Origin of the sequence: Chryseotalea sanaruensis, from assembly GCF_003990915.1 — a bacterium.
GTDB classification, from domain to species: Bacteria; Bacteroidota; Bacteroidia; order Cytophagales; family Cyclobacteriaceae; genus Chryseotalea; species Chryseotalea sanaruensis.
This window is the reverse complement of the sequence record NZ_BHXQ01000006.1, coordinates 173,015-230,685: the sequence shown is the minus strand read 5'-3', so window position 1 is coordinate 230,685 and position 57,671 is coordinate 173,015. Positions and strand designations below refer to the sequence as shown.

Genomic DNA, 57,671 nt, shown 5'->3' with positions numbered 1-57,671 from the left:
GTATTAAATTCAACTCATTTGTAGCATTTTGTGCATCAAGGTTAAGAACGTTGCCTCGTGGTACTGATCCCGCATCAGCTAGCTTACGTGTTCTATCTAGTTGTTGTTGTGTAGAACTTAATTGTGATTGTGCGTTGCCTAGTAACTCTTTATTAAAGATAACTGTCATATACAAATTAATCACATTGAGAATTACATCGTTCTTTGCTTTGATCAAGTCTTCGCTTAATGCATTAAACTCTGTCTGGTTTTGACGCGTAGCGTAGAATTGTCTAAAACCATTCCATAGAAGCAATGAACCTGATACATTCATGTTAGCTGATGTGATCCTTTGTTCGATAAAGGCATTTGTTGTTGGGTCAATATTTCTACCCCAGTTGTATCCGTAGGAAGCATTACCATTTATGGTTGGCAGTAACTGCATTTTTGATTGAAATGCATTGATCTCACCGGTCTCACGGCTGTAGACACTTCTTTTTACGTCTAAGCTATTGGCCACTGCGTAGTCAACACACTCTTTGAGTGTCCAGACCTTACCTTGTTCCTGGGCAAAACCTGTTCCTGCTAATGCAATTAAAATAATAGTAAAACACTTTTTCATGGTTATTTATCGATGTCTGGTATGTAAATGATTTGTTTTACCCAGCTTAGACTCTCGAGGTAAGCTAATGTTACACCCTTGATGCCGGAATCCATTTCTATGACCTGGCAAGCGAGGTCATTTTTGCCCTTACGGGATACACTCATGGTTGCAATATTACACTCGTCATGAGCTAGAATGTTTGCAATAAATGCTATGCTGCCCTTCACATCATCTGCAAAAATAATTAGGGTATGCAGGTTGGCAGTAAAATCAGCCTTGAAGCCGTTGACCTCAGCAATGTTAATAATTCCTCCTCCTTTGCTTTCGCCCAGCACTTCAATTTGCTTCTCGCCCTTTTTTAGTACAAGGCGTATAGTGTTAGGGTGCATAGTTGATGCATTACCTACAGATTTAAACTTGTAAGAAAGCCCAAATTCACCAGCGAGATCCAGGGAATTTTTAATTCTTTTATCGTCTGTTTTAAAATCCATCAGGCCGCCAATTACTGCACGGTCACTGCTGTGGCCCTCATAAGTTCTGGCAAATGAGTTGTAAAAAGTTATCTCCGCTTCCTCGGGTATATCACCCAGAAGTTTCAGGGCAGCACGGGCGATACGCACCACACCAGCGGTGTGAGAGCTTGACGGACCGATCATTACCGGGCCAATCATATCGAAAATGCTGCTTTTTTCTGCCATAATTTGGGAATATGTAGAGGCCATGCCCCAGTAATTACAGAAGCGTTCAAAAAATACTTAAACAAAGTAGAGTTTTACGAGATATTAACGCTTTGATCTAATGCTGCCTAAACTGCAATTGGTGCCTTAATTGATGGATGTGATTGATAGTTAACTATTTCAAAATCTTCAAATTTGTAGTCGAAAAGTGATTCAGGTTTACGCTTTATTTCTAATGTTGGAATGGCGTAAGGCTCTCGGCTTAACTGCAGTTTTGCCTGTTCAATATGGTTCGTGTATAAATGCACATCACCACCTGTCCATACAAATTCTCCTGGCAATAAATTACACTGTTGCGCGAACATGTAAGTCATGAGGGCATAAGATGCAATGTTAAAAGGAACACCCAGGAAGTAGTCAGCACTGCGCTGGTATAGCTGACATGATAGTTTACCTTCTGCCACATAAAATTGAAATAGCGCGTGGCAAGGAGGCAAGGCCATTTTATCAACTTCTGCCGGATTCCAGGCGGTAACAATATGCCTTCGCGAATCTGGTTTGTTTTTTATTTGATTGAGTACTTGTGTGATCTGATCGATGTGACGACCGTCAGAAGCAGGCCAGCTGCGCCATTGAGAGCCATAAACCGGGCCTAACTCGCCATTTTCATCCGCCCATTCGTTCCAGATAGAAACTCCATTGTCGTTCAGGTATTTAATATTTGTATCTCCATTCAAAAACCAGAGGAGTTCATAAATGATAGATCGTAAGTGCAGTTTTTTAGTAGTAACTAAAGGGAAGCCCTTGGCTAAATCGAAACGCAGTTGTCGACCAAATACTGAATAGGTCCCTGTGCCCGTTCTATCTGTTTTAAGTGCCCCTTTTTCAAGGATTTCTTGCATTAAGTCTAAATACTGCTTCATACCCAAAAATTCAAACCAAAGATAGGTCTCTTTGGTTGCCTTGAAAACCACTAGCCTCAAAAAATCAGATGTGCAAAATAGAAAAGGCTGCTTCTTGTAAAGAAACAGCCTTTTCTATTTTGCTTTAGTTCTTTTAATTGTTACCTACATTAGTAGTAATACTCTGATCTCCAACAGTATAGGTTACTTGTCTATCACAAGCACCGTCTCCATAGTCGATTGTAATCTGCTTACCCTCTCTAGTATATATCTTGACACCCGAAACCGGGAAACCACAGCCGCGCTTGAAAACTAATGTTTCTTGTATGTTCATGGTGTAAGCAATGCCAGCCCTGTTAGTGCCCTCCGCACTACCATCAAGGCGCATCTCATCGTTAGCGGGATTGGCAGCCCTGATCCATTCACGAGTAAATGAAGCTTCACGAGTAGCTACTGACTCATCAGGGAAAGTTGCCCTTCCGCCTACTAATTCAATTTGAAATTTAGGAGATTCTTCAGTGCTGCCCGTAATGTTCGTCAACGTTCTGCTACCTTCTAATTGTATACCATTAATTGTGTAGTCATTGGTTGTCCAAACCAAGGTTGAACCTGGCTGAAATCTTCTTCCATTAAAAGCAACAGTAATAATACCTGTACGCACATTACCTCTTGGATCTGTGCAACCTTCTCCAAAATCAATGGTGACAGTACCTACAGGAACAGTTTGTGATGAATTTGGTGACATAACAATGGTTACAACTACTCCTGGGCAAAAGCGGGAATCAGAAACTGAAATTTGTCTGTTGGATGGTGAAGTAACACCCCCTGCAGTTGCAGCATCCGACTGAATTGCAAGAGAAGACATGTCATCAGCATCTTCAAAATAAGAATCAGTTAATGCATCTTCCGCAATATCCTGACTATCTTTCAGCGTTAATCTGTTTTCATCATTACAGGAAATAATGATAGCTGAAAAAAAGACAAGCAAAGAAAGGCTTGTAATTTTTAAAAATTTGCTAGGTTTCATACTTGTATCGTTAAGTTCTTGGTAATTTTTGGTGCTTTGACAGATACTCATGGTAAAGGTTTAATTACGGGTAAAGATTTTTTATTTTATGATTAAAAAATACTTGAAATACAGTCTGATCATGTTTTTATGGCTTGCTTCGGTATGTGGCATGGCCCAGGTTAAAATTGCCAGACTTAAATATAATGGTGGTGGCGACTGGTATGCCAACAAAACAGCTTTAACCAATTTGATTTCGTTTTGTAATCAAGAATTGAATACTGCCATTGCCGCTGAAGAAGATATAGTAGAGGTTGGCAGCAGTGATTTATTTTTATATCCCTACATATATATGACTGGGCACGGCAATGTTATCTTCAATGATATGGAGTCGGCTAATCTTAGAAAGTATCTGTTGGCTGGCGGTTTTCTTCATATAGATGATAATTACGGAATGGATAAGTTTATTCGCCTTGAATTAAAGAAAGCACTACCCGAACTTGAGTTAATTGAAATTCCGTACGATCATCCGGTTTATCATCAAAAATTTGATTTTCCAAAAGGGCTTCCCAAAATACACGAACACGATGGTAAGCCATCACAAGGGTTAGGACTTTTATATGAAGGCCGACTTATTGTATTCTATTCTTACGAATCTGATTTGGGTAATGGTTGGGAAGACCAACGTGTACACAACGATCCGGAAGCCAAAAGATTAGAAGCCTTAAAAATGGGTGCTAACCTGTTGGCTTATAGTTGCAGCTATTTTAATTGATTCATGACTGGATATGATGTTTCAAAAATTGCAATGCAAATTCTATAGTGTATTTGAAACAAAAATCTTTTATACATTAATATCACGGCAGTAATACTGAAGTATTAAAAGGTGCTTTTACTATGTGCTGAAGATAGGATATTGTAAAAGCATTAATAAGAATCGAACTGTGATGCCGATCTAAGTACTTTGCTAAAAGTATACCTTAATATTAAGGTATCTTCCCTACCAATTTCATAAATAATCACAGCGTCAAAAGAATACAGTATTAATTTAATGCTTTGGAAATGTACTCTTCATATAGCTTCTGTATCTTCATGTCCCTAAAAAACTTAACATGACAAAACCACTACTGAAGCATCTATTACTTTTGATGGTAGTAATGACATCCGTTACTCTATCGAAAGGTCAAGTCAATCTGAATGCACTTAACACTGCATACACACAAGACTTTAACACGTTATCTGCCACAGGTACTACAAACGATGTCAGTACACTCCCTGCTGGGTGGGTATTCCTAGAAACCGGCACGAATGCTAACACAGCTTATGCTGCAGGAACAGGTTCATCCAATGCAGGTAACACCTACAGCTTAGGGCTGGATGCTAGTGACCGCGCATTAGGTGGTCTGCAGTCTGGTTCCTTAATTCCTTTTATTGGATCTGGCTTCATTAATAACACTGGAGCAACAATCACTGAGTTACAAGTAAGTTACACTGGCGAACAATGGCGCCTTGGTGCTGCTTCACGTACACAGGCTGATCGTCTTGACTTTCAATTGAGTCTGAATGCAACATCTCTTGCGGATGGAAGTTGGACAGATTTTGACAATCTTGATTTCTCTGCTCCGGTTTTATCTGGCACTGTTGGCGCGCTAAATGGAAACGCGCCAGCCAATAGAAATGATTTATCATTTACCATAACAGGTCTATCCATTCCTGCAGGAGCAACTTTCTGGATGCGTTGGACAGACTTTAATGTTGCCAGTTCTGATGATGCGCTAGCGATTGACGATTTTTCAATAACGCCTTTTGGTATTCCTTCTGATCAACCCTCTTTTTCATTCACACCAGCTTCTCTTAATTTCGGTGAGATAAATGTTGGTACAGATAGAATTCTATCGTATTTGGTGACTGGAAATAACTTAGCAGATTCGATCAGTACTGTCGTTTCCATTTCTTCTGCATTTCAACTTTCGTTAGATCAACTAAATTTCTTTGATACACTTAACATTATTGACAGCACAACTGTGTATGTGAAATTTCAACCCACAACAAACGGTACTTTCATAGACAGCATCTACCACAGCAATGGATTACTTGTTAAAAGTTTGGCTGTAGCCGGTAATGGTTATGATCCATTAAATAACATTATTTCTATTGCTGATGCCCGTACCCAAAGTGTGGGTAGTAAAGTAACTGTCGCAGGCAGAATTACGGCCGGCAATCAATTTGGTAGTCCTGCATATGTTCAGGATTTAACTGGTGGTATACCAGTATTTGATTTTACGCTAAGTAATAGTGTGGCTATTGGCGACAGTGTTATTGTTACCGGGCCTATTGGCATTTTTAATGACCAAAAACAAATTAGCGGAGCAAACATCTCATTCATAAAACCAGACAGCTCCATCAGAATTATTGCACCTAAGGTAATTGCCATTACCGAACTAGCAGAAAATGAAGGATTATTAGTAACCGTTCAACAGGTTGAAATTGTAAACAAGTCTTTTGTGTTTTACCCTCAGAGTACTGAGCTCATCACAAATGATTCTATACAAGTGGACTTGCGTATTGATGGAGATACTAATATTCCAGGGCTTACCAAACCCCAAGGTCTGGTTGATGTTACTGGTGTAGTAGGTCGATTCAGAGCTAATGCGCAATTGCTTCCGCGCTTCCGCGAAGATTTACCAGGAGCAACTGAACCTCAAAACCCTGGGGACTCAATACCCAAGACGACTACTTTTGACGTAGTTACCTGGAATCTTGAATTTTTCGGAGCAACGCGTGAAGAATATGGCGAGGAATTTGGACCGGCTGATGAAGCGTTGCAACTTGAAAATACGCGACAGGTGATCACCTCACTGGAAGCGGATATAATCGCAGTGCAAGAAGTGTCAAGCGATTCACTATTTAATGAATTAGTTACTCAACTACCTGGTCACAGAGGTATTTGTTCTGATCGCTTCTCCTACTCCTTTGAAGGACCCAGCTCAGATTTTCCTCCACAAAAAGTGTGCTTTATTTATGATAGCACAACGGTTGAGGTTGTTTCATACCGTGCCATGTTTGAAAATCTCTATGATTCAGCTAGATCAATAAATGCTTCCTTGCTGCCGAACTATCCAACTGGAGATCCTGGTAGCTTTTGGTCTAGTGGACGCCTTCCCTTCATGCTAACAGCAAATGTTACAATAAACGGAATAACAGAAAGAGTGCACTTTATAAATTTGCATGCTAAATCCGGCAGCGCAGTAGCAGATTTTAATAGAAGGGTGTATGACGCGCAAGTGCTTAAAGATTCATTAGATGCGAACTATGCTAATGAACAAGTCATTATCCTTGGCGATTTGAATGACGATCTGGATCAATCAATTGTTTCTGGTAGGCCTTCTTCTTACACTTCTTTTGTTAATGACACTACTTCATATTTGCCGGTAACGCTAGCATTAAGTTTAGCAGGTGCAAAGACTACAATAAGCTTTAATGATATGATCGATCACCAAATCATCAGCGATGATCTTCAAGAAGAATATCTTATTGGCTCAGAAAAAGTAGTAACGCCTTTCAACTCAATAGCTAATTACGGTAACACAACTTCTGACCATTTACCCGTGATGGTGCGCTACCAATTTATTGCACCCGTGGTTTCATTTACTGATGCATTTGGTATTATAGGTGAAGAAACAGATTCAGTGTTGGTTAATCTCCAACTTTCAAGGCCATCGGCTACAGATAAAGTGTTTACGCTATCCGTTGAACCTACAAGCACAGCAGAATATGGTGCAGACTTTTTTACAAGTCCTGTAGCATCAGCATCCCTTATTGCGATAACCGTACCAGCTGGTAATACTTCAGCTAGTGTGTTAGTAAAAGTTGTTGATGACATGTTAGATGAATCAAATGAGACACTTACACTAAAAATATTACCCACTGAAGGTTTATTGATAAATGACTCATCTACATTTTTATTAACCATTATTGACAATGATCTTACCACAATCGCTTTTACTGAGGCTGAAATCAGTCGCGAGGAAGGAAGTGAAAGTTATCAGGTTAGCTTAATGCTTTCATCACCTGCCGATACGAGTTACACTGTTATTATTCGCGCTTATAACAGTGCTGGAGTACTCTATGGGAATCGTTGGGATTACACCACCAATCCTGGAAATATGCAGGGAAGAATAACATTGAATATTTCAGAAGGAGATTCTACTATTTCTTTTACAGTTACACCTAACTCAGACGTTTTCCGCGAACGCAGGCCAGAGCACATATTGTTTTCAATTGAATCAGCAACTGGTCTTTTAGTTGGTACTCAATCAAATTTCAAATTCAATATTATTGATGTTCGCCCTTGCATTCCGGTTTTCGGAGTATTCCCGAATCCTACATTTGGTGAAGTCAAATTATATACACTGCCAGCCAATGAGGAAACTTTACTGACTGGGACCTTACTTGATCCAAACGGTGTAGCTATTTCTTCTGGTGAAGGCACAGTCAAACAACTGAGTGAACAATTTACCACTGCTTTAAAGGGCAAGCGTAGAGGTTTCTATATGCTTCGTTTAATACAATGTAACGAAGTAATTAGCATTCGCATCTTGAAATTGTAAATGATTACTCTCTAGCTTCTTGATCCATCCTCTCTATCTGAGAGGATGGATTTTGCGGCTTTAACAGGCTCCAATTCTCTTAAATTCCCACAGAAGTGGATTTTATCTTTTAGTATTTGGGGTGAAAAAAAAATTAAACATCTGATAATCAAATGAATATAAAAATAATATGAAATTTTTGGGTTAGCTATAACTAAATACTTAGTTTTATAACGTAAGTAATAGTTGAACAGACCAAAAGGAGCCAAATGCAGATAAAAGAACTAACAAAAGCAGAAGACCAAGTGATGCAAATACTCTGGCAGATTGAGAAAGGTTTTGTTAAAGACATTATCGAAAAAATGCCAGAACCTAAGCCTGCTTATAATACAGTGTCGACCATAGTGCGCATTCTTGAAACGAAAGGATTTGTTAACCATAACTCGTATGGTAAAACACATGAGTACTTCCCTATTATTTCTAAAGACAAATACTCAAAATTCTATTTGAACAATCTTTTGAAAGGTTACTTCAATGGTTCCTTTCAAAACCTGGTGTCATTTTTTGCTAAAGACAATAAGCTTGATGCTCAGGATGTAGAAGCATTGATGAAGCAACTTGAAAACCTTAAAAAAGATAAGCCATGAATAACTTCCTCAACTACTTGTTAGAAGCAAGCATAGCGATGAGCTTGTTTTACGGGATCTACTATCTGATTTTACGAAAAGAAACTAATTTTCATTTTGTCAGGCTGTATTTACTAGCCTCTCTTATAGGATTATTGGTATTTCCCTTTATAAACGTTAGCCTGCTGGCCGACAACTCATTAGTGCCCACTGTTAGCGATGCCATTCCCACATATTGGCTTCCAGAAATAGTGGTTGGTGGCGAGGTTGTAAAAAACGAGCTGAGCCTTACCACCTGGCAAATAGTAGCACTCATTTACAGTACTGGCATTTTTCTTCTCTTCGTAAGACTTTTTATTCAACTGAATAGTCTGATAAATTATCTTAAAAAATCAATTGTACAATCAACTGCAAAAACATTTGTACTGGAAGTAACAGATGATAAACCAACCTTTTCTTTCTTCAATTATATTATTATAGGGCAAGCACACTTATTAAGTGATGAAGAAAAACAAAAAATTGTAGCGCACGAACTTATTCATGTAGCACGATATCATTCACTGGATATACTATTTGTAAACACCATCAGTATTTTGTTCTGGTTTAATCCCATTATTTATTTATACAAAAAAGCATTGGTTCAAGTACATGAGTTCGAAGCCGATTCGCGAGCGGTAACAAACCATGATGTTGATCAATATTGTGGCCTGTTGGCAAAGGTCGCATTACACTCGGCCGAGTTTCCTATTGCCAATCATTTTAATAATTCCCTAACCTTAAAACGAATTGCTATGCTCAAAAATATGAAACATGCTATGGCCAGCTGGAAGAAGGTGATACTTCTGCCTTTGGTTGCTCTTGTTGTACTTGTAGTAGCCTGTGATGATCAAATCATGAATGATTTGAAAATGGTTACTGATCAATCTACTGTGGTTACAGATTATCCTGTTGAAGTCCAAAAAACAATTGACGACATCAAAGCTAAAAATCCCAAAGCTGAAGTTCAGGTTGTTGGTGTGATGAATAACGACAAAACTGCTTTAGAAAATCTTGAGAAATCTGTAGATACAAATGAAATCCGTTCGGTGCATATAGTTGTACCTACAGAAAAAAGAAAAAATGATTTTGAGAGCTATATTGTTATTGAGAAAGGAGGAATCCTAAACCAAGTAGCTTCAATGACTTCTCAAAACGGGGAGATCTTCACTGTGGTAGAACAAACTGCCCAACCTGTTGGTGGTATGCCAGCGTTGTACGCACTGCTAGGAAAAAACATGCAATATCCAGCTGAGGCAAGGAGAAAAAATAATCAAGGTAAAGTGTTTGTCCAGTTCATTGTAAATGAAAATGGTGCACTGTCTGACTTTACGGTACTTAAAGGAATTGGCGATGGTTGTGACGAAGAAGCGGTTCGTATATTAAGTTTATCACCAAATTGGATACCCGGGAAACAAAGAGGTATAGCCGTAAAGCAACGCATGGTACTCCCCATCACATTTGCTCTTTCAGAAAGTAACTCCTACAGCACAGTAACGTTTGGTGAGGTGTCAACATCGGGAAAAGATTTTAAAGTAGTGATTAACTACTTAGATGGAAACAAAAAAATTACAGGAAATATTAAAGATGAAAATGGTAAGCCGCTATCAGGCGTAAACGTTGTGCTTGAAAATGGAACCTTAGGAACAATAAGCAATACTGATGGTAATTTTGAAATCACACCTAATGTCTCAGCAGGTAGGCTAGCTATTTCATATATTGGTTACAATATTAAATACGTGCCTTTCTAACATTATATCCGCCAACTCCCCTACTCAGCGTCTCTTTAGAGGCGCTGGGTTTTGTATCAGGCAGGCTGCTCAATCTGTTTCACCAACTCCTCATACCAATCCTGTCCATACTTTCTAATGAGCGGATCTTTTAAAAATTTGTAGATAGGTACTTTTAATTCTTTACCCAATGTGCAGGCATCTGAACAAATACTCCACTTGTGGTAATTCACCGCCTCAAAATGTTTTTTCTTAGAAAGGCGTATAGGATATAGGTGACAGGATATCGGTTTCTTGTAGGTAATTTTTCCATCCAGATAAGCCTGCTCAATACCGCACTTCAATACTTTCCTTTCATCATAAATGGCGTACACACATTCTCTTCCTTTAATAATCGGTGTTGACAAATCTCCGTCATCATCTAACACATGGGTCCCCACTTTTTCAATAACGGCAATACCTTCTTTAGATAAATAGGGTTTTACATGCGGATAAATATCTTTAAGTATTTCAAGCTCATCTTCATCAAGAGGTGCACCATAATCACCCTCTACACAACAAGCACCCTTGCACTTCTCCAGGTTACAAACAAACTCCTTGTTCTTGATGTCGTCCGAAACGAGCACCTCTCCTATTTTCATCATAATCTCAAAGGTAAGGGTAAAATCTAAGCTGGCAATTGTTAGATCTCTCTAACTATATCCTATGTCGCTTTAATTAAGCTTCCTTAGTCATCCTCTCCGATGGAGAGGACTGGAGGTGAGGCCATATAAAAGGCTTAAAAGCGACATTGAACTACAATCTCAAAAATTGTTTGGAGGCTTCAGACGGCTGATTGCTAAAGTAAACAAGCCGTCTGAAGCCTTTGGATTCGTGCTTTCCAGTTTAGTTCTAGAATAACTCAATTTGTTGCTGCATACTTTCTTTCACATCTCTGCCCACTGACTTGGCGGATACCTGTTTTGAAAATAGTCCTACATAAAACATAGGCATTTCCATGTATTTTGAATCCAGCTTATGTGCCGACAATGAAACCGACAATCCCAAGGCCAGCATATTATTCTGGTGAGACCTCACCAGCTTCTTATAAAACTCCGTGTTGTTATTCGCAGCCATCACTGAACTTTCGTTGGGGCCAATAAAACACTTTAATTCCTCCCTTTTTTCTTTTTGATAATAGCGATAATCAGTCCGTGAATTGAGCATTAAAGTGTAAGGCACCAAAAAACTGTAGCCCATTTCGGCTAGTTTTTCTATAGCACTAAACTGAAAATTAATGGAGAAGGGATCCAGCAAACAAAGTGTTGCCACCTTATAGTTTTTCTTGCTGGGTGGAATATAAAGCCTAAGCTTATCAATCATATCCTCAACACCCTCTTCAAAAATAACGGAATTACGACCCCGGAAATATTTATTTACCCTTACACGTAATGCCTTTGCCGCCTCTGGCTCAGGTTCCCGCAAAATTATTTTACTAAAAGGCGGATCTTGTCTAAAACCCAATAACGATGGCATAGGAACAATTTCCTTTTGATGGCCGATGGCATAGAATCCGGAGCCAGCAAAAAAATCCACCAACACAATTTCATCAACTCTTCCGGTCGTTTCTGCCAAAAATGCCTGAAAATAATCCTGAATTACTTGAACCTTTACTTTAAACCAAGGCTCTACTGCCGTGACAATGAAGTCATCTTTACTAAAATTATGGAGTATTTTTACAGCAGACATGGAGGCGTGAACAAAAATATAAATAAGCGTTCAGCTTTTCGTTATTCTAAAGAATTTTAAGCGAATGGTGTACACTTTATAAATGGATTGCCCTGCTCGTTCTATATTGCACGTTGCTTATGATGGATTACATAGATACGTTGAATGAACCACAGCGTGAGGGCGTTTTAAACACAGAAGGCCCCTGCATGCTGATAGCCGGAGCGGGTTCAGGAAAGACAAGAGTACTTACTTATCGCATTGCGCATTTAATACAAAGCAAGGGTGTTGATCCTTTCAACATCATGGCTTTAACCTTTACTAATAAAGCTGCCCGCGAAATGCGTGAGCGTATCGAAAAAGTGATTGGCCCGGAAGCGCGCAATCTTTGGATGGGGACCTTTCACTCGGTTTTTGCTCGTGTTTTGCGCGCTGAAGCACATCACCTTGGTTATCCAAGCAACTTCACTATTTACGATACGGACGATTCTAAAAGCTTACTAAGAAGCATTGTAAAGGAAATGCAACTTGACGACAATGTTTACAAACCAAATGTGCTTTATAATCGGATTTCATCAGCCAAAAATAAACTGATTGGCTGGCAAGAGTATTTGGCCAACCCAGAGCTAATGGGCGATGATGCAGCCAATATGCGACCCGAAATTGGTAAGATATACCGAACCTATTCGCTGCGCTGCTTCAAATCCGGTGCAATGGATTTTGATGATTTACTTTTCAACACCGATAAGCTCTTTCGTGAACATTTAGAAGTATTAAATAAATACCAACACCGTATTACTTATGTGTTAGTAGATGAGTTTCAGGATACCAACCTGTGTCAGTACAACATTATTCGAAAGCTCGCTTCGGTACGCGAGAATGTTTGTGTGGTGGGTGATGATGCACAAAGTATTTACGCCTTTCGTGGTGCTGATATTTCTAACATCCTGAATTTCGAGCGTGACTACCCGGATTTAAAAATTATTAAGCTCGAACAGAATTACCGCTCTACACAAAACATTGTGCAGGCTGCCAACTCTGTTATCAAAAAAAATAAAGCACAATTACCTAAAAACGTTTGGACTGCCAACGAAGAGGGTAATCTTATCGAATTGATTAAAGCGGTTTCTGACAATGAAGAAGGTAGACTTGTCGCCTCTTCCATTTTTGAAGAGAAGATGCAGCACCAGCTAAAGTTCAGTGACTTTGCCGTTTTATATAGAACCAACAGTCAGTCGCGTGCTATTGAAGAATCACTTCGAAGACTTAATGTAAAATATAAAGTAGTGGGTGGTCTTTCTTTCTACCAACGTAAAGAGATTAAAGACATACTGGCTTACCTGCGCTACACACTTAACCAGCAAGACGAAGCCTCCTTTCGGAGGATCATCAACTTACCTAAACGAGGCATTGGCGATTCTACTGTCGATAAAATTGTCGTTGCCGCTAACGACCATGGTACTGCTATTTGGGATATTTTACAGAACCCTTCCCCTTTTGTGGGTGGCCGGGCAGCTGCACCCATTGAAGATTTCGTGGCCATGATCAAGCGCTTCCGTTTAGAAACCGAGAGGAAAGATGCCTACGATTGTGCTTTTGAAATTGCTAAAGGTTCGGGCTTGTTGCGCGAATTGTATGAAGATAAAACTGTAGAAGGACTGAGTCGTTATGAAAACGTTCAGGAATTGCTCAACGCCATTAAAGAATTTGTTGATGATAAAGAGCGTGAGGATAAGTCATTAGGATCTTTCTTACAAGAAGTATCGCTGCTTACTAGCAATGATGAAGACAAAGACAAAGATCCGGATAAGGTAACCCTGATGACTATACACATGGCCAAGGGTCTGGAGTTTAAGTATGTGTACATCGTAGGTATGGAGGAAGATTTATTTCCTTCGCAAATGATGTTAAGCAGTCGGGCTGAGTTGGAGGAAGAGCGCAGGTTATTTTACGTAGCTATCACCCGGGCAGAAAAACGGCTGTTTTTATCGTATGCCATTACCCGCTACCGTTTCGGTCGACTCAAAAACTGTGAGCCAAGCCGTTTTTTAGAAGATATTGACTCTGGCTTTTTGCGCATGAGCAATAAAGTAGGTGGCGGTTATCAGTCCACGCCATCGCATAGCAGCGGCAATAGTTCTTATGCCAAAACATTGGTTAGTGGTATCAAGAAAACCATCACCTCCAAACCTGTAGCGCCCAAGCCGTCCGCTCCAGCGGCCTATACGCCTCCTGCCGATTTTGTACCTAGCAATACAGCCAATTTACAGGAAGGCATGAAGGTGGAACACCCCAAATTTGGCTTTGGAATGGTCATTCAGCTAGATACTAGCAGTCCTGATCGCAAAGCCAGAATACAGTTCGATAATTTTGGAGAGAAAACCTTATTGCTTAGCTTTGCTAAACTGAAGATTCATAATTGATCCCAAACGGTCAGTACAAGACCTACGAAATGAAGCACATGATTGGAGAATACAATACATCGCGTCCTGACATTATTTTAAAAGAATACGGACGTAACGTTCAGAAATTAGTAGAATACATTCGCTCACTTCCTGATATAGAGAAGCGTACTGAATTAGCTGCCACACTTATTGAGTTAATCAAACAACTTAACCCTACCATTAAAGAACAGGGCGAAGATCCGCAGCGCATGTGGGATGATTTATACATCATGGCTGATTTCAACTTAGACTTGAACAACCCCTACCCTGTCCCCAAACCTGAAATTCTTCAACGCAAGCCAAATAAAGTAGAATATCCGCAATCACGCATCAAGTTTAAACACTATGGTAAAAACATAGAGTTACTTGTGCAGGAGGCGCTGAAGAAAACAGATCCTGAAGAACGTCAGGATGCCATTATCTATTTAGGTAAATTAATGAAGACTTTCTTTGCCAATTGGAATAAAGAAAATCTGGATGATTCAGTTATTCTACGCGATCTTCAATTGCTATCTAACGGTGCGCTAAATGTCAACATCGAACAAATTCGTGAGGATAATATGTTCGAAAAACTTTATCGCGAACGTAAAACGCCAAGACCGCATGGCAATGGTAATCATGGTAATGTTAGTGGCGGAAGTCATCAAGGAGGTGGCAAACGTCATCCAGGCAACAGACCTTTCAATAAAAACAAGAATAAATTCAGAAGAAGAGACAATAATATTTAATCACTTGTCCCACTTTTATAATCATAAAAAGGTTTCATGTATGTGAAGCCTTTATTTTTTTAACAGCCATTATCACCACTTTACCATGAGTATTTTTAAAATTAAAGGAGGCAAAAAATTAAAGGGCGAAATTATTCCACAAGGCGCCAAAAACGAAGCATTACAAATTGTAAGTGCTGTGCTCCTTACAGATCAACCGGTTACAATCAATAATATTCCAAATATCAGGGATGTAAATAAACTAATTGAACTCATTGGTGATCTGGGTTGCAAGGTTGAAAAACTAAGCAAAGATTCATACCGCTTTACCGCTGCAACAGTTAATGTTAATTTTCTGGAAACTGATGAATACAGAAGCAAGGCAGCAGCTCTTCGAGGTTCTGTCATGTTACTAGGCCCAATACTCGCCCGCTTTGGTAAAGCAAGTTTGCCAAAACCCGGTGGCGATAAAATTGGCAGAAGAAGATTAGACACACACTTTCTCGGCTTTCAAAAGCTGGGCGCCAAATTCAATTTTGATGCTGCAGAACATCTTTTTCAAATTGACGCTTCTGAACTGAAAGGATGCTACATGTTATTGGATGAAGCATCGGTAACCGGAACTGCCAATGTATTGATGGCTGCTGTTTTGGCCAAAGGTACTACCACCATTTATAACGCTGCCTGCGAACCGTACTTACAGCAACTCTGCCTTATGCTAAACCGCATGGGTGCAAAAATATCAGGCGTAGGTTCTAACCTCCTCACTATTGAAGGTGTCGAAAAACTAGGTGGCACAGATCACACACTTCTACCCGATATGATTGAGATCGGTAGCTTCATAGGTCTGGCTGCTATGACACAATCTGAAATCACCATCAAGAATTGCCGCATCGATATGCTCGGCATGATTCCTGATATTTTTAAAAGACTTGGTATTAAAATGGAGTTTAGAGGCGATGATATTTACATCCCTTCTCAAAATATATATGAATTAGAAACATTTATTGACGGTTCTATTCTTACCATTTCCGATGCACCATGGCCAGGATTTACGCCTGACTTAATCAGTATTGTACTGGTAGTGGCTACTCAGGCAAAAGGCACTGTGCTTATTCATCAAAAAATGTTTGAGAGCAGACTCTTCTTCACTGATAAGTTAATTGATATGGGTGCGCAAATTATTTTGTGCGATCCGCATCGTGCAACGGTAATTGGTCTGGAACGCAAACAACAATTACGTGGCATTAAAATGTCATCCCCTGATATACGTGCCGGTGTTGCTTTACTTATTGCAGCGCTTTCTGCCAATGGTGTCAGTGAAATCTCCAACATCGACCAGATTGATCGCGGCTATCAATACATTGACGAACGTTTGAAAAATTTAGGTGCAGATATCGAGCGTATCTAAAATCAGCGCGACAATACTATTTGTCCTTGTTTTAGTACACCATTAGCAAAACGGATTCTGTATAAGTATAAGCCTGTTGGTAATTGATCTTCAATTCGCAGGCTTATATAATTTTTACCCACATGCCAGGCAGTGGCAGACAGACTTCCTTCATATATTAACTTGCCCATGGTATTGATAAGTTCAAGCCATGCTCCTGCAGGAACCTCATTGCCCTTAATCATCAACTCAAAATTTAATACACCGCTATTCGGATTTGGATAAGGAGCAGATAGTGTAGTCTGGTCTTCATCACTTACCTGAAAAGAAATTTCGTAGGGAAGTTCTCCACTTATATTACCGCGACTGTCTTCTGCAAATACTTTTAGTATGTAATTACCTGCTGGTAAATCAACCGGATTAAAAGTAGCGGTAAATGGATTGTCAAGACTCGCTGCTTGCCACACCACGTCAGCTCGTGTAAAGTAAATCGGTGAAGGTATACAGTTCTCATCACATGGATATTGTAACAAAATACGTATACCCACGGTATCTGTTTTTAAAATGAGTTCGTTCTCATCCCAAACGCTTATATCAATTCGTGGATTTGCGGATACAAAATCTCCATGCTCTATAAGTCGTCCATCAATCAAAACACGCAACACCGGACTTTGCTTATCTATTGATACATCAAAAGCATTTTTAAGGCTCAATAAATTGTTATCATAAAATAACTCAGGAACTATCCGTGGATTCACATTTAGCTGAACATCGTTCAATCCTGCTTTTTCAAGGGTTGGCATACTTAATTCAAAGTCAGTGGTATCACCCGGGGCAGGAGCTAAAATTTTAAGTGAAGCGCTTGTTGTTTGGTTTGTTAATTGATTTGTTGAAGTATAATTTACCAAAAGGGAGTCTGAAAAGTTTTTAGTACTAATATTTACAAAGCCAAAATCTTGCGTCCAGGTAAGTCCTTCTTCCAAAACTTTTGTTTCTACAACATCTTGAGTAATCAATATTCCCTCTGCCAGCGATTCATACTCAACCAACCAAAATTGTAATTGCGCTGGTGTAAGCTCGACCTGATCATTGGTTTGATAAACTAAACGGAGGTATGGATAAGTACTGGCATCAATAGCACTTAAATCTGTTGTAGTAGTCTGGTTTTCAAACAGTACAGTTGATGCGCCTGTATTGCTTATGCCGAAAACAGTAACCGCTGCAACATCGTCAGCAGCGGTTTTTGCTTTTAGTTTCAACTGATACCAGTTATTAGCAGGGCCTACTAAAGCAGTTTTCATGGAACCCGAAGCTGTTCTGCCTGTAATCGATCTGTTCACCACAAGCTCTTGTTCTGCTGCGGGCAAAAGTTCTGAGGTAAAAAGTAAAGCCTCCCCCGCTGTTGTCATCTTCTTCCCATAAAACACAAAAGGTTCACCATCATTAATACCGGTAAGTTGTGTTGGGCTAATGCCCACTTCAGCCAGTTTGCTTATTACAGCAGGATTCCAACCGCTCATGACCGGATTACCAATGGAAAACAAGACAACTGAATCACCAATAGCCACATCATTTATTGCCTGTATCAAATCATTCACACCATTTGCGTATACTTCAGTGGGTAAGAAGCTAACAATAATTTGTGGCTCTCTTCCACAAGAACGCGGATCCTGAAAAGTAAAAGGAATTGCAGCATACGGAACTGTACTAATGCGATTAAAAGCCAATAGATTAATCGTATTATCTCTGCATGGCTGCCCTTGTGTGGCCAGATTATACTCCGCTCCGTCAATTTTAACTGACACTTCATTTACAGGTGTGCTATTAAGATCGCCAAAGGTTTTAATCAGCACTGGCGTTACGGTCTCTTCAAAAAATATCTGTTTACTCCCCTCGTCCAACAGCATGTTGGTAGTTGTATTACCAAGGTATTGCGGAAAAGCAATTTGACCCCAACCTTCTGTACTGCCTATTATGTAAGTGAATGAACTAGTCTCCCAGTCATTACTTTCATCAGCAGAAGGATTTAAAAGTCTCGTTCGCCAATAATAAGTAAGGGAATCGTTAGGCAGTAATGTCAAGACTTGCCTTCCTAAAACTTTTGACTCCACAACAAATGTTTTCAACCAATCACTGTTAAAAAGATGACTGGTATCAATCATTACTTGAAAACTGCGCAGTGAGTCTAGTAGGTTTGCACTTTGAAAAACAATTTCTTGCTCAGTAGATTGAACTATACCGAAATTATGTGGAAAGAGATTTTTAGTACCATTCAATGGGATGAATAAATCATAGGATAGTAGATTATTATCCTCCCTTAACTCATTAATTTTTTCATCTGCATCAATGCGAATTTCTAATCTGTTACTGCCGGCAAAAGCTATTGAATTAGGTATCGTGATTACAAGTGTATCCTGGTATAAAACAGGATCAAATATGGAATCATAACTAAATGATGTATTGTCAGATAAAAATCTGTCAACCCTAACGAGCAATTGCTTATCGTCTGCTCTGCCAAAATTTTTAACAACGAGTTTCAAACTGATGGCAGGTGATAGAGAATTTACAGCTTTACCATCTGATGATTCAACTTGAAGTGAAGCGTTTTCAATGTGATAATCTGGCTTTTCAGCACCAAATAATTTGACTGCCGGGTCGCCCAGTAATACCATTTGCTGAACCTGCGAAACGTTGGTTGCTGTAGCGAAAACATTTTCCAAATATCTTCTGGCCACTTCTTTTTGTATATCACCAATACCTTTCTTTAAAAAAGTAGAGTCGCCATAAGCCACCTGATAGAAAAAATCTGAGTAGCGTTTTAGTGTGGATACCAATCCAAAAGAGCTGTGAGCAATAAATCCAACGGCTCCTCTATTTGCTGCATTTACCCAATCCTCTCCAAAGAGAATGCCATCAGCAAAAAATGCACCTGCATTACAACCATTAATCAGCACCATAGGATACTTACCATCATTGGCATAACCCAATACAGGATCAGTTGCAAAACCGATGTCAAAATCAGTAGTAGATGTAGAAGAGTGACCGAAGAAAGTAATTAACCCCAAACCATCATTTACTTCGTTGGAAATGTTTACTAGCTCTTGTGCTTGTAAAGACCTTTTAGCAATTGCAGATACTGAACCACCCAAATAAACATCTTCTGCTACGTTAGCAAAACCTTCCATGTAGCCTTTAAAGGTTTCAGGTTCACCCTCTGCTATGCCACCACTTAAATGAAGTATGCGCTTACGCCACAAATCATTAAAGCCAGCACTTTCCTGTTGAATCACTTTATTAAGATACTGTATGACTTGTCCTGATTGAGTTATACTCAACCTGCCAGTTGCAATGCCTGGTTCATTGGTGTTAGGATCACTCAAGCCAACACTGTACAGCATATCCGAAGCTGGAAAACCAGCAGACGGGACAAAATCCTTATATGTTGTAAAAGCACCAGGATTTCTATAATAACGATTAGTTACATTCAAACCTTTACCAATAATGAATAAATAGTCAGGACGCTTTTTGGTTTCCAGAAATTTAAGAAACCTGAAAACAGCTAATGGTGTACTTTCACCGTAGGTAAATTGATCGCACAACTGATCAATAGTAACGGTTAATGTATCATAGTCACCACCAGCAACGGAGGCTCTGTAATCAGCATAAGCTTTTAATGGATTGGCACTACCCAAAGCAGGCTTTTGAAATTGTTTGTGTGATATAATAAGGTAGTCTGGACTTACTGAATTAAAAGATCTAAATACTACTCGCTTTATACTATTTGGTGTTGTTGTCTGATTGGTAAGTAAAATTTTTCTGGCAGTTTGTGTATTGTCAACTACCCCATTTAATGTAGCTGTTTGTGTTGTGCCTATTTGAATAGGGTTATTCACATCGCTAATATCAAAAACACGTGTTGCTGATGGCGCATTTTGAATTTCCAGATAAGATTTGTTCGCAACATTGGTAGCCATTGTAAACGTACGCTCATTTTCTGAGTTTAGGTTATAAGTTCTTGGCCACTGTACTTTTGCATACGACACACTTACAAAATCTACACCATTGGCACCTGTTACGCTTACACGAATAGTCAAAGTACCTGACGCACCAATGTCAGACCAGGCTAAGTTTGTAGAAAGTGTATTGGTATCAAATCCGAAAAAATTTTGTGTTGATAAAAGACGAAGTGAAGCTGCATTTGCTCCAACATAAATTTCTACTGCATGGTTATTCAATCCTCTTCCCAGCAATTGTAATTCAAGTGTGGGTAAACCACCAGCTACAACTCCCTGACTAATACCCGTAAAGTTTATGTCTGATGTATTATTTTCTCTTACAACAGTTCCTGACCAACCCTCACCTTTGCTAAAGGAGGTGAGGTTAACAAAGCTGTTAAAGGTTTCACCGACAGCATAGGTATTAGAGAAAATTTGTTTCTGTTCCTGTATCTGGTAAGTCTCGGCTGGTAAGGAGCCTGTGTTAACTTGCGAAAAGTTAGTCATACGCTTACCCTGTGCAACCGGATTTACGGTTAGAAAATAATAAGCGGTATCGTTATACAGATTGTAGTAAGTATGCGGAATGCTCGTTGCGGGCTTATAAAGAAAAGCATCTAAGGTGCCATCATTTTTTCTGCCATAAAATTCTAAAAACTCCGAAGCATCAAAAATAGCATCAGCAGGACTTTGTTGGTGTTGCACAACAATAGCTTGCTCTACACCTCTATGAAAAATTTGTAAACGTCTTGGGTCAATTTGGTTAACAGGTACACCCGCTGCTGCAAGATCTGTTTGCGTTAATTTGAAAATACCGTCTTTAGCAATAGGAATTTTAAAGTAAGTCTGGCCAAAATTGATCCATTCATTACCTGTTTGACCAAAACCTAAGACTGGCAACAACGTCAAAAGCCAAAAAATCCTCTTCAAATGCATCTATTCTTCTTTCTGTACCCTCTATACATGGTCTTTTGCGAAGGTAAGTAAAAGCTGGAACATGCATTTTTTTTGTTTTTGAGCACTTTTTAAAAATATTTTAGAAATTTTCATATAGTACTTGGCCATACATAGTACTTTGCCGTATAATATCTCAGAAAGCGATAAAAACGGCTTATGAACCTAGAAAACACACAAGTACAAATGCGAAAGGGTATTCTGGAGTATTGTATACTTCATATTATAGCCCGAGGCGAAGTGTACGCATCCGATATGCTGGATGAACTGACTTCTGCCAAAATGATTGTTGTGGAAGGAACTCTTTATCCCCTGCTGACCAGGTTAAAAAATGCCGGTCTTGTGGAGTATAAATGGGTAGAGTCCAAGTCCGGGCCACCCCGTAAATACTACACCCTGACAGGTGACGGCTCTCATTTTTTAAATGGGCTTACCGAAACTTGGAATGACTTAGTACATTCGGCCTCAATGATAACAGCCAAAACCAGTCTTAACGCCTAATCACCAACCCTGATTAACCTGATTATGAAAAAGAATATAAGCATCAACATCAGCGGCATCATCTTTCACATAGAAGAAGATGGCTACGAATTGCTGCGTAAATACCTTGATTCGGTAAACCGCTACTTCTCAAACTTCGAAGACAGCACCGAAATATTAGCCGATATTGAAGGACGCATTGCAGAAATCTTTTTATCCAAGCTAAACGACAGCAAGCAAGTAATTACTGCTGAGGATGTTAACGCCTTGATGAGTATTATGGGTAGCGTTAACGATTTTAAAGCTGCCGAAGAAAGTGAATTTGCTACCGAGACTACCAGTACTAAGGACTACAGCCAAAAAGAAAAATCTTCCGGCAGTAAGCAGGAAAGTAAAGGTGGAGGCGGATCTTCTACTTACCAAAGCAGTGAACCAAAGCGTTTGTACCGCGATCAGCAACGTCAGTTTCTTGGCGGAGTATGCGCAGGTTTAGCTAACTACTTTAATGTGGATGCGGTATGGATTCGTTTACTCTTTGCCCTTCTTATGTTTGCTTATGGCACTGCCATTCTTTTATACATTATACTATGGATAGCGGTTCCTGGCTCTACTACACTTGAAGAACCTGTAGTGAGTAAGAAATTGTACAGAGACTCCGAAACTAAAGTATTGGGCGGTGTTTCCTCTGGTATTGCCGCATACTTTGGTATTGATGTAGTAGTTGTAAGAATATTATTTCTGATCAGCTTCTTCTTCTTCGGAACAGGATTTTTACTCTACATAATCTTATGGGTTGTATTACCCGAAGCTAAAACGGTAACTGAACGCATGCAGATGCAGGGAGAGCCTGTAACATTATCAAACATTGAATCGAACATAAAAAAAAATATCAATGAAGATGGTGGTAAAGAAGAAAGCACCTTAGCAAAAATATTATTACTGCCATTCCGTGCATTGGCTGCTATACTTACTGCCTTTGGAAAAATTTTGGTGCCTATTGTTGAAGTAATACGACTTGCATTTGGTGTTTCAGTTTCATTAGTGGCTGCAATGCTTATCTTCTGTCTCTTTGTAGTAGGTGGTGTTTTTATGGGTATGGTTACTACTTTCCCAGACTGGCTAAGCTTGGGTCCTATAACTAATTCTACATTCCCGCTTGAAGCATTTACCAATAGCTTCCCTCCGTTCTTTGTTGTTACCTCATTCCTTGTAATACTTATTCCCTTGGTATTTGGCCTTTTATTGGGTATCTCCATTGTTGTAAAACGATTAATCTTTGGTGCAACTATTGGCTGGTCTCTGTTTGCCATGTTTCTGGCATGTGTAATCGTACTCAGCATAATGATTCCACGTATTGTGTATTCATTTAAAGAATCTGGAGAATACAAAGTAGAAAATGAATTTGAACCAAATGGAAAAACACTGGTACTTAACTTGCGTGAGATTGGCTTAGATGATTATAATGCTACCAAACTTACACTTAAAGGGCATGATCAAACTGCGGTTAAATTGGTTCAGCGCTTTGAGGCGCAAGGAGAAACAGCCGCTGTTGCTATTGATAATGCAAAAATGGTTGACTACAATGTAAGCTTCTCCGATTCAATATTAGTTTTTGATTCTAACTTAAAGTTTAAAGACAAGGCATTATTCAGAGCCCAGGAATTAGATATGGTGTTATACATACCCTATAACATGCCATTTATAATGGATAAAGGAGTATGTCGCTTTATATCTCAATATGTATCGTGGGATGATTTTGATAACGAGACTTGGAAAATGACCGAACGTGGTTTGGAGTGCATAACGTGCGAAAGCACTACGACTGCTGATTTAAATTCTACATGGAGTTTTGATGAGGTAGAGATAAGTGGTTACGTAGATGTTACCATAACTGAATCAGATCATTATAGCGTTGAGCTGATTGGAAAAAGTAGTGAAAAAGCTAAATACACTATCGAGCAATCAGGTAATGCATTAGTTATAAAGTACCGTGACTTTAAGGAAGATAAAAATTTCAGCTGGCGTAAAGATATGGTTTTATTCGATGAAGTAGAAATTAGCATATCCATGCCTAATCTAGAGAAGATGCAAGCCAAAGGTGCCGGTAAAATTAACTTCCGTGATTTTACGAGTGACGATGTTGAAATTGAATTACTCGGTGCTTTTCGTGCCAGAGGTCAGTTAACTGCACATCATTTGTTAGTAGATATTAAAGGTGCTTCAGAGTTAGAGTTATCCGGTGAAGCCAATAACCTGGATGCTACTATTGCAGGTGCCTCAAGACTAAAAGCTTACGACTTCGAAGTGCGAGATGCAATTGTCGAAACAATTGGTGTTTCTAGCGCACAATTAACAGCATCAGGCTTACTTGAGTTAAAAGAAGGCGTAGGGAGCTCTATACGCTATAGAGGAAATCCTGAAGAAGTGAAAAAAAATTAAAAAAGTGAAGTAACCGTACAACCCGATACCTAACTTTACGTTATAAAAGCAACCTAAAATTGTAACCCTAACCACCCAGTATATGATTATCATTCTAGCACTCTTGATTATGTTGGTTATCAGTTGGATCTTTTAAACTGAAACCCTAAAGTATATTGAGCCATGCCCCAAAGCATGGCTTTTTTTATGTTATGATTTTTCATCATGAGCTTAATCAAAGTTTACACGCCATAAATAAGCTTGTTATTAAAAAGGAAGAATGCTGGCATCAAAATCAATCCAAAACGATGCAAGTCGGTCAATGAAGCCTCCTATATTTGTTGACTTAAACAAATCTAATTCAAATGAAAAAACTGTTCCTGCTTGTCATTGTAATCTTATTATCTCATAATGTACAAGCCCAGAAACAGGGAATTCGTGGAAAAATAACCTGGTCCTCTGGTAATCAGATGCCTGGCCCTGATAAAAAAAGTAGCACAACAAAAGGGATTAAACGCAAAATCTTTATTTATGAAGTCGCTACCCTTGAGCAGGTGGTTCAGGAAGAAGGATTCTACAAAAATATCAATACAAAGCTGGTAAAAGAGGCAAAAAGCTGCAGAAATGGCCGTTTTCGCATAAAACTCCCGGTTGGTACTTATTCTGTGTTTGTTCAGGAATCCAAAGGGCTTTGGGCTAACCTATTTGATGGCAAAGGACAAATCAATGCGGTTCAAATTAATAATAGCACCTGGACAGAGCTGAACATGAATGTTAATTACATGGCTGCATATTAAAATTTTCGGGAATTTTTGAGAGGCATGCAACCTCCACACCCTAATCTGCATCTTGCCGTTGAAACCTACTGAATGGCATTGACTTTACATAGATTAAATGAGGAGCAATTGTTGGTTGGCTGTCAGAAAAACGACCGCACAGCCCAGCAACAGCTATATTCAAGCTATTCTGGTAAAATGTACGCCCTCTGCTGCCGCTATGTTAAAAACAAAATGGAAGCAGAAGATGTGCTGGTAACAGCCTTCACTAAAGTATTTGATAAGATTGACCAATTTAAGAGCGAAGGCAGTTTTGAAGGCTGGATTAGAAGAATTGTAGTGAACGAAGCCCTGACATGGATTAGGAAAAATAGATCTCTATACCTTGAAACGGATCTTGAAAAAGCTGACTACGAACCTGACTACGACAAACTAAGCGATCATCTTGAAACAGAAGACCTGCTTCGTATGATTCAAGCTTTACCCACAGGCTATCAGTTGGTTTTTAACCTCTATGCCATTGATGGCTATTCCCACAAAGAAATTGCAGAGCAGCTTAATATAAGCGAGAATACTTCTAAGTCACAGTTAAGCAGAGCCCGTGTTTATTTACAGAAATTATTAGCCCAACAAGATTGGGATGTACAACAAAAAATTAAAAGCGATGAAGGCACCAATTGATAAACTCTTTCGCGAGAAGCTGGCAGTGCACAGCCTGGATGTGCCCCCAATGGCTTGGGATAAAATTGAAAGCAATTTGCCGAAAAAAAACAACTCATTTTTTTGGCTTAAGATTGCTGCCAGCTTTGTATTGCTAATTGCTGCAGCCATACTATTGTGGCCTCGCGAACAATATACTCCACTTTTGGCTGACCACAATAAGCCAACAGAGAAAGCGATAAGCAATAAACAAAACGAAAAAGAAAAATCAGAGAAAGAGAAAACAGAAAAAGAAGCGCTACAAACAGAGAAAGCAAAAAGTAATGCTGTTAAGAAGGATGAAGAAACAGAAAATAAAAAATCTGTAAAGCCCAACACTAAAACAGTACCGCAAAAAACTTCGGTACCTGTAATGAATTTTTCAAAGCAAGAATCTTTTATTGCCAACAACGATACGCCTGATACTAAAAAGGAGTTAAATGCTGTGAAGGATGACAACACCATTGTTAAGGTTGATAAAGACCCAATAATAATTACTAATGAAGCAGTTGTAGCTACTGCAAACAATCAACAAAGTAATACCATTATACTAGCAGCTAATGATGTTTCAAAATATTTAAAAAATACTTCAATGGCTGATGCAACCAATGAAGAAGAAAACACATCTTCATTTCGTAAGCTGTTAGACAAAGCAGCAGACCTGAAAAATTCAGATTCAGGTTTGAGCGAACTCCGACAGAAGAAAAATGAAATTCTGGCGCTGAATTTCCGAAATGATAAACGTGAACGAAATAACTAATTCCATGACAAAGACTTTAATCACTTCTGCCCTACTTCTGTCTTTCTTAATAAGTGCAAATGCACAAACAAAAAAGCCGGATACTGTAATTGTTGAACTCGCTAGATCAAGTAAACTGATTTTTACTATCAGCGATAAATCTGATTTACCAACACTCAAAGCATACGACTATCAGGCGCTCTTCAAAGATATACTTGCAAAAATAGAAGCAAAAGATACTGCACTTGTTGCTGTTACGCCTACGCTTACAGAAAAAACTTTTAACAAAGAGGATTGGGGCGATTTTGATGATAACAATAAGGATGAAGATAGTGACTGGAACTATAGCCGTAGTAAATCAAAGACTTATAAGAGAAAAAATAAAGGCTTCTTTAATTTCGACCTGGGTACCAATAACATCCTGGCTGATGGTAAATTCCCTGATGAAAACAATGAAGATTATGCCGTAAGACCATGGGGTAGCTGGTACGTTGGATTCAACTCCATTCAGAAGATTAGAATAACAGGCAAATTCTATACTGAACTAGGACTTGGCATCAGCTGGTACAACTTCAAGTTTCAAAATGATGGCCTGGTGCTGACAAAGGGGGACGAGGAAGTAATATTTTCTCAACCACTTCCTGAAATTAATCCGATCAAGAGTAAACTCACTGCCAGCTACATCAATGTATCAGTAGTGCCTGTAATAGACTTTGGTAGTCGTCCACACAAGTCATTACTTTGGGGCAACAGCGATGCATTCAGAATGGGTATTGGTGCGTATGCCGGTTATAGAATAAGTAGTTATGCAAAACAAGTGTATAATATTGATGGTGATAAAGAGCGCGAACGTACACGTAGCAATTTCTATCTCAATAATATTCGCTATGGCGCCCGTTTGCAAATGGGCTACAGAGGAACCGACATCTTTGTAAACTATGACCTCAACGAGTTATTCGTAGAAAACAAAGGTCCTAAAGTTAATGCGTTCAGCTTTGGCGTGATCTTTTAAGAATACCACATTACACAACTAAAAGTCATCAATGGTTTTATCATTGATGACTTTTTCTAAGAAATTAGTTTTTAAACAGATCAGAAACTCTGTGAGCTGAGCGATAACTCATTTGTTGATCCAACCTCGAGCTTCTAACCTCGGACTTCAATCTTAATTATCTCAATGAGAAAGCTACTGAGTGTTAGTTAGGACAATATTAAATATACTTGTCCAATAATTTATAATCCATGAATCACATCACGTTCGGATGGCTTTAGTTTCAGGTCAGCACATAAGCGATGGCGACTAGGCCAGAACAAGAGAAAAAACAAGAGGTAAATACAATAGACCATTAACAGCCATTCCCAATTAAAAAGGTAAATCGTAAGTGTAAGCATCAGCGAGCCTGATAGTAAAATCGCAGCCCGTACCAAACTGACTTTGACATAATCATCCATTCGCTCACCTAAACTGGCTTTTGCAATGCTTTTTGCCAGTAGAATGCGTGATAGTACTGCAACAATGGAGGCATCCATAAATGCGGCTCCTATAAGTACATATAAAATAATACTTTCATCTTCCATGCTCATCACCGGTGCCACGACTTTTGTCATCATCAGGTAGAAAAGCAACATAAAGAGCAAAATACCACTGAAGAAAATGATCAATGTTATGTTTTGAAGCCTTGAAAAATATTCAGTGATTGAATTGTAGCGCATACACGAATTACTATGGCAAATTATTCATATTTTTGAATAAAGTGTTGTTATCATGGGAGAAGTACTATCAAGCTCATCAAGAAAGGCACAAGTAATACGAGTAGCTGCCGAGTTGTTCCGTGAAAAAGGTTACGTGGCCTCCAGCATGCGAGACTTGGCACAGAAGCTAGGCATAGAAGCAGCAAGTCTCTACTCCCATATTAAATCAAAGGAAGAGATTCTTCACATCCTTTGTTTCGACATGGCTGAAGACTTTATGGTTTCGCTAAATCAGGTTGAGAAACAACAAAACTTAACGGCTAGCCAAAGGCTACAGCAAGGCATCATCGGGCATATTCAGGTAATGGCGCGCGATTTAACCGCTTCTGCCGTTTTCATGAACGAACACCGTCACCTAAGTCAGCCTTTTCTGCGCGACTTTCTGCTGCTGCGCATAAACTACATTAATCGCTTTAAAAAAATGATTGAGGATGGTGTAGCTGATGGGGAATTCAAGAAAGAAATTGACAAAAAACTGGCCGTAATGACCCTTTTCTCCTCTCTTAACTGGATGCCACAATGGTATAACCCTGATTCGGTAATAGACCCCGAATCTTTAGGGAAGCAATTAGCCGACATGCTGGTAAATGGCCTGAAACAAAATAGGTAAAATACTTGTTTTACTAACGATTGTTAGCTCATATAGCGCTTTGCTATTATATTTGAACAATCGATTGAATACTTAAAAAACGTAGATTATGTACGGAGGCGGAAATACCTTTGAAGGCATCAAGACAGATAGTCTTTCCCAAGAAGATCCACAAAAATTGGCCGAATTTGAAGCACGTATTGCGCGAGGGGAAAAGATAGAACCAGGTGACTGGATGCCCGACATGTATCGTAAACAACTTATTCGAATGATCGAACAACATGGTCATAGCGAAATTATAGGAGCCTTGCCAGAAGGTACCTGGATTACGCGTGCACCTGGTTTTAAGCGCAAACTTTCGCTCATGGCCAAAGTGCAGGATGAAGTTGGTCATGCGCAGCTATTATACAGCGCGGCAGAAACCTTAGGCAAATCACGCGAGCAAATGCTTGACGACCTCATTACAGGTAAATCCAAATATTCAAACATTTTTAACTACCCCGCTTTTACGTGGGCTGATTCATGTTTTATATCGTGGTTGGTAGATGCTGGAGCCATTGTTAACCAATTGGCTAATGCTAAGGGTAGTTATGGTCCGTATTGCAGAGCCTTAGAGCGTATTTGTGCTGAAGAATCCTTCCACTTAAAATATGGACACCATTGTGTAATCTATTTGGCAAGTGGTACTGATAAGCAAAGACAGATGTTTCAAGAAGCACTTAACCGTTGGTGGGCACCTATGATGCACTTCTTCGGACCTTCAGATAAAATTTCTGCACACACTGAAGTTTTAATGAAATGGAAAGTGAAAATGAGTACCAACGATGATCAGCGCAATCAGTTTTTAGATATGTATGTTCCTAAAATTTGGGAACTTGGCTTTACTATTCCTGATCCTAAGCTTAAGAAAAATACAGAAACAAATAAGTGGGAATACACTGAACCCGACTGGGAAGAATTTAAGCGTGTTATCAATGGCGATGGCCCTTGTAACAAAGAAAGGCTTGAAGTAAGACGCATAGCAGAAGAAAGAGGACGCTGGGTGAGAGAAGCCCTGAAATCACCTTCAATGCGTTACGTTACTCCACTGGCTTAATTACAACTACACATTTGTATGCCGCTGAGAGGCGGCATTTTTTATTATGAAATCACTTGATCCACGTGTTAACAGACTTCCAGGGTTCGGCCAAGGAGAGGTGCAGCCAAAAGCGGCCCTCGACCAGTTAGGTACTTATGAAGTTTTTGTTCAAGCCAAAGAAGGAAAACCTTTTCAACATGAAGGTATCGTACACGCTTCAGATATTGAATTAGCATACATTCTTGCCAAGGAAACTTTCACCAGAAGATTTACCTGTGTGTCGTTATATGTAACCGATACACGCGATGTATATGTGTCTCCACTAAGCGAGGGTCAAACAAGTGCCTATGATCTTTTGCCAGCCGCTGAAGTACAACAAGGTGAGCAAGAAATGTATGAAGTCTACCACTTAGTAAAGCGTGGCAAGCAACATGTACATGCAGGCGAAGTCTCGGCTAGCTCACCGCAAGGTGCTATGCAAGTTGCCAAGCAGCAATTAGGTGTGGGCAAAGTAGTTTACAACGTATGGGTTATTCGCAAAAAGGCTATACGATACACCACAGATACTGATAAAGATTTATGGCTAACACTACCCGATAAAAAATACCGCGATGCTTCCGATTATAAAGCCGGAGATAAGCTTACCGCATTTTTAGAAAAAGCAAAACACGCAGTATGAACCAACTAGCTATTAAAGAACTACTATATAAAATTGCTGACGACCAGTTGATACTCGGTCACAGAAACTCTGAATGGACAGGCTTTGGTCCTATGTTAGAGGAAGACATTGCCTTTTCCTCTATGGCACAAGACAAGGTTGGCCATAGTTATGCCATTTACCAGATACTCAATAAACTTGGTGAGCAGGAACCTGATACGGTTGCCTTTATGCGTAACGCCAACCAGTTTCACAATAGCCAATTGGTAGAGTTACCAAATTGTGAATATGATTTCAGTTTGATCCGACATTTCTTGTACGATACAGCAGAAATTATTCGCTTTGAAATGTTGAGCCAATCGACTTACGAACCCATAGCAGAACTATCCAGAAAAATTAAAGGAGAGCTAAAGTACCATACACTGCATGCCAATACATGGATAAAAAAACTAGGCAATGCAACTGAAGAAAGTATTAGCCGATTGCAAAACTCACTCGAAAAAGCCCTACCGTATGCTTTGGGACTTTTTGAAGAATCTCCATACGAAAAGGAATTAACAGCAGAAGGTATTTTTGAAGGTGAAGCAAGCCTGGAGAAACGCTGGAGACAAAAGGTTGAGGAGTTGTTAAATCAAACGCAATTACAATTACCTGATTGGAATAGTGTAAGCCCGGTAATAGGTGGACGTCTGGGAAAACACACTGAACACTTGCAGCCACTGTTGGATGAGATGAGTGAAGTATTTCGCATTGACCCGGGTGCAGAGTGGTAAAGCAAAACGTATGAGATTTTCAAAGACAGATATACTCACTTTATTAGAAGATGTGAAGGACCCGGAAATTCCGGTACTCTCATTGGTAGATCTTGGTGTTATAACTGACGTAGTTATTGCAGGAGAAACTGTTCATGTAGAAATGACACCTACTTTTGTTGGATGCCCCGCACTCGACTATATGAAGCAAGAAGTAATTGAAAAGTTGCAGAGTAGTGGCATTGTAAACCCAACTGTAAATATTTCATTTAAGGAACCCTGGAACAGCGATAAAATCTCAGAGAAAGGAAAAGCTGCCCTTAAGCAATTTGGCCTCGCTCCTCCCCCTTCAACGCACTTATTTACGGATATAGAAGTACTAGAACATGTGCCTTGCCCGCGCTGTGAGGGTGTGAATACAGAATTGAAAAACCCATTTGGTCCCACGCTCTGCAGATCTATACATTATTGTAACGATTGTAGAGAGGCATTTGAGCAGTTTAAGCCTGTTTCATAACTGATTTGAACCAAAACTCAGGTAAAAGTTACACAGCTTATAAAAAGATGGTGTTTAGCACCAACATTTTTCTACTTTAGCGCGTATTGTAATCAAATCAGAGCCCGATTCAATGTATAAAATCGTTTTCGTAGGCAGTACCAGTTTGCTTCTGGCGTTTATGCTAAGCTGTAAAGAGCAAAAGTCAAGAACTGCCGAAACACACTTTACTAAAGAGGATTCGATTACAGATCGTTATTTGGTGCTGCAAGACAGCCTTTTGTATGTCTGGAATTTGATGATCAATGATGACAATCAAAAATTGAAGGCCATGAGCAATGTGCTCCACGAATTGTCCATCGGAAAACAAGCCAGCAATGAAGACATAGAAGTGCTTCAAAAACGATTAGAACAACTACCTAGAATTCGTTTTACTCAAAGGACAATGCATAATCCTGATGTTATTGAAGAGTATGATTTCGCTTCAAACAATGTAATGTCAGAAATCATTTCGTTAACCGTTGGCTCTCCTAATTATGAGCAGAACACTACACTTCAAAATTTAGTTGAACTTATTAATTTGGCAGATCAGCGAACACTGCTTTACCGTGCTGATTATGATGCTATCGCCAACAGTTACAATACTTTTTTAGAAAGAAATCTAAAAGCTTTGAGGTCAATTGATGCTACCTGTTCAGAGGAGAAAAAGGCACTTTTTGAAATTTCGCAAAGCGAATAAATAATTAGTATCCTGACACAAACAACTTCAGGGCAAGTATCAGGATTTGAGAATTTACTGGATTAGCAAAATTAAATCAATCTCTCTATTTAGATTTCCTCAGAAAATTGTTTAGAGGCAGATGGAAATCTAATTAGGATTTAAAAGATGATTCCAATCTGATTTACAAGGAGTTTGCTTGTCTTATGAACACGATCCTGCTAATCGTTAAATCTGTTTACTCACCCTGTTAAGGATGAGTAAACAAATCTCTGTTAATCTTATTTAGAGCGTCTCTCTCTGCCACCTGCAGAAGGGCGTCTGTCATTTCTATCACTTGAATAAGAACGCTTTCTTGAATCTGAAGAACGTGATTCTCCACCACTTCTGGATTCACCTCCATACGATCTTCCTCTAGAGGAAGATGATGACGATGATGAGTAAGAGCGTTCACGTGAACCACCTGAGCGTCCACCACGGCTTGCACCGCCCTCGCCTCCTCCTGCTCCTGAAGTAATCTCTACACGCACCATGCGACCTTTATATTCCATACCATGCAAGTTGTCTTGCACCAGTTTAGAAACTTCTTTATTCACTTCAATAAAAGAGTAAGCACCCTTTAAGTCAATACGACCAATCGCATCGCCTTTTACACCACAACGGTCGCATACCATACCCAGGAATTTACCGGCATCCAGGCCGTCCATCTTTCCTAAGTTGATAAACAAACGATCTCCATTTACAAAACGCTCTCCGCGTTCTGCACGGTCACCACGATCACTGCGTTCACCACGCTCTGAACGTTCGCCTTTATCAGCGCGATTCAAATCAGGTGCATCTCTGTAATAATCTAGTAAGTGGTTAAACTCAAGGAAAGTAAAACGTTTGATTACATCCTCTTTGCTTAAGTCTTTCATTTCTTCCATTACAGCCGGAAGGAATTTCCCTACTTCGCTTTCTACCACTTGCACATCGCGTAAACGGTGCACTAAGCTTACTAAACGTTGTTGGCAAACTTCTGGACCCGTAGGTACTTGCTTGCGTTCAAATTTAGTATTAACCACTTTTTCAATCTGGCGTATTTTACCAACTTCTCTTTTTGTAATAATTGCCATTGAAATACCTTTTTTACCGGCACGAGCAGTTCTACCGCTTCGGTGAGTATAAAATTCAATTTCGTCTGGCAGGTTCATGTGAATAACGTGTGTGATGTTACTCACGTCAATACCGCGCGCAGCCACATCCGTTGCCACTAAAAACTGTAAAGTCTTTTCTTTGAAATTGCGCATTACTTTATCGCGCTGTTGCTGGGTCAGATCACCATGTAAAGCATCTGCATTGTAACCGTCTTTAATAAGACTTTCGGCTACTTTCTGTGTATCAATTTTTGTACGACAGAAAATTACCGCAAAAATGTCAAGGTTAAAATCTACAATACGTTTTAATGCAGGGTAACGATCTCTCTCATCTACCAAAACATATTGGTGTTCGATGTTTACGTTTCCCTGGTTTTTTGTGCCCATTGTTACTTCAGCAGGATCAGTCATGTAATGACTGGCAATGGCACGTACTTCGCGTGGCATAGTTGCTGAGAACAACCAAACATTCTTAGTGTCTGGTGTATCTGCTAAAATAGTGTCGATATCTTCTTTAAAGCCCATGTTCAACATTTCATCCGCTTCGTCAAGTACCACAAAACGGATTGAAGAAATATTAACAGCTTTACGGTCCATCATATCCATAAGGCGACCAGGAGTTGCCACTACGATATGCGCACCGCGTTTTACTTTTTTAATTTGTTCCATGATGCTGGCTCCACCATAAATAGCCACAATGTTTAGCGGCTTTACATTTTGGGAGAAGTTTTCCAGATCACTGGTGATTTGTAAACACAATTCACGTGTTGGCGCTAATACCAGGGCTTGCGTTGTTCTAACATCCTGATCTAAAAGTTCGATCAGTGGTAGACCAAAGGCAGCGGTTTTACCGGTACCAGTTTGAGCAAGCGCAACCATATCTCTACCATTTCTTTCGAGTAGTACGGGTATTGCTTTTTCCTGGATAGGAGTTGGCGTTTCGAAACCCATCTTAGTGACGGTTTCAACAAGGGCTTGTGACAAGCCCAATGCTTGGAAAGTTGACATTACTAATTTCTGTTAAGTGAAAAATATCACCTCAGGCAGAAAAAGTATGTCACCAATTTGCTTAAAACGAAGGCGGGCGAGCCTACAGAATATGGCAGTGAACGTGATTTCTGCTAAAAGTGTGCACAAAGATAGCTTAATAAATCGGATAAACCTGAACTAGATTAAACAGTAGGCCAATCGTTGTACACACCTGACAAAGCTTTCCTTTATTAACATGGCACGGACAGTAACTTTTTACTGCTATTAGGTAAGAAGCATATTGAAAATTTCGTTAAAACATTTTTTACAATTTTGTATATTCACTTTATGCAAGCACTTAAAAAGATAGGTTTTTATACTGCCTTTATACTACCTGCTATTTGGGTCTTTAGTTTTTATCAGGGTGGATGGTTTCATTTTATGCCTGTCTTATTTGTATTTGTTTTGCTACCATTATTCGATCAACTCATCGGTATTGATAAAGAAAACGTAAAGCCAGCGCTTGTTCAGCAACGAAGTGCCGAGTTCTATTACCGATTTGTAACGTATGTCTGGGTGTATGTACAGATCATTTTTTTGTGCTGGGCAGCTTATGCAATAGCCACACAACCGCCTGTGCATCTTTACGAATGGATAGGTTTTATTATTAGCACCGGGCTTGTAACGGGAGGCATCGGCATAACAGTAGCCCATGAGTTAGGCCACAAACAAAGTGGATTGGAACGCTTTTATAGTAAGGTTCTCCTAATGTCGGTTTGTTATATGCATTTCTACATTGAACACAACCGCGGGCACCATGTAACCGTTGCCACTCCGGAAGATCCTGCCACTGCAAGACAAAACGAAAACTTTTATGCTTTTTGGTTCAGGTCAGTATTTGGTGGGTACACACACGCCTGGGCCTTAGAGACAGAAAGCCTGAAGCGTAAAGGGCATAGCGTCATTAGTCTACACAACAAGATGATTGTTTTTACACTTCTACCTCTAGTCTTTTGTGCTTTTCTATTAATCAGTCTTAGGTTGATTACAGGTTTATGGCAAAATGAGGTAATCGTGTTTTTCTTTAGTCAGAGTATTGTTGCCTTTACCTTACTGGAGCTTGTTAATTATATTGAACATTATGGCATTGTAAGAAGAGAGGTAGCACCAGGTAAATATGAAAGGGTTAATCCTTTGCATTCATGGAATGCGAGCCATATGCTTAGTAATTTCTTTCTATTTCAGTTACAGCGACATTCAGATCACCATGCCTATGCACATAAAAGGTATCAGGTGTTGAATCATTACGATGAGAGCCCTCAATTACCTTTTGGCTATCCAACTATGATTTTATTGGCCATGTTCCCGCCAATATGGTTTGCTTTGATGAACCCTCGACTTGAAGGATGGAAGAAAACCAACTTATACACATCCGCAGTTGCCTAGTAATAGGAAGGACACTCCAAGCCTCTGTGTAAACTTGGTATTTTAATGCGGTAGTTGATCATGATTTCATGTGAGCCGTTAGAGAATCTGGAGATATCGGACATCGTAAAATCATAGGCATAACCCGCATGAAAATTTTCATTGATTTGGATTTCAAACAAGCCTACCAGAGAATCTCCCAGGCGATAGGAAAGACCAAAGCCTACAGCATCATAGAGCACCGTCATCAAATTTAAATCAAGACTTAATGGTGAACTCTCTTGAATCCTTACTAAGGCAGATGGCATTAGTTTTACATCTGGAGCAATTTTTTTAGTAAAGCCTGTATTTAAGTAGTAATAACGGTACTGCTGTGCAGTGCTAGAAAAAACCTCTGCATTAATTACCTGATTATTTAAAATATAAGGAACAGATAAGCCGGCATAAAATGATTTATGTTTCAGAAAAATACCAGACCCAAAATTCCATGTCATGTTTCTTTCAACAAGACTGGCGAAAGGGTCGTTTTGGTCTTTAGGATTTAAAATACTAAAGTCTGATTTCAGATTATTAAAACCACCTTGCAAACCAAATGACACATAGGAGTTCTTATTGTACTTTGAAAAAGGAATACGGTAAGAATACATGAAGTAGAAAGTGTTTTCTCTATGTATGCCTATCTGATCGTTAGATGCTAGAAAGCCAACTCCTACCCTTGCCTTACGAAAACCTGAGTGAGCACTGGCTGTAAATGTTTTAGGCGCACCGGGAAAGTTAACCCACTGATTTCTATAAATCGCAGTAGCACTTAACTGTACCTGAGTACCAGCATATGCCGGGTTAATCAAAAGCGGATCAAACATATAAAGTGAGTGCACAGGCCTTTGCTGCGCACGCACTGTTAATGTTGCTATGCTTAAAATCGATAAGATGAATAGCTTCTTCATTAGTGTACCAATTCAAGATAACCCGTTACTGGTTTTGAGCCATCGCGTTTATCGATTATGTAAAAATATGTTCCGTCAGGTAAGTCATTACCAAGTGTATATAAACCGTTTTCTCCAATGCCTCTGAAGATTACATCACTGTTGTTATAACCATTAGCTTCAAAAACTTTAACTCCTGATCTGTTAAAGATCTTTACATTATTGTTCGGGAAGTTCTGGATACAATCAATATTCCAGAAATCATTTGAGTTATCCGAGTTTGCAGATACCAAGTTATAAGACAAGATTTCTGTACCTACTTCAACTTCAGCCTCACCCTCGCAGCCTTCGAAACTTACAAATTCAGCGCGATAGAACCCTGAAAACAATTCATAAGTTGCCGAACCTAATCCAATTTGTCCTCCGGTGGTAAGATCGAACCAAATGACTTCTGTTAGTATTACCTCATCTGGGTTTAACAATTCCAGGTTCACACTACCTGTTGCTGTTAAGCAATAAGATGGTGTGCTGGTCAGTTCAACTTGTGGTAATACACGTAAATCAGGTACCGCAATTACTGAAGGTAATGAAATACAACCGGTTATAATATCTGTTGCGGTTACCACGTAGTCACCAATTTCTCTGTCAAAGTAATCAATACCAACAAAATCTGAAGTAGGTGATGTTGTGTTGCCATCATACCAGTTGAAGATATAGCCCAGTGTTTGACCGTCTACATCGACTGTTACAATACCATTAGGCACTATACAACTTGTTCTGCCTTGTACCAATGTTGCATCGGGTGCAGGTGGATCAATTGTACCATCGGTAATCTCTCCTACTTCGTCCTGCTGGCATGCAGTAATTAAATTGGTTACTAATACGGTGTAGTTACCAGCAGTTTGGCCTATTAATAAATTAGAATTACTCAGTGTTGCTCCACTTGCAGCGGTTCCTGCAAACCACTCAAAGTTATAACCACCTACTAATCCACCATCTGCGGTAGCAGATAATTGACCGTTAGCACGGGCTGGGTCGCAGTTGATTAAAGGATTATCTTCAAGAATAGCAACAGTTGGCAATACGCGGCCATCTTCAAGGTCTACTGATTCTGTTGTAACACAACCAGTATTCAAGTCTGTAAGACTTACAGTATAGTTACCGATATCCAGACCTTGTCTCACAAAGTTAGAAGTGAAGGCCGGGAAGTTAGGATCATTAGTCATAAGACCGAGCGCTGGTGTAATTATTTCAGCTTGATAACTGTAAGGGAAAGGATAGTTATTTAAAGGCTGATTTGGATCTATTGCAAATGGAATACCACTGGCTGATAATGAACCATCGTTAATGTCGCATCTAGTTCTGTTAAAAGTAGACAAGGCTAATTGCGGTAAGAACTGAGGCGCTGCATTTGGAATAATAAACAGGGCTGTACTAGCGCAATTGGTAGCTTGATTTAAAACGGTAACTGAATAATCACCTGCCATCAAATCAGAAATGGTTGAACTGGCAGGTGCGCCTGCGAACACCGGTGGCGTGCCATCCAATGACTGGAACCATTCAAATATGTAATTAACATTTGTGCTCGTTTGTCCATTATCTACGGTTGCAACTAACTCTGCAGTTCCAAAGCTTGCATCACAGCTTATTTGTGGCAGACTTTGTCTGATAGCTACTTCAGGGTAAACAATGTCTGTATCCTCAATCACTACTTCTACCGGGGCTGATTCGCAATTGGTGAAAAGATCACGCACCAAAACAAAATAAGTATCAGGCAATTGGTTAGGCAAGGTTGCCAGCGTCTGCCCTACAATTTCATTGGCTGGGAAGTCATTTTTATACCAGATGTAATCAAAGTCTGCATCTAATTCCGGCTGACTGTTTACTGTGCGCACACCGCCAATGGTAATTTGTGTTACTGCTGCACTTCCGGTAGGGAAACAGTTAAGTGGATTAACTGGAATTACTTCTACAATGTTTGGCAAGCTAAGTTGCTGATCAAGGATAAGGGTTAAATTCTTATCAAAAGTACAACCAGTAATAGTATTGGTTACTTGCAGGTTATACAAACCATCAGGCGCAAGACTAAGCGTACTTTGCGGTGTTAAATCAGTTTGTATTGTTGCAGGATTAAGTGCACCACTGTTGAAATCCCATGCGAAGGTATAGTTAGCTGTGCTTCCATCGCGTTCAGCAGCTAAGGCTATAATTTCACCATTGGGTGTGCCACCAATACATGATGAATTCGGTGTAGATGTAAAATCAAAGTCAGGGTCCACACTCAGATCGTTAATCACAACTTCATAAGGTGGGGTTTCACAACCAGATCCTGAAGCAGCACCAGCATTCTTTATACCCACCACATAGAATGTTCCTGCGCTCATCTGCGTAAAGTTTGTTGCATCCAACACAGATGAAACGATAGTAGTATTACCAGCATCTTGTAGAGGTACAGTTGTAGGTGAATTTCTAAACCAATTGTAAGCATAATCAACTGGAGCGCCATTATTCATGGTTAATACTGTGATACTACCATCCGCAAAGCAGATATCCTGATCTTCTTTATTAACGCTCACTATTTCAACAGGCTGAGGATTACTTACCATGGCCACGGTGGCTTCTGTAAAGCATTGCGTTTCTCTATTTGTAACTCGCACTCTGAATTGACCAGGACCAATTACATCTGTTAATGGAGTAATGTATGAAACGCCAACATCCGTTGCATTAGCAAGCGAGTTCAGTGCAGGAATACTTACCCAGTTAAGATCATAATTAGCGCCTGCACCAGGCGCTTCTTGGTTAGAAGACAATACAGTAATTCGACCATCGAAATTATTATCACAAGCAGTGTTAGCCAGCGTGGTAAAGGTTACTGAAGGGTTTTCTGTGTTCTTAATAATTTCAACACGGAAAGGTGCTGATGAACAACCTGCACCAGGCACACCGAGTGTACGCCTTGCCACAACAAAGTAACTCCCTGCACCAATATCTGCCAAGATTGTGGAGTCTAATTCTGTACCCACATACCCTACAGGTTGTGGTAATGCAGGGTTAGTAGTCGCCACTACGTTAGCAATAGTATTTCTTGACCAGATGTATTCAAAATCACCAAGCGGTCCGTTTTGAGTAACGCCATCGCGATCATTAAAGGTAACTGCAACCACATTTAAATTACCACTGCCTATCGGTGGACAATACATCTGTGGTATCATGTTTACGTCTTGTACAAATACAGGTGTGGTGTTACGGATAATTTGTGTGATACCTACTGCCTGACAACTTGTAATCTGGTTCACCGCAGCTAGAACATATTGACCTTCACTTAAATTTTGATAGAGGTTATTAAGTCCGCTTTGTGCAACATCATTTGGAGGCAAGAGACCAGCAGGTGTTGGTGTTCCACCAGACCATGTGTAGTTGTAGTTAAATGCAACACCAAAATCAGGATCACCAGTAGCTTTCGGCACAGATGCATCAACAATATCAATTTCAATTTCTCCTTCAAAGGCAGTAGTACAAGATGTATTACTGAAAGGTGTTAAAGTGATAATAGGATTTTCTGTTTCATCTCTGATTTCAATTAAAATAGGTGCGGAAGAACAACCACGCCCAGGACCTGACGTAAGGTTGCGTGTAGCAATAACAGAATACATACCTGAACCAATAGTGGCATAGTTGGTGGAGTCTAGTGTGGCAATTGTGCCTCCTACTCCTGCACCAGCTTGTGTCCATGCAAAATCAAAGTCTGCAATCGGAGCAGGTAGAATATTACCATCCCTATCTTCAAAAGTAATACCAGTAACTGCAGCACTACCGCTTGGATCGCAATAGAATTGTGGAACAGCTGCTGTGGTGGTAACAAAAATTGGTGTGGCGTTTTTAACAATGGTAGTAAGCGCTGTAGCTGTACAACCTGTTATATTATTTATTACACTTAAACTATACTGACCGTCTCCTAAATCTTGGTATAAATCAGTAAGTCCTGTTTGATTTAAATCATTAGGTGGTAAGGCTCCGGCTGGAACGGGCGTGCCTGCTGCCCAAGTGTAATTATAATTGAAAGGTATGCCAGCATCAGGATCGCCAGCATCTTTAGCCACAGATGCATCAGTTATGTCAACTTCAAGCTGACCTTCAAAGCCACCAATACATGCTGTGTTGCTAAATGGAGTTAGCGTAATAATTGGATTCTCTGTTTCATCTTTAATTTCTATTATAATTGGCGCAGAAGCACAACCAAGACCAGGACTATTGGCAGTTCTTGTAGCAATTACAGAATAAAACCCTGCACTAATAGTTGGATGGTTGGTAGAGTCAACTCGAACGCCAACAGGTGGAATACCACCTCCGCCAAATGACCATGCATAAGTGAAGTCAACAAGTGGCGCTGCATTTTCAACACCGTCTCTGTCTTCGAAAGTAACTTCAGTTATTTCCGCGTTACCACTTGGCTCACAATAAAACTTAGGTGTTACCGTAAAGTCTGTAACAAAGATAGGCGTTGTGTTCTTTACAATAATAGCATTGTCAACTGCTTCGCATCCGGTTTGTATGTTGCTCACTTCGATGGAGTAGCTACCTTCTTCAAGTCCGGTAAAGTTTGCATCTACACCCGGTAAAATAGCATAAGGGTTAGTCAGCGGTCCAGGGGTTGTAGAACTTGTTACGGCTGTCCAAGTATAGTTAAATGTAAATGGACCTGCTACAACAGAAGCATCAGTTACTTCTACGTCAAGTTCACCTTCAAAGCCACCAACGCATGCAGTGTTGCTGAACGGAATTAAATTGACAATAGGATTAACATGTTGATCAAGTATATCTACACGCAATGGTGGCGTTTCGCAACCAAAGCCAACTACCGGTGCAACACCGCCATTAATACGTTCTGCAATTACATAGTATGCACCAGCTCCTATCGTATTATACTCGCCAGCTGTAGGTATTGAACTACCCGTTAATAGTTTATCCTCAATATTAGCAAAAAATGGATCTTGCAGGCGAATGGCAGGATTGAAAACATTAGGTGTAGCTGCATCTGCACGATGCCATCTGAAGTCAAAACTGTCATTAAGATCACCTGCTGTTGTAAATGTAATAGCACCCCCTGATGCAACAGGCCTGTTAATTACAATCTCAGTAACATCAATGTCACCATCTGGATTACAAATGAGTTGATTATTGCTGGTGAAATCTGTTATGGCAAGTGTGTAAGGATTTGACAGTATAGTAACGTTGTTATTTACCAAACAGCCGCTTACCTCATTTGTGGTAGTGACAGTGTACGCAACACCAGCATTTTGTGTTAACGAGGTAAACAAGAAAGGAACTGCACCATTATTATTATTGTCCGGTCCTGCTGCATTCGGATCAGGTGCAATGTCATAAGTATAAAGTGCAGAGTTTACAGCAGCATTAACAGAAGCTGTTGATGCCGTAACCGAAATACTACCCTCTCCTACAGCTGGATCGCATGAAGTAGTGGGTAAAGGTGTTAGTACTGTAACGGGTGCAATGTGTTCGTCAAGGATTACGCGACTTACAGCAGGTGTAGGGCAACCCACGCCTGCACCTGTGCCTGGTAAACGTTCACCTCGAACATAAACCGTTTGATTTCCATAACCTAAACCATTTGTACCAACAGCATAGCCTGTTTTTGTTGCATCAAACACAGCACCAACAGCACCATTATCTTGATAAAGTTGACTTCCCACGCTTAAAGTTGCATCGGAATACCAGGTGTATTGATAATCTGCAATAGCAATTGGTGTTACACTATTAACAGTTGCATTTCCATTTGATAGCGGCAAACAGAATGTCTCAGGATTTGTGGTTACATCAATGATTTGCGGTACAACAGGTTGATCCGGGATATTTACCACCTGATCTGTAAAGCACCCACTAGCGGTTTCTGTAATTCTTAAGGTATAAGCTTGCGGTGCAAAACCATAATTCAATGTTGTAGTAACAGTTGAAAGGCCATTACTCAAAACTGCAGGAAAAGCCGGAGGTGTTACCGGAGCAGGATTTACCTGACTAACCTCAAACACAATTGGTGTTACGGCAGCATCACGTAAGTCGTCCGCATCCTTGCTTACAGTAATCTCAACAGATCCGTCAGCAAAATTGGTATCATCACAAGCTGTGTTAGGATTAATATCATCAATAGAAACGATTGGTGCGAAACCTTCTTGGGTTAGTATTATCCCTTGATCTAAGGGACAAGTTCTATTTGCAAATGTATAGTCTATTACTCTAATGAGATACTCACCGGCTTCAAGTCCTGCCAGAGTTATATTCTTAGGACTAACCAATACCGCATCACAATCTTCATCAGTTAAACCATCACCATCATTATCAATTCCATCATCACAAATTTCACCTTGTATAGCTGGATCAGTAGAAGAATTCCCCCGGTAAAATGAAATAGAGTAAGGACCAACACCTACTCCAGGTGCAGTAACTGTAACTTCAATCTCTCCATCAAAAGGTGCATTACAACGTGTTGGATCAGTAGTAACAATATTGATTGTAGGTGCTGAAGCGAAAGGAACATTCCCTATTTGAAACGCACCACAGCCTGCGGCATCTGTAACTATTAAAGTATATGTCCCTGAGCCTACACCACCGACTGGTGCAGTTACTCCTAAGTCTTCATCGTTTGTTATCAACACCGATGCCCCCATATCGGGAGGATTGTTAAAGAAGTTAATATTGTTATTAATAGGACTTCCTTGATACCATTGAAATGTATAGGTTCCAGCACCAGTACCACCTGATACTGTTGCATCAATACTTCCGCCAAAACCACCACAAAAACCTGCGGCAACCGCAGTTCCCAGGTTAATTTGGTTTAAGAGAGTAACATCTTCAATTTGTATAGTTGTTGGACTCGATTCGCAGGTGGTATTATTGTCAACCACAATTGCTGTTAAAAATCCCGGAGATAAGCCAATAACGTCAGGTGGGTTGCCAACACCAAGTACTGCTGTGCTTGAGTAATTATCTGGAGATGCTTTAATAACAGTTGGATCTGTTGGGGCTACATTCGGATCTGTTGGTGTAGAGAATGTTCTAACATAAAAAATGGTAAAGTCATTTGTTGGCAATGCAGATATTCCAGTTAATACTGGTGTAGCCTGACCATCTGGCGTACCGCAGTTTTGTACATCTTGAATACCCGCAAAGCTTATGGCAGGATTAACTATATTCTCTGGTAAAAAACGGGACTGTATAGACTCACAACGTGTAGTTGTGTTAACTACACGAACTGTATAATCTGCCGAAGCCAAAGCTGTCAATGCATTACTTGTGCTAAATCCAGTTCCGGTAACTCCGGCACCATCACCATTAAACCACTCGAAAGTATGGCCTGCTGTACCCACTACGGCAATTGTAGCAGTTAGCGCTCCGTTAGGGTCAGCTACATCACAAGATGTTTGTGCTACTTCGTTTACTTGCAAAACCGGTAAAGTGATGTTATCCAACACTGGTACACTTACAGGATCAGAGGTACAATTATCTGCAATATTGGTAATGGTGAAAGCATAGTTACCAAGTCCCAATGCTGTTAACTGATTAGTGGATGTACCATTAAAGTCAAAAGTAAAAGCTGCATCAGGAAAAGTTACAACTGCACCTCTATAAGTAATGCCATTTAAAGTAGCTGTTCCACTAAAAGGTGCAGTACAGTTTATATTATTGGTTGAGCTTAAAGGATCTACTATTGGCAATTCGCTGTCATCAGCAACTAACACTGTGGCGACACTAGAACAACCTGTAGCTTCAATGATTACTTCTACTGTAAAGTTAGCCGTAGCTGAACCTTGCAATCCTGCAATATCAATATCGTCCAAACCTGTGTTAATGGTTGCTCCTGCTGCTGTCGCACCGGTATACCAATTAAAGTCGTGTCCCACTAAAGCAGGTGCAGTAACTGTAGCAGTACCATTAGCTACACCACCTACACAATTAGTAGATGGGGTTACAGCCGTTGTGATTAGGGGAAATGTCAACGCATCTAATACTTCACGGATCTCTGAAGTTGAAGTACAGTTAAGTCTGTCGTTGGTAATGGTTACTGAGTAGAATGCATTGTCTAATAAATCGTATGCAGTTAGTGCTGTTGTCGCATCCGCTTCTGCAACATTAGAAATCAACTCATCTTCAGCACCGATAGCTGGAGTTAATATTGACCCGTTATACCAACGTATAGTATAGGTGTCGGCTGCAGGAGAATTAACATCTGTTAAGCTGGCGATTGAAATGGAACCGTCAAATGGTGCCACACATTTTTCATTGTTATCAACAGTTAATGTCAGGCTAGGTATTACGCTAATGTCGGCAACAGGCATGGTTAAGGTACTTTCGCAACCTGTAACATCATTGATGACTTTCGCGGTAAAGAAGACATTGGTTCCACCCTGTAGTTCGGTAGCAGTAGTAATGTTACCGAGATTAGGTGCAGGCAATGGGAGTGTTGCTGCTGCATCGCTATACCAACTAAAAATCATAGGCTGATTAGTTGGGTTGTTTTGTACAGTAACATCTATAGAGCCATTCGGTGTACCTCCCAAACAGTTGGTAGATCCATTTGTAACACCTGCTAAGTCAGGTAAGACTAAATTATTATGCACTTCACGCGTTATAGGATTTGAAGTACAGTTGAGACGAACATTTGTTACTGTAGCGGTGTAAAATAAGTCACCATCCAACTCATCCAAAAGCGCAGTTGCTTCACCGGCAATTATGGAATTCATATCATTGCCATTAGACCAGGCAAAAACATATACATCAGCTGGTAAAACATTGGCATCAGCAGTTACAGTGCCTTGCAAACTTCCGTTGAAACCTTTGGCGGGATCACAAACTGAATTATCTGTGTCTTGCAAACTCAACACAGGCACTTCGCTGATATCAGCCAATGCTTGTGTAAAAGTTGTTTCACAACCTGTATTATCATTATAAGCACTTATGGTATAATTTAAACCACCTTGAAGTTGAATCACCGAAGCAGTATTACCCTGATTAGGTACAGTAGCTACTTCATTACCTGGTGTATCAGTATTACCTGTATACCATTGAAATATAAAAGTATCAGTGCCTGCATTAGTTACCGATACATTTATTTCACCATTGGCCGCACCACCCGCACAATTCGTTGAAGGCGTTGGGGTGCTTGCTATAATTGGCAGTATTAAATTATTATCCACTTCAAGTGTAAATGGATTTGAAGTACAATTAAGTCTGGTGTTGGTTACTGTTGTGGTGTAGAATAAGTCACCATTAAGTTCATCTAACAATGAAGTAACTTCTCCGGCAATAACGGAAGACATGTCATTACCATTCGACCAGGTAAATACATAGGCATCGCTGGGAACAGCATTGACATCTGCGGTTACTGTTGCCTGCAAACTACCGTTGAAGCCTTTAACAGGATCGCACACGGAGTTATCAAAATCTTGCAAACTCAATACTGGTACAGCACTATTGTCGGCTACTGTTTGAACTTGAGTGCTTGTACAACCACTGGCATTATTTCTTACCTGCACCAAAAAGTTGTTAGCACCTTGTAGGTTAATTGCGTTAGCTGTTAAACCACCGTTAGCTACTGGCACTACGGGGTCAGTAATGGTTGAACCCTGAAACCAGCTGAAACTAAAACCGACTGTTGTTGGTACACCACTTACATCCACTGTAGCGGAAGCAGCACCATTAGGTGTTCCGCCTACGCAGTTGGTTGAAGGTGTAGGTGTTATTGTAATAACGGGAAGAATTTGCTGATTCAGTACTTCGGTAGTTGCAAATGATGAGGTACAACCAAGACGATTGTTAGTAATTGTAGCACTGTAGAAATCATCTTCAAGACCGTTTTGCGAAGAAGTTGCGCCAGCAATAGGATTAGTCATGTCCTGACCTCGACTCCAGGCAAAGGTATATGTATCGCCAGCCAATGCATTAACATCTGTTAATGTTTGTTGAAATGCTGTTCCATTAAAACCAAGCGTTGGATCGCAAATAGAGTTTGGTGTTGCATTTAATACCAATATTGGCAACTGCTGGTTGTCAGGTATGATTGTCGTGGATGTACTACGACAGCCTGTATTATTGTTAGTAACACGCACGGTATAATTTAATCCACCCGTCACTGCTGAAAGTGCAATAGCATTTCCGCCATTAGCATTTGGTACTACAGGGTCACCCACATCATCACCAGCAAACCACTGGAATGAATACGTAGATGCACCGGCATTATTAATGGCAACTGTAGCAGCACCATTGGGTGTACCAGGTGCACAATTTGTTGAAGGTGTTGTTGAAGGTGTTAGATTAGGTAAAATTTTTATATCATCTACTAGTTCCGTTACTGGCAGTGAAACACAACCTAGATCAGTTCGTTCTACTACTAAAGTGTAGTAGGCATCAGCAAGGCCTGTTAGTGAAGAAGATGTTTCTGCACGTGGTGTAGCGGTTACTACAGATCCATCATACCAGGAGAAACTATAATTGGTGAAATCAGTTACAGCCACGCCATCAAAAGTAACAGCTGCTGTCATGGTACCCCCAAATGATGTGCCTGCCAAAACAGGATCACAAATACCATTTGGTGTTGGTGTTAATGTTACTACAGGCACATTAATATCTTGCGAAACAGTAATCTCACCTGTTACAGAACAGTTAAGTGGTGTTGTTACCCGAACTGTATACGTTTGTCCACCTGCCAATAAACCTTCTGCTACATTTCCAGTGCCACCATTTAAATTTGAAACGCTATTATGCGCATTTGCAGGCAATGTATTTTGTCCGAGAAACCATTCAAAAGTAAAGTCTGCCTGATTATTGGATGTGCTGCTTGCACCAATCGCCAGCACTCTTCCGTTAGGTGATAAGGGATCGCAGGAAGTTTGTGGTGCCAATTCTGTAAATGTTACCGTTGGTAAAACGGTGGTTGTCGTTATCTCTCTTACAAGAGGAGCTGATTTACATTGTGTTGCCGTGTTGACTACCTCCACTTCATAAAAACCTGCGGCCAGTCCCGTTCTATTGGGGCCTGTGCCGTTAGCAGGTGGCAATAAACTACCACGGCTACCATCACCGATATTATGGAAATACCAATTGAAAGTAAAGTCAGCAGGATTTTGAACAACACCATTTGATAATGCTGTGGCTGAAAGTGTTCCACTTAATGGCGTAGCACAGTCCACAACGGGTGTTGTTGTAGCATCAGCATCTGGCTCCAACGCTTCATCACCAACGAAAGCACTTGTAATACTAAAGCATCCATTGCGGGATACCGCCACCTGATAATTACCCGTGGCGAGGTTAGTTGCTTCCGGTGTTGTAATACCTATAGGAGATGCGTTGCTAAACCACTCGAAGGTAAAGCCAGTATTTCCTCCCACTACCCCTACTTCCACCGAGCCATTGGGTGGTGCACAGGTTGTTTGTGGTACGATGTTTAACACAGTTACCTCTGGCAGCACAATAACATTATTTATTGCTCTGGTGAAGGGAATTGTAACGCAACCTTTAGAAACATTGGTGGCCACAAAAGTATAGCTACCAGCATCAAGACCACTTAATGTAAGGTTTTTACCACCTAAATTATCAGGTACCGGATTGGAAGTGTCTGATCCATAATACCATTGAAAAGTATAATCACTGTAATCAAATATTTCATTGACAGCAATAGTATCTCCTTTATAGATGTGCCCCTTTAGCTCGCCCACATTGGGATCGGCTGCGACACATTTTTCATTCTGCCTGATAATCTCAGCATTTGCTCCGAAGGGATCTGGTGTTACTACTACAGAATAAATGTTGTTACTAATCGTACAGTCGTTGGTAACTGAACCAAAAGTGATGGGCAGTACAGAACCATTATCATTCAATACGATGTAGAGTGTAAATACAATACCAGGCCCTGGGATGATTAATTCATTCGATGTGTACGTTGCCCCTACCAATAAATTGTTAATGGGTAGGGATGATTGCAACAAACGATCTGCAACTGTAGTAGTTGGATCTTGCGGATCTTTAGAGAAAAAGCTTACCGGCACGTTTGCTGTGATGGGTAAATAACCACTGTTCTCAATGTTAAACCTGACTCTGATGTTTAGGTCACCGCAAATTGGGGGTATAACTTCTACCGCAGGTGTATAAACACCATCGCCATCGGTATCGCAACCGGGTAATGATGGATCAGCTGTACAATTTGGGTCTGGTGTATCACCAAAGAAACCCAAGTCAGGTAATGGGAAAACAGGACAACCATCTGAGCTTAAGAAGGGAACCTGATTTAAGAAAACGTTAAAAGGTGTTTGCGGACCGGGCACACCATTAGGACATGTGCCCGTACCAAATACTAAAGCAGGGTCAAGTTGTGGAAAAGGTAAAGTAAGGTCATCATTAACATTCACCACCTGATAACCGGGTTGATTCCAAACTTTTCTTGTCGGAATCCAGGCATTTCCATTAGAGAAAAATAGTCGTACTTGTCCTAGTGCCTGTTGTTGAATGCCTGCATTAATATTAAATGCATTAGAAGTAAAACAGGTTACGCAAATATCAGTTGCGCCATCGCCATTAACATCGGCAATAACAGGACCTTCTGTATACGTGTGCGACTGACAAATAGCTGACCATAATTTGGTAGTACCTGTGGGACCATCCACTACTGCTAATTCCTGCGAGTCGCGGTAAACCATTTCAGGGCTACCATCATTATCAAAATCGTAAATGGTTACTGTCAAAACGCCTGAGCGCGAGTCATTAATGGTTCTATAGCCGAGGGGTATTGAACCGGTTACAGCTTTCTGATTTTGCGTCCATAAGGTTTGCAAACCCGTGCCTGCTCCATCAGTAGTAACGCAATAGAGTTGTGAACCGGCTATAAAAGTCAAATCCAATTTACCATCACCATTAGCATCACCAATGTTTACACGACCTGCTCCCCATATCCAACCGTTGGCATAGTTATTAAAATTATCAGTATCTGCAGGTAATATGCCCAACTCTGTGCTGTTGGGCGTCATGGTAGTTGAAATTGTATTCTTTTGCACATTCCAGTAGAATACTGTTGTTCTACCGACAGATGAATTGAGTGCACCTGTCATCACTACATCTACAAAACCATCCTTGTCAATGTCTGCAACACTGGCACCGCTATGTGTATCAATACCATATTCTGCAGGGTCGTTCATCAACTTAACAAAATACTGGTCATTGGCACCATCACCATTCGCATCGAAAGCGATGGTATTCATATCACGCCATAAGGTCAGCGATGCTGGAGCTGCAGGAGTTCTATTAGTTAAATTTGGTATTTTGTAAATGCGTGGACCTGTTACTAATTCCATAACACCACCATCTGCCCCTGCACTTTTAATGTCTACAGCAACAGGTGCTGAAGGTACATTCACATCCCAATCGGCAGTGTTTGACATCAGCTTGCCACCTGCACTCGCGAGGAGCTTGCCATTTTCTGCTGCAAAAATTCTATCTCTGAAATAAACCTCAGCTTTTCCATCGCCATCCATATCGGCAATACCAAAAATACCTGGGCGGTTTGTTCCCGCAAATACAGGGTATCCAGCTATTGGTACTAGATTATCAGGCGCATACTTAAATCCATATAGGAAAAAACAAGTTGGTGGTGATTCGGGATTACCAGCCCTGTTGCTGACTACAGTAAATATCTCACCTATGCCATCTTTGTCTATATCAGCGATGAGTACTTCATGTTCAAATAATAAGCGATCAGCTGTGCCACATCCTATATCTTTAAAATCGTTTTTCTTACCACTGAGGTTGTAATCAGCTTTAACAAAACCGGCAGCAGTTCCGTCAGCTTGCCCGTTAGTAGTTGCCACTACACGCACTTCAGAATTCCACTTGGAGGTAATAATGGCATCGGGTATACCATCGCCATCCACATCACCCACAGCTACTTTAGATTGTGTATCAGCAGTATTTTGTTGAGAAGTAACTGGAAGACCTAAACCAACAAAAGGTGTGTTTGCCCCAGGGGGAACAATGGCACAACTGGAACCATCACCTACGAATGTTAATCCATAATAAGTAGCACATTCCGGATCGGCTTGGTCAATTTTGCCATCGCCATCGTTGTCGATGCCGTCATAGCAATTACAACCTCTTTCAATAGTAGCTACAAACTGACAGTCTCCATCAGCGCAATCAGCTATACCATCGCCATCATCGTCCTTACCATTGTTACAGAGTACCTCTGCAACCTGAGCTTGGGCAAAATTGAGTGTGAAAAAGAGTAAAAATGTAAATATTAACTTAAGAGAGGATTGTTGGTCTTTTTGTTCGCTACTTCTTCTGTTAATCATCGTCATTTTTTAAGACTTTACTTCACTATTAGAACCGATCCTGTCATGGCCTTTCGCCCAGGACAGGTAAATACATAATAATATGTTCCAGAAGGAACTATTTTTCCATTAAAGGTTCCGTCCCAACCAGTAGGTTCGAAGCCTTTCTTTTCATAAACACGCATACCTCTTTCATCAAAGACTTTCATCTCGCAATCAGATATGCCCTCAATTCCCGCAACAATCCAATTGTCGTTTTGATTATCACCATTAGGCGAGAACATATTAGGAATAATAATTTCAGGCTCGCTGCAATCAGCTACTTGTGTAATCTCCAAACTGCCACTTCCTTCACAACCATTAGCATCTATGGTGGTTACAAAAAGTAAAGCCGGTTCAGTTATGGTTATCTCTTGCGTTATTTCACCGTTGCTCCACGTAATACTACTGAAGCCATCATTAACTCGTAAAACCGCTTCATCGCCTGGACAAATCTCAGCAACATCTGATGTGATTTCCGGTTGTATTGGTGCATTGACAGCGATTATTTTATCAATGGTACTGGTACAGGATGCAACGCCTGCATAGGATATGCTCAGTGAAGGGTTTTGTGTCGGCACGCTAGTATAGGTATGTGTAGGTGATTGTTCTGTACTTGTATTACCATCTCCGAAATCCCAGGCAAACTCCACGGTGGCTGTATTATCAACTGTTGAGTTATTGATAAAATTTATTACCTCATTAATGCATATCGATACTGGAGCAGTAAAATCCGCTACAGGTTGTGTAAAGAAAGATACCGGAAAATCATCAGTCTCTTCTGTGCATCCACTAAAAGTTACTCTTAGTTTATAGACGCCTGCCTGTGTTACATCTAAGGTCGTTGATGTTTGCCCGCCAATATCTGCTCCATCTTTTATCCATTGGTAAGTTCTGCCTGCTAAAGCATTTACATTTAGCGTTACCGGACTTCCTTCGCAAACCTGGCCTGTTACATTGCTTCCAATATTTACATTGCCTACATCTACAATGGCTGCCTGTTCTGTGTCTTCTTCACCTATACAATCACCAATCTTTAATTTTAATGTATAAATACCTGCATTACTTGCGTCCACATCAGGTATGACAAGCTGTGGCACTGCTGTTTCTGAAGTGAAGCCATTTGGTCCAGTCCACAAATACGAAGCACCTATTTGAGATACTGCGGTAATGGTTAAGTCGGCACCCGGACACGCAGAGGTAATGGGATTTATTGAAGCATCGGTTGGAATAGAACCAGAGCCCGATTCAACAACAAAGGCAACTGAAGTAAGTGCACAGGCCGCAGCTTCACCTATAGCTTCAACGGTATAGCTACCGGCAAGCGTAACATCAGCGAAAGCATCTGCTCCCGGACCTTTGAAATTAACACCATCTTTTTTCCACTCATAAGTAATACCGGGTAGTTTAATGGCTTCAAGTGTTACGGTTTGGCCAGGGCAAATTTTTATAGGCGCCACATTCGTAATAAATGGTTGATGACAATTTGAATTTCTTAAAATCGTAATAGTGTTAGGGCCGGTAGTAACTGCCTGAGTAAAAACAATATCTGGTTTTGCATCACCATCAAAATCACCGACCCTGCTAAACCAACCATTTTTACCAGCATTGATGGGTGCTGTTGTAAAGCCAGGCGTTGTCAAATTTTTATTATGCAGGAAGATACTGATGTTAGTATTACCCCGGTTGTTAATGATCACATCAGGGAAGCCGTCACCGTTTAGATCTTCAATTTCAACGCCAAAAGGTCCACCGGCTGTAATTAAGGTAATAGATTCAGCTGGAACTGAAACTGTTGAAGGAAAGGGTGTTGAGCCCGCTTCAGATTTATTAAGCAACACAAATGATTGCGTTCCAAAAACACTGGTTACGGCAATATCCAGCTTACCATCTTTATTAAAATCACCAGAACTAATATCATTGAAAGTACCCAGTAAGTGAACGGTTGTAGCCGGGGCAAAAGAGAGTGAAGTTCCACTTAAATTTTTAATGAAAAATAAGTTCGATCCCTGGTTTTGACTGGCTATAATATCTGGTCTTCCATCGTTGTCGAAATCCTGAACTTCAAGTGCTAATGTATTTGGCGCGCCCACAACAGGCACTTGTATTGGGTTTGCCGTATTAAAAACTATATTTCCACCACTACTTTGGTTTTCTATTACATATAGAAACCCTGAGTTAGCTGAATTTGCAATAATCAATTCTGGTTTGCCGTCACCATTCAAATCGCGTATTTCTATTTGTCTTAAGGTTTGTCCGGCATTTAAAAAAACTTCTATTGGTGCTGCAAAAGCAGGAGTAGCTGCACTTGTATTTCTAAAAATATAAAAACTATTGGCAGAGGCACCTCCTCTTGATGCAATCAGATCTGGTTTACCATCGCCATTCAGATCACCGCAAGCAATGTTTTCTGTTGACTGATTAATATCAAGTGCGGGTAAATTAGTCTTATCATAACGGTCAAAAGCAGGCGTTCCAATGGTGCTTTTATTATGTAAAATAATCAGGTCTGTACCAGCCACGTTTTTTGTTCCCGCTAAATCCGGTTTACCATCTCCATCTAAATCGCATGAGCACATGTCGAACACCGGCACTGTATTACTTGAAATAATTTGCGACTGAAACTTTGAGGGATCGAACGCAGCACCATTAAAAGATGGTAAAAACTTTAGGCGTGATTTGGCTGAAAGCCGTGTCGTAACATTGATTACTTCAATGTTTTCGTAACGCGCCTGTGGTGGAACGGTTACTTCTATGGCAACATCGCTGGCACTGACAATAGCGCCTTGTACATGATCGAAAAATACCCTTAGTGACGCTGCATTATTACCGAAACCACTTCCCGTGATAATTACAGTATTACCAGGAAAGTCTTGCCCTGGCTCTACGCTGGAAATAACTGGAATTTGCGCATAGGCAGACGTTGCAAAAACCAAGACAATAAAATTGTAAATAAAAAAAATCCTCATCTTCTAATCGTGTACAGTTAACAACCAGGCATCTCTAAACATTTTCATCTTCCTGTATCTGTCCCTTTCTGCTCTTGCTATGTCTATAGATTCTGTCTTCAAAAGGTAAACATACCACAGGTTTTTAAGCGTTAAATGGCCATAATCAGCGCTAAACTTCAAATTAGCCAATCCTTCTGAGAAATGCTTTGCATTAGCATCTGATTTAAACACGCCCACAACGATGTAATCCCCATAATCCAGTTCGTCTTGATGTCCACCTTTTTGCACAAATTCATGTCTTTCGGCATGGGGTTGTGTTGCCGGATCTTCCTCATGGTGTTCTGTGGGGTTTTCATCATGTAAATCAAGGCGTGTAATACGTTCTGCTTCACCATGCTCATCTTCATGTGGTGGCGGGGTAACAATAGTGGCTACAGCCTCTTGACGCAGTCTTGGACCACCAATTTGCTGTTTAGGCAAAGAGTCAATTTTTATGGGCTCCGGCTTTATATTTACAGGCTCTGGTTGCTTTACTGGTTCAACATTAGCTGTCAGGGCTTCTTGCCTTTTAGCCTCATCAGCGGCCTGCTTGGCTAGTTCTTGTTGTCTTTTTTCTTCAGCTTCCTTTAAAGCCAGTGCTTCTTCAGTTTGTTTTTTAGCAAGCGCTTCTTTGGCCTCCGCATCTTTCTTCGCAAGTTCTTCCTTACGTCTGGCCTCTTTTTCAGCGGCTTGTTTTTGCGCTAATGCCTCTTGCGCTTGTTTTTTTGCCAGTGCCTCCTCCTTGTTTTTACGTGCTAATTCTTCCCTTTTCCGCTTCTCTGCGGCTAACTGTGAAGTAGTCTTCCTTATGAATTTGGGTTTGGTGGTTGAAACAAAAGAATACACTTCCAGATTTTTCAATTTAGGCCCGAGTAAGTAGCTCATTTGCAGCTCGAATGAGGGACTACTCAAGTCGCTTGCTCCCATATTGTTGAAAGAAAAAGATGCACCCAAAGCCAGTAATTTATTCAGTTTAATACCTCCTAAGGCAGAAACACCAAAATCCTGTTTATATGAAGTGCCAAACCATATTGTATGGTTGAGGTGGACGACAGCGGCAGCTTCCAATTGTGCAGGCAATCCACTGTTTATTCTGTAGACTAAATAGGGTTCAAATACATGTTTGTAATTTGAAAAATAAAAGCGGTTACTGGCATGCACAATCAAGGCTTGCAGGGGTTTAACCTCCTCAACAGTAAAGCTTTTAGTGCTAACGTAGGTGGGAGCAAATAAACTTGGCAACACAAATCCAATGTGAGTATTCTTCAAATGGAAGGATACACCCGCGTTACCCAACAATGTGAAATTATTATCAAGGGCATTAGCCAGAGCCGGATCTGTAATTAAGTTATCATCCAGTTTATTAAGATCGATTTTATTCATGGCAGCCCCGGTTGAAAGGCCGAATCTGATATAACGGTGATCCCCAAAATCTAACTCATAAGCAACCGATCCCATAAAACCGGTATGGCTAAGTAAACCACGGGTTTCGTTATTAAGCAAAAAACCAACGTTTAGCCCTGCTTTTGCAGGTGAATGATAGCTGAGGTTTATTGCAGATGGAGACTCGTTAAATCCCAACCATTGCTTTCGATAGGCCAAGGATAAAACCTTTTGCCCATCAGCACCAGCAAATGATGGGTTGAGGGCGTAGGGATTAACAAAAAATTGGGTAAAATTGGCATTGTTCTGACCCAATGAACTCTTACCTATACTTAGAATGATTAATATGAAAAGTAGTTTGATTACGTTCATTAATAACCTTTAAAATGTTTAATCTATCAAATTTAGTTAAGTTTCAACAACTTTACTTTACAAGATCTAACAAGAACCCCTTACAACAACGTCTAGCCTAAACCTGATATCGTCCTAAGAACGCACTTTTTCATGAAGCAACATACACCATTTATTCTAATTCTATTTTTTAGCGTTAACCTAATTGTTTGTTTAGCGGTTAATGCCCAGGAATTTTCGCTAGGTGTAAAGGCTGGCCCAATTATGTCTCTCTCTGTTATCGCAGATAAATTCGACAGAGAAGCGTTCTCACAACAACTAAAATTTGGTTATGGAGGTGGTGGTCTAATTAGTTTTCCGCTTAAGGACAATTATTATTTTGTTGTTGAAGGAGGTTTATCACAACGTGGAAGAAGAATACTTTCGAATGATGATACCTGGACAAACATATCGACATACTATTTTGCTGATGCCTCTATGTTACTTCGTAAATCATTTCCATTTCAACTAAAACAAAACATTCCTTCCAAATGGTTTATCAATGTTGGCCCACATATCAGTTATTGGATGGGCGGCAAAGGAAAAATTGGCACAACAAAATTTCAAGACTATAAAATTGTGTTTGACCCTATGCCAGTTCAACCTCCCGGTACTGGCGCTGATTTCGATAAGATGTACTACTCTGATATTAATCGCTGGCTTTTTGGAGTAGATATTGGTGTTGGCTTTGTAGCACCACTAAGACGTAAACAAAAAATTATGACTGAACTTCGCTTTACATCTGGTCATACTTTTTATGGAGATACTAATAGCGCCCAATGGAGAACACTAGGTTTTTCAGATAACCTCCGCGCTAACGAAAAATTTTTAACCTTAAGTGCTGCCTACATTTTTGAATTCAATATCAAAGAAGGGAAAATGGGTAAGAGTAATAAGGATAAAGAAATGAAACGAAAGTCAGTGAAAAAAAGACGCTAAGTTTTAGCAACTATTAACTTTCACTATTCCTTGTGTCCATATAACTTGGCAAGTTACTATACCATCTAATTAATTCTACAATTACTCGTATTCTAGCGATAACGTTTGCGGTAAGATTTCAGCAGTTTTCATTAAATACGATACTTTAATTCTAATTTAGCACCTGTCAATTAAAAATTAATCATGCTACCAGCTATCAACCCTACAGACACAAGCGCCTGGCGAAAACTTGAAATTCATTTTATGATGATGCAGGCCACACACCTGCGCGAATTATTTGCAGAAGATCCTGATCGCTTTTCAAAATTCAGTTTAACATTGAATGATATTCTGCTAGACTATTCAAAAAATTTAATTACCGAAGAAACCATACAATTACTTACTGAACTCGCAGCTGAAACGGAATTAGCACCCGCTATTCAGGCTATGTTTACGGGTAAGGTTATTAACCAAACCGAAGGACGCTCAGTACTACATATAGCACTCCGCAACCGAACTAACACCCCTATACTTGTTGATGGTGAAGATGTTATGCCGCTAGTGAATAAAGCACTGGAACAAATGCAGCATTTTTCAACAAGACTGTTAGACGGATCGCACACAGGTTACACTGGGAAGCGTATTACAGATATTGTAAACATTG

At 40.1% G+C, this 57,671-nt stretch carries 35 protein-coding genes (2 of these 35 running past the window's edge); 22 read left to right on the top strand and 13 right to left on the bottom strand.

Translation table 11 applies throughout. The features are described from left to right. The 4 genes from SanaruYs_RS16535 to SanaruYs_RS16520 form a co-directional block, all read right to left on the bottom strand. A protein-coding gene (locus tag SanaruYs_RS16535; protein WP_127123704.1) for a TolC family protein crosses the window boundary here: on the bottom strand, positions 1-601 show its 5' portion. The gene continues 833 nt to the left of window position 1, outside the view; only the first 601 of its 1,434 coding nucleotides appear in the window; the start codon lies at positions 599-601; its stop codon lies off the left edge, out of view. 2 nt (positions 602-603) lie between these two features. Then, the gene (sdaAB, locus tag SanaruYs_RS16530; protein WP_127123703.1) at positions 604-1,281 is read right to left on the bottom strand and encodes an L-serine ammonia-lyase, iron-sulfur-dependent subunit beta; all 678 of its coding nucleotides are present in this window, start codon (positions 1,279-1,281) and stop codon (positions 604-606) included. Between the two features lie 107 nt (positions 1,282-1,388). Then, positions 1,389-2,183: a thymidylate synthase gene (thyA, locus tag SanaruYs_RS16525; protein ID WP_127123702.1), complete on the bottom strand. Its 795-nt coding sequence runs from the start codon at positions 2,181-2,183 to the stop codon at positions 1,389-1,391. 133 nt (positions 2,184-2,316) lie between these two features. Further along, a complete protein-coding gene (locus SanaruYs_RS16520) occupies positions 2,317-3,189 on the bottom strand; it encodes a hypothetical protein (protein ID WP_127123701.1) in 873 nt (290 codons plus the stop codon). A gap of 121 nt (positions 3,190-3,310) precedes the next feature. Here SanaruYs_RS16520 and SanaruYs_RS16515 point away from each other — a divergent pair, with 121 nt between their 5' ends. From SanaruYs_RS16515 to SanaruYs_RS16500, 4 genes are all read left to right on the top strand, one after another. Beyond that, on the top strand, positions 3,311-3,943 hold the full coding sequence (locus SanaruYs_RS16515) for a DUF4159 domain-containing protein (protein ID WP_246011936.1): 633 nt from the start codon (positions 3,311-3,313) through the stop codon (positions 3,941-3,943). Between the two features lie 337 nt (positions 3,944-4,280). Next, positions 4,281-7,778, top strand: a complete 3,498-nt coding sequence (locus SanaruYs_RS16510) for a DUF5689 domain-containing protein (RefSeq protein WP_127123700.1) — start codon at positions 4,281-4,283, stop codon at positions 7,776-7,778. Positions 7,779-8,032: 254 nt separating this feature from the next. Further along, positions 8,033-8,404: a BlaI/MecI/CopY family transcriptional regulator gene (locus SanaruYs_RS16505; RefSeq protein WP_127123816.1), complete on the top strand. Its 372-nt coding sequence runs from the start codon at positions 8,033-8,035 to the stop codon at positions 8,402-8,404. Continuing rightward, positions 8,401-10,170 (top strand): M56 family metallopeptidase, encoded by a 1,770-nt coding sequence (locus SanaruYs_RS16500; RefSeq protein ID WP_127123699.1) that lies wholly within the window; start codon positions 8,401-8,403, stop codon positions 10,168-10,170. The genes SanaruYs_RS16505 and SanaruYs_RS16500 overlap by 4 nt, the downstream gene beginning before the upstream one ends. Positions 10,171-10,226: 56 nt before the next feature. Here the strand turns inward: SanaruYs_RS16500 and SanaruYs_RS16495 are convergent, their stop codons facing one another. Together SanaruYs_RS16495 and tcmP are read right to left on the bottom strand one after the other, a co-directional pair. After that, positions 10,227-10,793 (bottom strand): DUF3109 family protein, encoded by a 567-nt coding sequence (locus SanaruYs_RS16495; RefSeq protein WP_127123698.1) that lies wholly within the window; start codon positions 10,791-10,793, stop codon positions 10,227-10,229. Between the two features lie 247 nt (positions 10,794-11,040). After that, positions 11,041-11,877 (bottom strand): three-Cys-motif partner protein TcmP, encoded by an 837-nt coding sequence (tcmP, locus tag SanaruYs_RS16490; RefSeq protein WP_127123697.1) that lies wholly within the window; start codon positions 11,875-11,877, stop codon positions 11,041-11,043. Between the two features lie 122 nt (positions 11,878-11,999). Between tcmP and SanaruYs_RS16485 the strand changes: the two genes are divergently transcribed. The 3 genes from SanaruYs_RS16485 to murA all read left to right on the top strand — a co-directional run bounded on the left by SanaruYs_RS16485 (position 12,000) and on the right by murA (position 16,418). Continuing rightward, positions 12,000-14,279 carry an ATP-dependent helicase gene (locus tag SanaruYs_RS16485; protein ID WP_127123815.1) on the top strand — a complete coding sequence of 760 codons (2,280 nt, stop codon included), beginning with the start codon at positions 12,000-12,002 and terminating at the stop codon, positions 14,277-14,279. A gap of 29 nt (positions 14,280-14,308) precedes the next feature. Further along, positions 14,309-15,028, top strand: a complete 720-nt coding sequence (locus SanaruYs_RS16480) for a DUF4290 domain-containing protein (RefSeq protein WP_246011928.1) — start codon at positions 14,309-14,311, stop codon at positions 15,026-15,028. Between the two features lie 85 nt (positions 15,029-15,113). Continuing rightward, a complete protein-coding gene (murA, locus tag SanaruYs_RS16475; RefSeq protein ID WP_127123696.1) occupies positions 15,114-16,418 on the top strand; it encodes a UDP-N-acetylglucosamine 1-carboxyvinyltransferase in 1,305 nt (434 codons plus the stop codon). 2 nt (positions 16,419-16,420) lie between these two features. Here the strand turns inward: murA and porU2 are convergent, their stop codons facing one another. Continuing rightward, the gene (gene porU2, locus SanaruYs_RS16470; RefSeq protein ID WP_160118695.1) at positions 16,421-21,322 is read right to left on the bottom strand and encodes a putative type IX secretion system sortase PorU2; all 4,902 of its coding nucleotides are present in this window, start codon (positions 21,320-21,322) and stop codon (positions 16,421-16,423) included. Positions 21,323-21,505: 183 nt separating this feature from the next. Between porU2 and SanaruYs_RS16465 the strand changes: the two genes are divergently transcribed. The 6 genes from SanaruYs_RS16465 to SanaruYs_RS16440 all read left to right on the top strand — a co-directional run bounded on the left by SanaruYs_RS16465 (position 21,506) and on the right by SanaruYs_RS16440 (position 27,470). Beyond that, on the top strand, positions 21,506-21,847 hold the full coding sequence (locus SanaruYs_RS16465; RefSeq protein WP_127123694.1) for a PadR family transcriptional regulator: 342 nt from the start codon (positions 21,506-21,508) through the stop codon (positions 21,845-21,847). 24 nt (positions 21,848-21,871) lie between these two features. After that, positions 21,872-24,265, top strand: coding sequence for a PspC domain-containing protein (locus SanaruYs_RS16460; protein ID WP_127123693.1), 2,394 nt, complete (start codon positions 21,872-21,874; stop codon positions 24,263-24,265). Positions 24,266-24,609: 344 nt separating this feature from the next. Then, on the top strand, positions 24,610-25,041 hold the full coding sequence (locus SanaruYs_RS16455; RefSeq protein WP_127123692.1) for a carboxypeptidase regulatory-like domain-containing protein: 432 nt from the start codon (positions 24,610-24,612) through the stop codon (positions 25,039-25,041). Between the two features lie 72 nt (positions 25,042-25,113). Continuing rightward, on the top strand, positions 25,114-25,701 hold the full coding sequence (locus SanaruYs_RS16450; RefSeq protein WP_127123691.1) for an RNA polymerase sigma factor: 588 nt from the start codon (positions 25,114-25,116) through the stop codon (positions 25,699-25,701). Continuing rightward, positions 25,685-26,479, top strand: a complete 795-nt coding sequence (locus SanaruYs_RS16445) for a hypothetical protein (protein WP_127123690.1) — start codon at positions 25,685-25,687, stop codon at positions 26,477-26,479. The genes SanaruYs_RS16450 and SanaruYs_RS16445 overlap by 17 nt, the downstream gene beginning before the upstream one ends. A 4-nt stretch (positions 26,480-26,483) precedes the next feature. Continuing rightward, on the top strand, positions 26,484-27,470 hold the full coding sequence (locus tag SanaruYs_RS16440; protein WP_127123689.1) for a hypothetical protein: 987 nt from the start codon (positions 26,484-26,486) through the stop codon (positions 27,468-27,470). Positions 27,471-27,691: 221 nt separating this feature from the next. Here the strand turns inward: SanaruYs_RS16440 and SanaruYs_RS16435 are convergent, their stop codons facing one another. Further along, positions 27,692-28,171, bottom strand: a complete 480-nt coding sequence (locus tag SanaruYs_RS16435) for a hypothetical protein (protein WP_127123688.1) — start codon at positions 28,169-28,171, stop codon at positions 27,692-27,694. A gap of 52 nt (positions 28,172-28,223) precedes the next feature. Here SanaruYs_RS16435 and SanaruYs_RS16430 point away from each other — a divergent pair, with 52 nt between their 5' ends. The 6 genes from SanaruYs_RS16430 (at position 28,224) to SanaruYs_RS16405 (ending at position 32,522) form a co-directional block, all read left to right on the top strand. Continuing rightward, on the top strand, positions 28,224-28,820 hold the full coding sequence (locus SanaruYs_RS16430; protein ID WP_127123687.1) for a TetR/AcrR family transcriptional regulator: 597 nt from the start codon (positions 28,224-28,226) through the stop codon (positions 28,818-28,820). An 88-nt stretch (positions 28,821-28,908) separates the two neighbouring features. After that, positions 28,909-29,895 (top strand): 1,2-phenylacetyl-CoA epoxidase subunit PaaA, encoded by a 987-nt coding sequence (gene paaA, locus SanaruYs_RS16425; RefSeq protein ID WP_127123686.1) that lies wholly within the window; start codon positions 28,909-28,911, stop codon positions 29,893-29,895. 46 nt (positions 29,896-29,941) lie between these two features. Further along, on the top strand, positions 29,942-30,556 hold the full coding sequence (locus tag SanaruYs_RS16420; protein WP_127123685.1) for a phenylacetic acid degradation b: 615 nt from the start codon (positions 29,942-29,944) through the stop codon (positions 30,554-30,556). Then, positions 30,553-31,308: a 1,2-phenylacetyl-CoA epoxidase subunit PaaC gene (gene paaC / locus SanaruYs_RS16415; protein ID WP_127123684.1), complete on the top strand. Its 756-nt coding sequence runs from the start codon at positions 30,553-30,555 to the stop codon at positions 31,306-31,308. The genes SanaruYs_RS16420 and paaC overlap by 4 nt, the downstream gene beginning before the upstream one ends. Before the next feature lie 10 nt (positions 31,309-31,318). Next, entirely contained in the window at positions 31,319-31,804 is a 486-nt protein-coding gene (gene paaD / locus SanaruYs_RS16410) for a 1,2-phenylacetyl-CoA epoxidase subunit PaaD (RefSeq protein WP_127123683.1), read from the top strand. Positions 31,805-31,916: 112 nt separating this feature from the next. Beyond that, positions 31,917-32,522, top strand: a complete 606-nt coding sequence (locus SanaruYs_RS16405; protein WP_127123682.1) for a hypothetical protein — start codon at positions 31,917-31,919, stop codon at positions 32,520-32,522. Positions 32,523-32,782: 260 nt separating this feature from the next. On the opposite strand, the gene SanaruYs_RS16400 is transcribed toward SanaruYs_RS16405, so the two are convergent. Further along, the gene (locus tag SanaruYs_RS16400) at positions 32,783-34,645 is read right to left on the bottom strand and encodes a DEAD/DEAH box helicase (protein WP_127123681.1); all 1,863 of its coding nucleotides are present in this window, start codon (positions 34,643-34,645) and stop codon (positions 32,783-32,785) included. Positions 34,646-34,954: 309 nt separating this feature from the next. Here SanaruYs_RS16400 and SanaruYs_RS16395 point away from each other — a divergent pair, with 309 nt between their 5' ends. Continuing rightward, on the top strand, positions 34,955-36,052 hold the full coding sequence (locus tag SanaruYs_RS16395) for an alkane 1-monooxygenase (RefSeq protein WP_127123680.1): 1,098 nt from the start codon (positions 34,955-34,957) through the stop codon (positions 36,050-36,052). Here the strand turns inward: SanaruYs_RS16395 and SanaruYs_RS16390 are convergent. Genes SanaruYs_RS16390 through SanaruYs_RS16375 form a run of 4 tightly spaced genes read right to left on the bottom strand, consistent with a single transcriptional unit; the run spans position 36,049 to position 56,071 of the window. After that, a complete protein-coding gene (locus SanaruYs_RS16390; RefSeq protein ID WP_127123679.1) occupies positions 36,049-36,978 on the bottom strand; it encodes a PorP/SprF family type IX secretion system membrane protein in 930 nt (309 codons plus the stop codon). The two genes, SanaruYs_RS16395 and SanaruYs_RS16390, sit on opposite strands and share 4 nt — an antisense overlap. Continuing rightward, entirely contained in the window at positions 36,978-51,314 is a 14,337-nt protein-coding gene (locus SanaruYs_RS16385) for a T9SS type B sorting domain-containing protein (protein ID WP_127123678.1), read from the bottom strand. The genes SanaruYs_RS16390 and SanaruYs_RS16385 overlap by 1 nt, the downstream gene beginning before the upstream one ends. An 11-nt stretch (positions 51,315-51,325) precedes the next feature. Further along, entirely contained in the window at positions 51,326-54,295 is a 2,970-nt protein-coding gene (locus SanaruYs_RS16380; protein WP_127123677.1) for an FG-GAP-like repeat-containing protein, read from the bottom strand. Positions 54,296-54,298: 3 nt separating this feature from the next. Then, positions 54,299-56,071 (bottom strand): PorP/SprF family type IX secretion system membrane protein, encoded by a 1,773-nt coding sequence (locus SanaruYs_RS16375; protein WP_127123676.1) that lies wholly within the window; start codon positions 56,069-56,071, stop codon positions 54,299-54,301. 132 nt (positions 56,072-56,203) lie between these two features. Between SanaruYs_RS16375 and SanaruYs_RS16370 the strand changes: the two genes are divergently transcribed. Then, complete coding sequence (locus tag SanaruYs_RS16370; RefSeq protein ID WP_127123675.1) at positions 56,204-57,028, top strand: outer membrane beta-barrel protein; 825 nt, start codon at positions 56,204-56,206, stop codon at positions 57,026-57,028. Positions 57,029-57,211: 183 nt separating this feature from the next. Further along, positions 57,212-57,671, top strand: partial view of a glucose-6-phosphate isomerase gene (gene pgi, locus SanaruYs_RS16365; RefSeq protein ID WP_127123674.1) — the 5' portion only. The gene runs 1,193 nt beyond the window's last position; 460 of the gene's 1,653 nt are visible here — the first part of the coding sequence; the start codon lies at positions 57,212-57,214; the stop codon falls past the right edge of the window.

Excerpts from the sequence above, each read along its gene's own strand:
- sdaAB (WP_127123703.1), bottom strand. The coding sequence starts at position 1,281 with ATGGCAGAAAAAAGCAGCATTTTCGATATGATTGGCCCGGTAATGATC.
- thyA (WP_127123702.1), bottom strand. The coding sequence starts at position 2,183 with ATGAAGCAGTATTTAGACTTAATGCAAGAAATCCTTGAAAAAGGGGCA.
- SanaruYs_RS16520 (WP_127123701.1), bottom strand. The coding sequence starts at position 3,189 with ATGAAACCTAGCAAATTTTTAAAAATTACAAGCCTTTCTTTGCTTGTC.
- SanaruYs_RS16515 (WP_246011936.1), top strand. The coding sequence starts at position 3,311 with ATGTTTTTATGGCTTGCTTCGGTATGTGGCATGGCCCAGGTTAAAATT.
- SanaruYs_RS16510 (WP_127123700.1), top strand. The coding sequence starts at position 4,281 with ATGACAAAACCACTACTGAAGCATCTATTACTTTTGATGGTAGTAATG.
- SanaruYs_RS16500 (WP_127123699.1), top strand. The coding sequence starts at position 8,401 with ATGAATAACTTCCTCAACTACTTGTTAGAAGCAAGCATAGCGATGAGC.
- SanaruYs_RS16495 (WP_127123698.1), bottom strand. The coding sequence starts at position 10,793 with ATGATGAAAATAGGAGAGGTGCTCGTTTCGGACGACATCAAGAACAAG.
- tcmP (WP_127123697.1), bottom strand. The coding sequence starts at position 11,877 with ATGTCTGCTGTAAAAATACTCCATAATTTTAGTAAAGATGACTTCATT.
- SanaruYs_RS16485 (WP_127123815.1), top strand. The coding sequence starts at position 12,000 with ATGGATTACATAGATACGTTGAATGAACCACAGCGTGAGGGCGTTTTA.
- SanaruYs_RS16480 (WP_246011928.1), top strand. The coding sequence starts at position 14,309 with ATGAAGCACATGATTGGAGAATACAATACATCGCGTCCTGACATTATT.
- murA (WP_127123696.1), top strand. The coding sequence starts at position 15,114 with ATGAGTATTTTTAAAATTAAAGGAGGCAAAAAATTAAAGGGCGAAATT.
- SanaruYs_RS16465 (WP_127123694.1), top strand. The coding sequence starts at position 21,506 with ATGAACCTAGAAAACACACAAGTACAAATGCGAAAGGGTATTCTGGAG.
- SanaruYs_RS16460 (WP_127123693.1), top strand. The coding sequence starts at position 21,872 with ATGAAAAAGAATATAAGCATCAACATCAGCGGCATCATCTTTCACATA.
- SanaruYs_RS16455 (WP_127123692.1), top strand. The coding sequence starts at position 24,610 with ATGAAAAAACTGTTCCTGCTTGTCATTGTAATCTTATTATCTCATAAT.
- SanaruYs_RS16450 (WP_127123691.1), top strand. The coding sequence starts at position 25,114 with ATGGCATTGACTTTACATAGATTAAATGAGGAGCAATTGTTGGTTGGC.
- SanaruYs_RS16445 (WP_127123690.1), top strand. The coding sequence starts at position 25,685 with ATGAAGGCACCAATTGATAAACTCTTTCGCGAGAAGCTGGCAGTGCAC.
- SanaruYs_RS16440 (WP_127123689.1), top strand. The coding sequence starts at position 26,484 with ATGACAAAGACTTTAATCACTTCTGCCCTACTTCTGTCTTTCTTAATA.
- SanaruYs_RS16435 (WP_127123688.1), bottom strand. The coding sequence starts at position 28,171 with ATGCGCTACAATTCAATCACTGAATATTTTTCAAGGCTTCAAAACATA.
- SanaruYs_RS16430 (WP_127123687.1), top strand. The coding sequence starts at position 28,224 with ATGGGAGAAGTACTATCAAGCTCATCAAGAAAGGCACAAGTAATACGA.
- paaA (WP_127123686.1), top strand. The coding sequence starts at position 28,909 with ATGTACGGAGGCGGAAATACCTTTGAAGGCATCAAGACAGATAGTCTT.
- SanaruYs_RS16420 (WP_127123685.1), top strand. The coding sequence starts at position 29,942 with ATGAAATCACTTGATCCACGTGTTAACAGACTTCCAGGGTTCGGCCAA.
- paaC (WP_127123684.1), top strand. The coding sequence starts at position 30,553 with ATGAACCAACTAGCTATTAAAGAACTACTATATAAAATTGCTGACGAC.
- paaD (WP_127123683.1), top strand. The coding sequence starts at position 31,319 with ATGAGATTTTCAAAGACAGATATACTCACTTTATTAGAAGATGTGAAG.
- SanaruYs_RS16405 (WP_127123682.1), top strand. The coding sequence starts at position 31,917 with ATGTATAAAATCGTTTTCGTAGGCAGTACCAGTTTGCTTCTGGCGTTT.
- SanaruYs_RS16400 (WP_127123681.1), bottom strand. The coding sequence starts at position 34,645 with ATGTCAACTTTCCAAGCATTGGGCTTGTCACAAGCCCTTGTTGAAACC.
- SanaruYs_RS16395 (WP_127123680.1), top strand. The coding sequence starts at position 34,955 with ATGCAAGCACTTAAAAAGATAGGTTTTTATACTGCCTTTATACTACCT.
- SanaruYs_RS16390 (WP_127123679.1), bottom strand. The coding sequence starts at position 36,978 with ATGAAGAAGCTATTCATCTTATCGATTTTAAGCATAGCAACATTAACA.
- SanaruYs_RS16385 (WP_127123678.1), bottom strand. The coding sequence starts at position 51,314 with ATGACGATGATTAACAGAAGAAGTAGCGAACAAAAAGACCAACAATCC.
- SanaruYs_RS16380 (WP_127123677.1), bottom strand. The coding sequence starts at position 54,295 with ATGAGGATTTTTTTTATTTACAATTTTATTGTCTTGGTTTTTGCAACG.
- SanaruYs_RS16375 (WP_127123676.1), bottom strand. The coding sequence starts at position 56,071 with ATGAACGTAATCAAACTACTTTTCATATTAATCATTCTAAGTATAGGT.
- SanaruYs_RS16370 (WP_127123675.1), top strand. The coding sequence starts at position 56,204 with ATGAAGCAACATACACCATTTATTCTAATTCTATTTTTTAGCGTTAAC.